At 66.0% G+C, this 57,671-nt stretch carries 34 protein-coding genes and 6 pseudogenes (2 of these 40 cut by a window edge); 18 read left to right on the top strand and 22 right to left on the bottom strand.

Translation table 11 applies throughout. From position 1 onward, the window contains the following. The 6 genes and pseudogenes from WJ16_RS28440 to WJ16_RS33930 form a co-directional block, all read right to left on the bottom strand. Nucleotides 1–972: the 5' portion of an alkene reductase gene (locus tag WJ16_RS28440; protein ID WP_069260335.1), read on the bottom strand. The gene continues 90 nt to the left of window position 1, outside the view; 972 of the gene's 1,062 nt are visible here — the first part of the coding sequence; it begins with the start codon at nt 970–972; its stop codon lies beyond the left edge, outside the window. An 81-nt stretch (nt 973–1,053) separates the two neighbouring features. Next, nucleotides 1,054–1,362 carry an ArsR/SmtB family transcription factor gene (locus WJ16_RS28435; protein ID WP_069260334.1) on the bottom strand — a complete coding sequence of 103 codons (309 nt, stop codon included), beginning with the start codon at nt 1,360–1,362 and terminating at the stop codon, nt 1,054–1,056. Between the two features lie 579 nt (nt 1,363–1,941). Beyond that, entirely contained in the window at nt 1,942–2,940 is a 999-nt protein-coding gene (locus WJ16_RS28430) for a terpene synthase family protein (RefSeq protein ID WP_069260333.1), read from the bottom strand. Between the two features lie 66 nt (nt 2,941–3,006). After that, entirely contained in the window at nt 3,007–3,777 is a 771-nt protein-coding gene (uppS, locus tag WJ16_RS28425; RefSeq protein ID WP_069260332.1) for a polyprenyl diphosphate synthase, read from the bottom strand. A gap of 297 nt (nt 3,778–4,074) precedes the next feature. Next, nucleotides 4,075–4,197 (bottom strand): annotated as a pseudogene (locus tag WJ16_RS33935) (GNAT family N-acetyltransferase); the annotation flags it as partial. Between the two features lie 31 nt (nt 4,198–4,228). Then, a pseudogene (locus WJ16_RS33930) lies at nt 4,229–4,384 on the bottom strand (IS3 family transposase); the annotation flags it as partial. A 691-nt stretch (nt 4,385–5,075) separates the two neighbouring features. On the opposite strand from WJ16_RS33930, the gene WJ16_RS33925 reads away from it, so the two are divergent. Beyond that, nucleotides 5,076–5,306, top strand: coding sequence for a hypothetical protein (locus tag WJ16_RS33925; protein ID WP_076606022.1), 231 nt, complete (start codon nt 5,076–5,078; stop codon nt 5,304–5,306). 282 nt (nt 5,307–5,588) lie between these two features. Here the strand turns inward: WJ16_RS33925 and WJ16_RS35885 are convergent. Both WJ16_RS35885 and WJ16_RS28415 read right to left on the bottom strand, forming a co-directional pair. Then, nucleotides 5,589–5,767: pseudogene (locus WJ16_RS35885) on the bottom strand (N-acetyltransferase); the annotation flags it as partial. A 260-nt stretch (nt 5,768–6,027) separates the two neighbouring features. Next, nucleotides 6,028–7,461 carry a TetR/AcrR family transcriptional regulator gene (locus WJ16_RS28415; protein ID WP_069260331.1) on the bottom strand — a complete coding sequence of 478 codons (1,434 nt, stop codon included), beginning with the start codon at nt 7,459–7,461 and terminating at the stop codon, nt 6,028–6,030. 560 nt (nt 7,462–8,021) lie between these two features. On the opposite strand from WJ16_RS28415, the pseudogene WJ16_RS35695 reads away from it, so the two are divergent. The 8 genes and pseudogenes from WJ16_RS35695 to pntA form a co-directional block, all read left to right on the top strand. Beyond that, nucleotides 8,022–8,244 (top strand): annotated as a pseudogene (locus WJ16_RS35695) (thiolase C-terminal domain-containing protein); the annotation flags it as partial. Between the two features lie 11 nt (nt 8,245–8,255). Further along, nucleotides 8,256–9,746, top strand: a complete 1,491-nt coding sequence (locus WJ16_RS28410; RefSeq protein ID WP_418219865.1) for an NAD(P)/FAD-dependent oxidoreductase — start codon at nt 8,256–8,258, stop codon at nt 9,744–9,746. Between the two features lie 223 nt (nt 9,747–9,969). Further along, entirely contained in the window at nt 9,970–11,466 is a 1,497-nt protein-coding gene (locus WJ16_RS28405; protein WP_069260330.1) for a flavin monoamine oxidase family protein, read from the top strand. Next, complete coding sequence (locus WJ16_RS28400) at nt 11,466–12,146, top strand: c-type cytochrome (protein ID WP_069261183.1); 681 nt, start codon at nt 11,466–11,468, stop codon at nt 12,144–12,146. Before WJ16_RS28405 ends, WJ16_RS28400 begins: the two co-directional genes overlap by 1 nt. A gap of 35 nt (nt 12,147–12,181) precedes the next feature. Continuing rightward, complete coding sequence (locus WJ16_RS28395; RefSeq protein ID WP_069260329.1) at nt 12,182–13,678, top strand: flavin monoamine oxidase family protein; 1,497 nt, start codon at nt 12,182–12,184, stop codon at nt 13,676–13,678. Further along, the gene (locus WJ16_RS28390) at nt 13,678–14,376 is read left to right on the top strand and encodes a c-type cytochrome (RefSeq protein ID WP_069261182.1); all 699 of its coding nucleotides are present in this window, start codon (nt 13,678–13,680) and stop codon (nt 14,374–14,376) included. Before WJ16_RS28395 ends, WJ16_RS28390 begins: the two co-directional genes overlap by 1 nt. A 248-nt stretch (nt 14,377–14,624) precedes the next feature. Then, nucleotides 14,625–15,311, top strand: a complete 687-nt coding sequence (locus tag WJ16_RS28385; RefSeq protein ID WP_069260328.1) for a hypothetical protein — start codon at nt 14,625–14,627, stop codon at nt 15,309–15,311. A 383-nt stretch (nt 15,312–15,694) separates the two neighbouring features. Continuing rightward, a pseudogene (gene pntA, locus WJ16_RS35690) lies at nt 15,695–15,950 on the top strand (Re/Si-specific NAD(P)(+) transhydrogenase subunit alpha); the annotation flags it as partial. Nucleotides 15,951–16,065: 115 nt separating this feature from the next. Here the strand turns inward: pntA and WJ16_RS28380 are convergent. The 8 genes from WJ16_RS28380 to WJ16_RS28345 form a co-directional block, all read right to left on the bottom strand. Next, the gene (locus WJ16_RS28380) at nt 16,066–16,338 is read right to left on the bottom strand and encodes a DUF1145 domain-containing protein (RefSeq protein ID WP_069260327.1); all 273 of its coding nucleotides are present in this window, start codon (nt 16,336–16,338) and stop codon (nt 16,066–16,068) included. Between the two features lie 153 nt (nt 16,339–16,491). After that, nucleotides 16,492–17,208 carry a hypothetical protein gene (locus WJ16_RS28375; protein WP_069261181.1) on the bottom strand — a complete coding sequence of 239 codons (717 nt, stop codon included), beginning with the start codon at nt 17,206–17,208 and terminating at the stop codon, nt 16,492–16,494. A 23-nt stretch (nt 17,209–17,231) separates the two neighbouring features. Then, on the bottom strand, nt 17,232–18,914 hold the full coding sequence (locus tag WJ16_RS28370; RefSeq protein ID WP_069260326.1) for a GMC family oxidoreductase: 1,683 nt from the start codon (nt 18,912–18,914) through the stop codon (nt 17,232–17,234). Between the two features lie 30 nt (nt 18,915–18,944). After that, a complete protein-coding gene (locus tag WJ16_RS28365; RefSeq protein ID WP_069260325.1) occupies nt 18,945–20,366 on the bottom strand; it encodes a coniferyl aldehyde dehydrogenase in 1,422 nt (473 codons plus the stop codon). 105 nt (nt 20,367–20,471) lie between these two features. Next, on the bottom strand, nt 20,472–21,428 hold the full coding sequence (locus WJ16_RS28360) for an alpha/beta fold hydrolase (RefSeq protein WP_069260324.1): 957 nt from the start codon (nt 21,426–21,428) through the stop codon (nt 20,472–20,474). 2 nt (nt 21,429–21,430) lie between these two features. Further along, nucleotides 21,431–22,957, bottom strand: coding sequence for a flavin-containing monooxygenase (locus WJ16_RS28355; protein WP_069260323.1), 1,527 nt, complete (start codon nt 22,955–22,957; stop codon nt 21,431–21,433). 757 nt (nt 22,958–23,714) lie between these two features. After that, nucleotides 23,715–26,204 carry a xanthine dehydrogenase family protein molybdopterin-binding subunit gene (locus tag WJ16_RS28350; protein ID WP_069260322.1) on the bottom strand — a complete coding sequence of 830 codons (2,490 nt, stop codon included), beginning with the start codon at nt 26,202–26,204 and terminating at the stop codon, nt 23,715–23,717. Nucleotides 26,205–26,226: 22 nt separating this feature from the next. Next, nucleotides 26,227–26,685, bottom strand: coding sequence for a (2Fe-2S)-binding protein (locus WJ16_RS28345; protein ID WP_069260321.1), 459 nt, complete (start codon nt 26,683–26,685; stop codon nt 26,227–26,229). 733 nt (nt 26,686–27,418) lie between these two features. On the opposite strand from WJ16_RS28345, the gene WJ16_RS28340 reads away from it, so the two are divergent. Both WJ16_RS28340 and WJ16_RS28335 read left to right on the top strand, forming a co-directional pair. Then, nucleotides 27,419–40,123, top strand: a complete 12,705-nt coding sequence (locus WJ16_RS28340) for an autotransporter-associated beta strand repeat-containing protein (protein ID WP_069260320.1) — start codon at nt 27,419–27,421, stop codon at nt 40,121–40,123. Between the two features lie 280 nt (nt 40,124–40,403). Then, a complete protein-coding gene (locus WJ16_RS28335; protein WP_069260319.1) occupies nt 40,404–44,357 on the top strand; it encodes a beta strand repeat-containing protein in 3,954 nt (1,317 codons plus the stop codon). Nucleotides 44,358–44,427: 70 nt separating this feature from the next. On the opposite strand, the pseudogene WJ16_RS34455 reads toward WJ16_RS28335, so the two are convergent. Further along, nucleotides 44,428–44,667: pseudogene (locus tag WJ16_RS34455) on the bottom strand (transposase); the annotation flags it as partial. Between the two features lie 285 nt (nt 44,668–44,952). Between WJ16_RS34455 and WJ16_RS28330 the strand changes: the two are divergent. Together WJ16_RS28330 and WJ16_RS28325 are read left to right on the top strand one after the other, a co-directional pair. Beyond that, nucleotides 44,953–45,264, top strand: coding sequence for a winged helix-turn-helix transcriptional regulator (locus WJ16_RS28330; RefSeq protein WP_226242183.1), 312 nt, complete (start codon nt 44,953–44,955; stop codon nt 45,262–45,264). A gap of 86 nt (nt 45,265–45,350) precedes the next feature. Continuing rightward, nucleotides 45,351–46,031, top strand: a complete 681-nt coding sequence (locus tag WJ16_RS28325; protein WP_069260317.1) for an HAD family hydrolase — start codon at nt 45,351–45,353, stop codon at nt 46,029–46,031. Nucleotides 46,032–46,304: 273 nt separating this feature from the next. On the opposite strand, the gene WJ16_RS28320 is transcribed toward WJ16_RS28325, so the two are convergent. Further along, a complete protein-coding gene (locus WJ16_RS28320; protein ID WP_226242178.1) occupies nt 46,305–46,604 on the bottom strand; it encodes a hypothetical protein in 300 nt (99 codons plus the stop codon). A 69-nt stretch (nt 46,605–46,673) separates the two neighbouring features. Next, nucleotides 46,674–46,910, bottom strand: a complete 237-nt coding sequence (locus WJ16_RS35105) for a hypothetical protein (RefSeq protein WP_157126874.1) — start codon at nt 46,908–46,910, stop codon at nt 46,674–46,676. Between the two features lie 160 nt (nt 46,911–47,070). On the opposite strand from WJ16_RS35105, the gene WJ16_RS28315 reads away from it, so the two are divergent. Next, nucleotides 47,071–48,240 carry an alpha/beta fold hydrolase gene (locus WJ16_RS28315; RefSeq protein ID WP_069260316.1) on the top strand — a complete coding sequence of 390 codons (1,170 nt, stop codon included), beginning with the start codon at nt 47,071–47,073 and terminating at the stop codon, nt 48,238–48,240. A gap of 87 nt (nt 48,241–48,327) precedes the next feature. Here the strand turns inward: WJ16_RS28315 and WJ16_RS28310 are convergent, their stop codons facing one another. The 3 genes from WJ16_RS28310 to WJ16_RS28300 form a co-directional block, all read right to left on the bottom strand. Further along, nucleotides 48,328–49,467, bottom strand: coding sequence for a patatin-like phospholipase family protein (locus tag WJ16_RS28310; RefSeq protein ID WP_069260315.1), 1,140 nt, complete (start codon nt 49,465–49,467; stop codon nt 48,328–48,330). A gap of 197 nt (nt 49,468–49,664) precedes the next feature. Continuing rightward, nucleotides 49,665–49,997 (bottom strand): cupredoxin domain-containing protein, encoded by a 333-nt coding sequence (locus tag WJ16_RS28305; RefSeq protein WP_069260314.1) that lies wholly within the window; start codon nt 49,995–49,997, stop codon nt 49,665–49,667. A 25-nt stretch (nt 49,998–50,022) separates the two neighbouring features. Further along, complete coding sequence (locus WJ16_RS28300; RefSeq protein WP_069260313.1) at nt 50,023–50,967, bottom strand: metallophosphoesterase family protein; 945 nt, start codon at nt 50,965–50,967, stop codon at nt 50,023–50,025. Between the two features lie 255 nt (nt 50,968–51,222). Between WJ16_RS28300 and WJ16_RS28295 the strand changes: the two genes are divergently transcribed. From WJ16_RS28295 to WJ16_RS28280, 4 genes are all read left to right on the top strand, one after another. Then, nucleotides 51,223–52,812 carry an inorganic phosphate transporter gene (locus WJ16_RS28295; RefSeq protein WP_069260312.1) on the top strand — a complete coding sequence of 530 codons (1,590 nt, stop codon included), beginning with the start codon at nt 51,223–51,225 and terminating at the stop codon, nt 52,810–52,812. A gap of 80 nt (nt 52,813–52,892) precedes the next feature. Beyond that, nucleotides 52,893–54,644 (top strand): ABC transporter permease, encoded by a 1,752-nt coding sequence (locus WJ16_RS28290; RefSeq protein WP_069260311.1) that lies wholly within the window; start codon nt 52,893–52,895, stop codon nt 54,642–54,644. Between the two features lie 11 nt (nt 54,645–54,655). Next, a complete protein-coding gene (locus WJ16_RS28285) occupies nt 54,656–56,002 on the top strand; it encodes an ABC transporter ATP-binding protein (RefSeq protein WP_069260310.1) in 1,347 nt (448 codons plus the stop codon). A 732-nt stretch (nt 56,003–56,734) separates the two neighbouring features. Then, nucleotides 56,735–57,671, top strand: the beginning of a protein-coding gene (locus WJ16_RS28280) for a type VI secretion system Vgr family protein (protein ID WP_069260309.1). The gene runs 1,415 nt beyond the window's last position; the window shows 937 of its 2,352 coding nt (coding positions 1–937); it begins with the start codon at nt 56,735–56,737; the stop codon falls past the right edge of the window.

Genomic DNA, 57,671 nt, shown 5'->3' with positions numbered 1-57,671 from the left:
GCCGAGTTCGAGGCGGCGCGGCAGGTCCGGGTTCGCAATGAACAGCTTGCCCCATGCGATCGCGTCGGCGCTGCCGCTCGCGAGCGCGGCCTGCGCGGTGTCGAACGTGAACTGTTCGTTCGCGATCAGCGGGCCGCCGAACGCTTCCTTCAGGCGCGGGCTCAAGTGGTCGCCCGAGTACGATTCACGCGTGAAGATGAACGCGATCTTGCGGCGGCCGAGTTCGCGCGCGACATAGCCGAACGTGGCGGCCGGGTCGGAGTCGCCCATCGTGTGCGCGTCGCCGCGCGGGGCAAGGTGCACGCCGACGCGGCCGGCGCCCCACACGTCGATCGCTGCGTCGACCACTTCGAGCAGCAGGCGCGCGCGGTTCTCGATCGGGCCGCCGTACGCATCGGTGCGGTGATTCGTGCTGTCCTGCAGGAACTGGTCGAGCAGGTAGCCGTTCGCGCCGTGAATCTCGACGCCGTCGAAGCCGGCCGCCTTCGCGTTCTCCGCTCCCTTGCGATACGCGGCGACGATGCCCGGGATTTCGTCGAGTTCGAGCGCGCGCGGCGTCACGTACGGACGCTGCGGACGCACGAGGCTCACGTGTCCGCCGGCGGCGATCGCGCTCGGCGCGACCGGCAGGTCGCCGTCCAGGAACATCGGATCGGAGATGCGGCCGACGTGCCACAGCTGCAGCACGATGCGCCCGCCGGCCGCGTGCACGGCCTGCGTCACACGCTTCCAGCCGGCCACCTGCTCGTCGGACCAGATGCCGGGCGTGTCCGCGTAGCCGACGCCCTGCGGCGTGACCGACGTCGCTTCGGTAATGATCAGCCCGGCCGTCGCGCGCTCGGCGTAGTAGCGGGCCATCAGGGCGTTCGGCACGCGCGTCGCGCCCGCGCGGGAGCGGGTGAGCGGTGCCATCACGATACGGTTCGGCAGGGTCAGTTCGCCGAGGGTAACGGGGTCGAACAACGTGGGCATGGCAGATAACCTCTTCACGAAAAGCGGGTGCGCGGTCGCGTCATGTGCGATGCGGGCCCGGGTGGCCGATTCGGCCGTTGGCTAGAGTTCGCGACGCAGCGCGTCGTGAAATGCGTCGATGACGGCCTCGTTGCGGCGAAAGAACGCCCACTGGCCGATCCGCGTCGACGTCACGAGCCCCGCGCGCTGCAGCGTCGCGAGGTGCGCGGAGACGGTCGACTGCGACAGCCCGCAGCGCGCATCGATCTGGCCCGCGCAGACGCCGTGTTCATACGGCAGCGTCTGCGCCGGAAAATGCTCGCCCGGCGTTTTCAGCCAGTTGAGGATTTCCCGGCGCACGGGGTTCGAGAGCGCTTTCAGGATCGCGTCGATGTCGAGTTCGGTCGGCATGGAGGGGTGGGTGGCGTTACGGTCGTGCATACGGGTATCGTCGATTGGCGAATCTTATATCGGAATTTGACGATATGCTTGAAAGCATTACTGGCTATAGGGGTGATAGGTGGGGACGGACAAAAAAGATCGCACTTGTAAGAAGGGGATGGAAATGCGCAAAAAAGACTGCACCCCGAATGTCACAATGTGAAAAATTGAAGTAACTGATTGATATTAATCTACTTTATTTCCCGCTCGGTTAGGTGGGCTTGGGAGTCAGTAGGGTGGGCGAAAGTCAGCGATCGAGTAAATTGATAAGTATGTCTAAGCTAATGTGTGCGCTAAGGCGATGTGACAGGGGAAAACCATATTCTTTCAAAATTATTTCATGTTGAAGGGGGAAGTCAACTCAACGCGAGCAGGTTGCATCCCTCGATCGATGCCTTCGTCGACTGCGAGGTCAGGTTGATCGCCGCACGCGTTGCTGGACGTGAAAACGACGCCCGGTCGATACCCAGTGTGTGGGACTTGGCGGGCTTCAAAGTCCATAGATGACAGGCGGATGGACCGCGGCTCCTGGATCGATCGATTGTCGTATTACACGCGTGACAGATACGCTTCCTTCATTGATTCCGTATGGTTTTCCGGCAGGTAGCGTCCCGGCAGCGCGCGGTGCCATTCGTAGTTGCCGCGCATGATCCTTTCCATCATCGCAATATACCGATCCAGTCGCTCGCGCACTTCGGCGCCCATCCCCAGGCTCGCGCACCACGCGGGCACGCCGGCCTTCAAGGTGACGAAGTCCTGGCAAAACCGTGCGACCATCCGCTGCGACTCGGCGATGGCTGCGTCGCGTCTCATCCCATGTCCGTGCGTCAACTGAATGACGATGTTGTTGCGCTCGCCCTCGCTCTCCTCGCGCTCCAGCGACACGACGTCGTTCACGATGCAGCACACGGCAAAGCACACGAATGCCATGTCTTCCAGATGCCCCGGCCCGAGCAATGCGGACGGGAGTTCGATGTCGTTCCCGCGTTCGCCGAGATCGAGAAACATGTGGTACGCGTAGCTTCTGACCCGCTTCTGCAGGTAGACCTGCACGTCCGGCGCCCAGACGTCGGCCGCATGTTCTTCGGTTTCTTCCAGCAAGCGCTGGAAGTAATCCTCCCAGTCCCGCAGGCAGCGCGCACGCCATTCGGCCGACATGCCGCCCTCCTTCGCCCGCGCCCAGATATCGAGCCACGCCGCCTCCGGGCCCGACTTCGGGATCCACGTATCGGGATCGCGCATCATGCCGATCACGCGGTTCAGGACCGGCCGAACGCGGGAAAGATCGCCGTTGTTGCGAACGCAGAAATCGTCGAAAACGGCGACCCACATCAGCGTGTCGCAAATGATCCGGTTGTCCTCGAACGGGATATTTCCCCACATCCACGCGATCGCCACGGTCAGATCCGTTTTCATCAGGCTTTGCACCGCGCTTTCGTTTCCGGCAAGGCCTTTCTCGGCCAGCCATTGCTCCTGCACGGTCAGCAGTTCCGCAAGCTGCGGATGCAGGTTCGCGGAAAACGGGACATCGAAATCAACGATGGGCATATGGGTTCCTGATTTATTTCTGAGAGAAATGACTCATCGACCATCGAAACGCCGACAGTCCATTTCCTAAAGCCCGAAACGGCGATGGCGAGAATAAAAAAAGCGAATGGCGTCGTCGAAGTCCGCGCGCCCGAATTCAGGCCAGCACACCGGCGTGAAATACAGTTCGGAAAACGAGCTTTGCCACAGCATGAAGTTCGACAGCCGCTGTTCGCCTGACGTCCGGATGACGAGATCGGGGTCGGGTTGCCCAGCCGTGTAGAGGCGGCTCGCAATCAATTCGGGACTCAGGTCGGCGAGCAACTGGTCGAGCGATCCGGCAGCGGCGTGCTCGCTGATCAGCGCCCGGATCGCGCTTAGCAATTCGAGGCGGCCACTGTACGCAACCGCGATGTTGACTTCGAGCCCCTGAACCTGCTCGGTGCTTCGCACGGCGTCTCCGATGCGCTCCGCGACGGTCGAGGGAAGTTTCGTCAGATCACCAATCACGCGCAGCCGCCACCGGCCGCTACGGGCCAGTTCGTCGAGTACCTTGACGATCACGGTCAACAGGCCGACCAGTTCCTCGGCGTTGCGTTTCAGGTTCTCGGTGGACAGCGGCCATAGCGTCACCATAGGAATGGCCGCAGCTTCGCACCAGGACAGCAGCGCGTGAACGTTTCTTCCACCCGCTCGATAGCCGTCGATGGTTGGCAACCCGAGGCGATCCGCCCAGCGGCGGTTGCCGTCGAGAATGACCGCGAGATGCCGGAGTGGGACGCCTTCGCTGGCGGTCGGCGTTTCGGGCGTGCCGAACGAGCAGGCGTCGGGGGCCGACAGTGCCGCAGCTTGAGTCATCGTCACTCCCTCGGTCAAGAAGTGTGTGTCGACGATGAGAGATCGTTGCGTCGACTCGATGAAACCGACAATACGTAAACAAAAAGAACCTGCGGGGAGATAGTTTACGACTCGTATTATTCATAGTTGCCCGGATTTTTCAAGTCGACAAAGTCAATATTTTGTTTTTAGATAAATTGATTTGAATGGTTTCAATAATGGAAATTGCGGTCGCGCGGGTTGCCGGCGCTCGGCGCCGTCCGTCAATGCGGCACCGATGAATGCTGCGGGGTCGACGATCAAACGCAACGATGCAGTTCAGCCATCCAGCGTCTGCGCCGGCGTGTCGAGCTTCAGTTGATAGAACGCAACATCGAGCCAGCGCCCGAACTTGAAGCCCGCTTCCGCAATCGTGCCCGAGTGCACGAACCCCAGCAGCGTCGTATCCGTGCCGCGAAGCTGGGCAAGTTCATCGCTTGTAGACCGGGCGCAGGCCTTGGCGCTGCAAACTACGTCGAACACGCTCAGCACTCACCGGGCAGCCTTGGGCGCGCAATTGCCGCACGATACGGGGGCGGCCATAGCTGCCGCGACTGGCCCGGTAGATGGCCGCCACTTCGACGTTCAGTTGTTGAAGCCCTTAAAAACTGCTAATCGTGTCCATAGATTACGCTAATGTAAGACACGGCCGCGGCCCCGCGAGATAAGGCATTGCTGCCGTTCGCGCGTCTTTTCATGCGTGCGTTTTGGCAACGCGCGCACGCACGGATGTCCGTTTATATTGCTAAGGAACCTTATCACGACGGCATGATTGCCTGTTCAAACCCGGGTTTCGCACAACGCGTGACACGGGCTGTCGGCGCTGCAACGGTGTGGGCGGGAGTTGGCACTGGTCTTCGCAACACCGTGGCCGGTGACAACGTTAATTCGCAACCTGCAACCTCATGAATTCACGACGGTTTCGCTCTTCATTGCCGGCGCGAGGCGGCGGAGTGACATTTTTACGTCGCAAACGGTGACAACTTTAATTTGATCTACGGTAGGAGGGCGACGTTGGCCAGTCAAAATAGCACTTGACGTTCACTTTTTGCGTCATATGCTTTCCACTGGATGCGAGTAAAAGGCGTGGAAATAAGCAATCAGTTTGTCGATGATTTCTCGTATTGTTTCGGTTTTTTATGGGGCATACGTCGCGACACTACCTGAGATTAAATCGGCAGCATGATTGTTTCGGAAATTCCACTTGGAAATCTCCGAAACTTCCCGAACGAGCGCGACCACCTCTCAGTTCGTTATTTTTCAACCTTTGGAGAGCCGACATGTCATCTATTGTCAAGATCCTCTTTTTGACCTTAATGGCCTGCCTTGTTTTTAACGGAGAAGCTGGCGCCGCTGAAAAGTCTTTCTGCTATTTCCACCACAATTGCCCCGCTGACGGAAAGCTGCCGAAAGGTCAACCGCCGGAGCAATACACCAAACAGCAGTGCAAGAACGGTGGGGGTAAGAGCTGGGGCGACGGCCCAACGAGCTGCGAAAACGTGAACAAATGAGAAGGTCGGAGCCCAGCGTCAATTGAACAATGTGAGGGGTAGTTCTCGCTGCCGGATCTCCTCCCTCTTGATTTTGTTGCGTTCTACCGGGGAAGACGGATCTCGGGCGGCAAGGTCTGCCGCTCGCCCAAATCAGAGACCGTGCGATATCGATCCCAACGGGTTCGCCTCGGCAGTCCTTAAAAACGCAATGCCGCTAATAAGAATTAGCGGCATTGAATGTGCATCAGAAAAACCCGGCCAAAGCCGGGCTCACGTCGCTGCGTGATGCGGCGGCCACGCCTACTTGACCGTCGCCAACGGCAAAAACAACGCCAACGGGTCATGCGTGAGGGACTGAAAACCGAAGTGGCCATAGAGAACGCCGCGGCACCCTCGTCCTTCGCGTCGACGGTCAAGGCGACGGCCGGGATTTCCGAGCTGGCCGCGCGCCGCAGGGCGTTGACCGACATGGTGCGCCCCTGGATCTCGGCGGCCCGGCGGATCACCGCCAGCACATCGGTCTCGACGCGTGCTTCAAAGCGAGTAGTAGCCATAGGGTGTTACCTCCTGGTGCTGCTGTACGGAAAAATTGCCGGGTGCACTCGCGAGGATGGAACCGGCCTCTGTCAATGCGTACATCCCGTGATTCGGCCGCCGGGGAGCGGCGCCTATGGCAGCACCCTCTGATAAGGGCAGGCGGCCGATTAGCATATCGATGCCGCCTGCGGATGCGGTTACTTCATGACGCGTCATTCGCGACAATGCGCCCCTGCCCGATGAGCGCCGTCATCGCCATCATCAGTTCGAATGCGCGGTCCGCGTTCACCGGTTGATTCTGCGTACCGAACCTCAGCACGATGACACCGTCCACCAGCGCCGCGATGAGTGTCGCGCGCGCGAGGCATTCGCGCGCGGTCGCCGACGAATCGATCTCCCGGATGAGATCCGTGCAGACCACCCGGTACGCCGCGTAGCCCCTTCCCACGATTTCACGCGTGATATCCGAATGTTGAGCCAGAGCGAACATCTCGATCCAGAGTTGTTGCACCTCGGGAACACAGACTTCCTCGAAAACGTCTGCGGCGATGTCGCACAGGCGCTCCAGCGCCGATTTTCCGCTCGGCTTGCCGAGCTCCGCGTAGTGGTCCAGATAAGCTCGTCCCACCGCGTCAAGTGTCGAGCGCAGCAGGTCGTCATGGGTCGGGAAATAGTTCTGGAGCACCGAGGGCAGGATGCCGAGTTCTCTCGCCACCCGTGCCAGGGTGAAGTTTGCATAGCCTTCTGTCGCCAGAAGGTTGGCGGCGGTGGAGACGATCTCGTTGATCTTGAGTTCCCTGCGCTTGCCCTGGGCCGTCGGCCGGTAATGGAAGGCGTCCTGGGTCGACTGGTGCGCCCGGAGATCCAGTAGCCCGGGCTGGAGGTCCCCATTCGATCCGAAGACGCTGATCGGGGTATGGCTGCCGTCGTGAAGGACACGCGGACGACGATGTGGCGCTTCGCTCTCGAGCATCTGTGGCGACGCGCTCATCACCATTTTTACGGCTCGCTTGGCGACGCGGATCAACTCCACATAGTCTTTTCCGGGGTAATCGCCGTGGGACGCGAATATCGTCATGCCGTCCATCTGCGCGACGATCACGGCGGCACGCACCTGGCATGCGTCACTGGACAACGTCGGGTGAAGCTCCGACAGCAATTTCTCGAAGATGCCTCGATACCGCGCCTGCATGTCGCGCAGCAGTTCCGCGACATAGGCTTCATGCGATGCGAAGGCCCAGATCTCGACCATGAACTTCGGCAGATCGGTCTCGTTGATGTTCTGGAAAATGCGATTGATCAGCGCGGAGCAACGTTGCGCAGCACCCATGCCCGGGCGGCTCGCGATCGCTTTGTAGTCCTCCATGACCTGGCTCAGGTAGGCCGGGAGCGCGGTGCGCAGCAACTCTTCCGTCGTTCGGAAGTAGTACTGGAGATTGCCATGGGTGATTCCCATGCGATCCGCTACACGGCGGATCGCGAACCCGGCATAGCCGTCCTCCTGAAAGACCTGGCGCGCGGTATCGATGATCTCTCGAATGCGCTGTTCGCGATTGCGCCGTGACGACGGCCGCGCGGCGGACTTGGCGCCCTCCGAATGGTCAGGGGTTTCTTCCTTGATCGCGCTGTTTTGCACGTTGACGCTCCCATGGCTAATACAAGGTTTCTGTAAATTATAGGCCTATCCGACGGAAGGGGAAAAATGCCGCTTCCTTCCCTCCATGCTTTTGTGCGCGAGCAATGACTGGCTGAGTGCGCAACGCGCCCCCTACGTTTTTTCACTCCAGTGCATGGCGGCGTGCTGCCCGCGGCAACCTTGCGCCCCGGAACATCTTTGTTGGCCCATCGTGCAATTCCGCGCCTTGCGGCATGCGAATTCGAGTTGGTTCGACATCGTTTTCCTCGTGCCCGGTCGGTGTTTTCCCTAATTTTTTCGCGCTTGAGTGTAGGCCGACGCAACGTTAATATTAGGCCGTCATAACGTACTTTAAGGGCCGACGATACGTCTATTGGTGATCGATTCAGGCTCCGGGGCGAGGTGATGGATTTCATTCGTTGCAGAGCGGATCTGCATGCGAAAGGCGTCCCGGAGAAGTGCGAACCGCCTTCCCGGGCGGGTAGCGAACGGCAGAAAGGCGCAGGTTCTCCTTCGCTTGGACGTGCGAGCCGGCTTCAACGGATGTGCCGCGCACCATCGTCGGCGGCCGTACTCCCATCAAACCGTCGGGTGGTCTGGAGTCGAAAGACCACCCACTGGATGCGACCGGCATCGGAACGCGATGACCTCGTCACGCAGCTGCCCGGCAACGCCGGTGTGCGTCAGGTGCAGCGTGCGCGCGCTGCGATCCAGGAAAACGGCGACGCGATGCAGCGCATGGAAGAGGCGGCAGTGGCCGTCCACATTTTGAGCAAGGATTGACGGAGTCTGAAATGAGTACGGCTAACGATACGAAGCAGGAAAAGCCAGATAAGCGTCCGGGAATGACGCGGCGCAATTTCGTGAAAGGTGCGGCAGCCGCGGCCGTTGTCGTGCCTGCCGTGGTGGCGATGCAGGATGCACGCACGGAACCCGTGGAGGACGGCAAGGAGCGAGCCGACCTCGAAAAATATCGGGCGCTGGGCGGATGGGTTGAAAAGCCCGATGACCTGCAGCCCGCGCTCGAGGGCGACGTCAGCGCGGATGTGGTGATTGTCGGCGCCGGTTTCGCGGGCCTTTCCGCGGCAGTGGAACTCGCCCGGCAAGGCGCGAAAGTGGTCGTCATCGAGCGCGAGTTTCCCGGCTTTGGCGCGAGCGGGCGCAACGCGGGCTACCTGGCAGGCGCCATGGGGCTCGAATACGACCTGATGCTTCGCGATATCAGCAAGGAGCAGGCGACGCAGATCGTCCGGTATTACGACGACGCCGTCGGCTTCGTCGAAGGCAAGCTCAAGGAGCACGATATCGATTGCGAGTACGTGCAGTCCGGATGGATCCGTGCGGGCGTGCATCCGTCGCAGGAGCAGAAGATCCGCGACGAGATGCGGATCGGCGCCGAGCTCGGCCACAAGTCGCAATTTCTGGATCAGGCCCAAATGCGCGCGCGCGGAATTCCCCCCGCGTTTCTCTTTGGCGAATACACACCGACCGGCGGCACGCTCCACCCGGGCAAATACGTGATGGGGCTGCGGCGTGCCGCGCTGCGGGCCGGCGTGAAGCTGTACGAGAACACGCCGCTGCTGTCTTACACCGAAGGCCCGGTCATCCAGGTGAAGACCCCGCGCGGCAGCGCGAGCGCCCCGGTGCTGCTGTTTGCTACCAATGCCTACACCCCGCAGCTCGGTTTGCTCGCAAACAAGGTGGTGCCGTTGCGGATCTCCGCCATCGAGACCGAGCCGCTGTCCGACGCGCAACTGGCGTCGCTGGGGTGGTCACGGCGCGAAGGCATCGTCACCGCCCACTACAGCATGGAGAGCTTCCGCCTGACGGCACGCAACACGATCATCTCGACCGTCAAGCGTATCCACTATCCGTACGGCTCCAGGACGCCGAATGTGCCCGCCTACGATCAGTATCGCGAGTTGAGGGCGAACCTGCATGCACGCTTGCCGAGCTTGAAGAACGTCGCATTGCGGCACTGCTGGAGCGGCTATATCAGCGCCGCCGGCGACGCGCTGCCCGTCGTCGGCAAGACCGGCACGAACCAGAACATTTATTACACCGCAGGGTGTTCGGGGCATGGCGTAGCCAGCCAATCGATGGTGGGGCACATGATTGCCCAGCACATTCGCGGCACCGAACCGCCGCTGCTGACTGCGTTGCGCCACGACACGCCGTCGCTACCGCCCGAGCCGTTCCGGTGGTGCTTCATCAATGGGCTCCTGGTCGGCGCGAACGCGATGGACGACTGGGTGAACCGCAAGGTGCGCGACGCTGCAACCTGAAGGCGAGCGCCTTCTTGCCCAGCGGCCGGAAGACGTCGATCGGGTCTTCGATACCCACTTCCGGGGCGCAGGTCAGTTTGACGCAATCAACGGCTTCAAGAACGGCGCAGGTCGCGATGCCCGAGGGCGTGAGCGCGCGCTTGCAACACGATATCGACGACCTCTCGCACTACATCACAACCCGATAGATCACGCAGATTCTTCAAGTCAGGCGGAAAACAAGATGGACGATAGTGCAAAGAAACGCGATGAGGCACCGGAAGCGGCCGCGCTCACGCGACGCGGCTTTCTTGGGATGGCTGCATCGGTAACGGCAGCGGCGACGGTGGCGGTATTGCCGAAGGCGGCGAGCGCCGCGATTGCCGCCGGCAATGAGCAGGACGTGCTGGAGGTGGCCATCATCGGCGCCGGGCTGGCCGGCCTGACCGCCGCCCGTGACCTGAAGCGGGCAGGGTGCGAGTCCTTCATCGTGCTGGAGGCGCGCGACCGTGTCGGTGGACGCACGCTCAATCACGACCTGGGAAAAGGCTACTTCTCGGAAGCGGGCGGCCAGTGGATCGGGCCGGGCCAGACCGCGGTTGCCGATCTGGCTCGCGAGCTCGGCGTCGGCACCTTTCTGACCTACTGGGAAGGCAATATCGTGATGCTGGCCGGCGACGCGCGCGCTACCACCGAATGCGATGGCGGCTTTGGCACGGATCCGAAACTGCGGCGTGAACTGGAGGCGTTGGCCAGGAGCGTGCCGACAGCGGCGCCGTGGACGTCGCCGCGTGCCGCCGAGTTCGACGCCATGTCGCTTGCCGACTGGCTGGCAACCAAGAACCTCGCGCCGGAAGACCAGATCAGCTGGGTGCTCGCCGCGCAGCTGACGACGGGTACCGCACCGACAAAATTATCGCTGCTGCACTACCTGTCTCTGATCAACTCCGCGGAATGCAATTACAGGCAGCTCGAAGCGGTCAAGGGTGGTGCACAGGAGCGCCGCATTTCGGGTGGCTCGCAGATCCTGTCGATCAAGATGGCAGAGGCGCTGGGCGACAAGGTGCGCCTGTCGACCCCGGTGCTGCGTATCGAGAACTGGCAGAACGGGCCGGTGACCATTCACACCGCGAAGGGCGTGGTCCGCGCACGCAGTTTGATCGTCGCGCTCTCGCCGTCGCTGTGCAACCAGATCACCTTCGATCCGCCGCTGCCGGAAAAACGCCAGGAAATGCAGCGCCGTTGGCCTGCCTTTGCTCCGATGCGCAAGACGGCGCACGTCTACAAGAAGGCATTCTGGCGCGACAAGGGCTTGAACGGCATGGTCGTGCAATTGAAGGGGCCGATCCAATGGTCCTACGACAACTCGCCGGAGGATGTCTCGTTTGGCGTGATCTCGGCCTTCGTGAACAACGGCGTGCTGCCGTCGGACCCGAAGGCTGCCGAAGCCGAACTGTCGCGCATCTATGCCCAGGCGTTTGGCGACGAAGCGCTGCATCCCGTCGCGTACCACGAGTACGACTGGGGCAAGGCTGACAACTGGTCACTGAGCTGCACATCCCCGATACCTCCAGGCTTTCTCACCAAGTACGGCGATGTGTTGCATCCGTCGATCGGCCGGCTGATCTGGGCAGGTACGGAAACCGCGGAAATCTGGATCACCACCATGGACGGCGCAATACGGTCCGGCCACAAGGCGGCATTGCAGGCGCTTCAGGCCGTGGCTGGGGGGAAAGCATGATGAATACGAAAACGCAATCACCCGGCCGTGGCAAGCGGATTCTGGTAGTGGGGGGCGTGTTGCTGTCGGCCGCATTAGCCGTTGGCGGCGTCATGTACGGGCCTCAGCTCTATGGCCTGCTGCAGCTCGGCAAGCAGCTCGATCAGATTTCGCAGGAGGACACGCGTATCGGCGGTCCATGGCCGCGCGCCAGCGACGCGTGCGTGTCTTGCCATGGTCAAGGGGGCAATGCACGCGCCCAGACCTATCCGCGCCTGGCGGGTCAGCCGGAGGCCTACCTGAAGCAGCAGCTCACCGCGTTCGCCAGTGGCGAGCGCAGCAATCCGACCATGACGTCGCTGGCAGCGAGCATGTCGGAGCAAGAGCTTGAGGGCCTGGCGGCGCATTTCTCGAAGATGACGCCGCTGCCGAACACGACGTTCCAGGGAGACCCGGCACGCGTGGCGCGCGGCGAGACGCTGGTCAAGGCCCACAACTGCGCCGCTTGTCACGGGCAGAAGCTGGAGGGGAAAGACGTATTTCCACGATTGGCCGGGCAGGGCTACGCATACCTGCGCGATCAGCTCGCCCGCTTCAAGAGCGGTGCACGTCGCGATGCCACGGGCTCGATGCCGGCAGTCGTCGCAACGCTGTCGCAGCAGGATATCGACGACCTCGCGCAATACATCGCAAGCCGATAGACCACGCAGATTCTTCAAGTCAGGCGGACAACAAGATGGACGATATTGCAAAGAAACGCAGCGACGCGCCGGAGGCGGCCGCACTCACGCGGCGCGGCTTTCTCGGCGTGGCTGCGTCGGTAACGGCAGCCGCGACGGCGGCCGTGCTGCCGAAGGTGGCGGCCGCAGCAGTGACCGCGAGTGACGAGCGCGACGTGCTCGAGGTGGCGATCATCGGCGCGGGGCTGGCCGGCCTGACCGCTGCACGCGACCTGAAACGCGCGGGGTGCGAGTCCTTCGTGGTGCTGGAGGCGCGCGATCGCGTTGGCGGACGTACGCTTAACCACGATCTCGGCAACGGCTACTTCTCGGAATCGGGTGGCCAATGGATCGGGCCGGGTCAGACGGCGATTGCCGATCTGGCTCGCGAGCTGGGTGTCGGCACGTTTCCCACCTACTGGCAGGGCAAGTCGACGATGCTGGCCGGTGGCGCACGTGCGGCTGTCGATACCGAGGGCGGGTTCGGCACGGACCCGAAGGTTGCGCATGAACTCGAGGTGCTGGCGAGGAGTGTGCCCTGCGGCGCGCCGTGGAAATCTCCGCGCGCGGCCGAGTTCGATGCGATGTCGGTCGGCGACTGGCTCGTGAAAAGGAACATCGCACCGGCAGACCAGATCGGCTGGTCGACCGGTCTGGAGATCACGGGCGGGGCGTCGCCGGCGCGACTGTCGCTGTTGCACTGGCTGTCGATGGTCAATTCGGCCGAATGCAATTACGACCGGCTCGAAGCGGTCAAGGGCGGCGCGCAGGAGACCCGCATCTCGGGCGGTTCGCAGATCCTGTCGATCAAGATGGCGCAGGCGCTGGGCGACAAGGTGAAGCTGTCGACTCCCGTGCTGCGCATCGAGAACTGGCAGAACGGCCCGGTCGCCATTCATACCGCGAACGAAGTGGTGCGTGCGCGTAACGTGATCGTCGCGCTGTCGCCGATGCTGTGCAATCAGATCGCCTTCGATCCGCCGCTGCCGGAAAAACGCCGCGAAATGCAGCGCCGCTGGCCTGCCTTCGCACCGGGACGCAAGACGACGCACGTCTACAAGAAAGCGTTCTGGCGCGACAAGGGCTTGAACGGCTGGATCTTTCAACCGAAGGGGCCGGTGCTGTGGGCGTACGACAACTCGCCGGAGGACGTCTCGTTCGGCGTGATCAACGCGTTCGTGCACATCAGCATGCTGCCGGCGGACCCGAAAGAGGCCGAGGCCCAGCTGTCGCGCATCTATGCCGAAGCGTTTGGTGACGAAGCGCTGCACCCGATCGCGTTCCATCAGCGTGATTGGCTCAAGGCAGATAAATGGACGCTGAGTTGCGTGTCGCCGATGCCGCCCGGTTTTCTCACCACGTACGGGGAAGCGCTGCATCCATCGGTCGGCAAGCTGATCTGGTCGGGCACGGAAACGGCGGAAATCTGGGCGGGCTACATGGATGGCGCAGTGCGTTCCGGCCACAAGGCAGCATTGCAGGCGCTGCAGGCGGCGGCACGGGGGAAGGCATGATGAATACGACCACGAAACCGACAACGCAAACGAAACCGCGTAGCCGCCGCAAGCGGGTGTTGATCCTGTCAGGCTGGCTGCTGTTGGCTGCGGCCGTCGTCGGCGGCATCGCCTACGGACCGGAAGTCTATGGCTTGCTGCGCGTGAGCGACGAGATCGACAAGGTCTCGGCCGAAAACGCGCGTGTGAACGGCCCTTGGCCGCGCGCCGCCGATTCCTGCGTTTACTGCCACGGCTTCGAAGGGAACGCGGTCAACCAGGCCTATCCGCGTCTGGCGGGTCAGAAAGAGGCGTATCTCAGGAACCAACTGAAGGCGTTTGCCAGTGGTGAACGCAGCGACCCGACCATGACGTCATTTGCGCTCAGCCTGTCGGAGCACGAGTTCGAGTCGATGGTGACGCATTTCTCGCAGATGACGCCGCTGCCCAATACGAGCTTCCATGCCGATCCCGCCCGCGTGGCCCGTGGTGAAGCGCTGGTGAAGGCCAGGAATTGCGCCGCGTGCCACGGGCAGCAGCTGGAGGGGAAGGATGCGTATCCGCGCCTGGCCGGCCAGGGCTACGACTACCTGGTTGACCAGCTGACGAACTTCAAGACCGGCAAGCGCCACGATCCCACCGGCGCGATGGCGGCGATGGCCGGCCCGCTGTCGCAACAGGATATCGAGGACCTCGCGCAATTCATCGCCAGCCGATAAGCAGGAGACAGGCCATGACACAACGCGTGATTCATCCCCCGTGATTGTGTCTCTTCGACATTCGCTTGCTGCGCACGCGAGCACCAGTCTCCCGGCTGGCAACGGAAGGGCGCCCGCTGCCCGACATACTCGCGTGAAACCCTGATCGATCGGCGGTGCACTCTCGCGCCGGGCGGTGACGCCAGGATTGATGTTGGTGCGGGCAAGCGTAATGGTGATCAAATTCACAATGACCATTGGATTGCATCATGGAACTCAAATTTTATCTTTATTGCCTTGCTGATCTTGCATTGATCACGACTTCGCTCGTCTGCGGCGTGAAGTTTCTCAGGAAGCGCAACTTTCTCCTCGGGTTCGAGTGGCTGGTGGTGACGTTCTCGGCGTCAAACATCATGCTCAATGCTTTAACCGGAGAAGATGTCTTTTATCGCATTGCACTTTTTTGCGATGCATTTTCCAGAGCCGTCGGTGTCCCCGTGATCGTCATCGTGGGCATGATGGCGGTGACGCATCGATACAAGCCGTCGATTTTCGCTGATGTCGTGTATGTGGTGGGCGCATTGGTCGTAACCGTCATCGTGTGGGGCGCAGACTTCATGACGGAAGCCAGGCCCTATTTCTATCTGGTGATGTGGTCGTTGTTCTCGGTTTATCTTGGCTACATTGTCAAGCGGCTGCTGAGCATCGGTGAGAAACTTCACGCAGTGAGCGTGATGCTGGCACTGGTAGCTACGCAGATTATTGCGAGCACCTATGACTTCTACCATATCCCCGGCGACGAGCATCACATGATCTTTTATATCTTCGCGTTGCTGGTCTGGTCTTATCAGTCCGTTTCCTTGTACTGCGCCTATTGTGCGTTGGAGCGTGCGCAGGAAAATGAGTTGAACCAAAATCGAGGTTATGCGTTTGTCGGCCTCGGGCGGAATTCGTAGTGGTCACGTCGTTTTTCTGGATTCCTTTGGAAGCGCTCATTCGACAGAATCAACATGCCGTCGTGAATGGATGAGAGCTATCCCGAAGCAGAGGGGTTGCATTTACCCGGTATTCCACGCAGGCGACGGACGGGGAGCGGCTAATCGAATGCCTGCGGCACGCGCTTGACCGGATTCCGGAGCGCTGCCGCACGCAACTTTGGCATCTGGCGCGTGGTTGGCGGCGATGTTTCAAAAGCAGAACTAACGGGAACACGGATGACCGCTGTTCCTGCGATTTCCTGTCTCTCTTTCCGGTGTATGCGGACCGACAAGCGCCGCCCATGTAGGAACGGCACGTTGCGATGCCGCCTATTGAACGACCCAAGCTCGGGAAGTCATGAATGCAGTCCAATCCGAGCTCGGCTCCACAGCGCATTGGCGTGCCGCGGAACACCGTTCCCGGCGAAAACGTGCCGCCACTGTGCCTGATGTGATGGAAAAGCTCGTCAAGCTTGGCTTCACTGTGACGACCGAACCCGGCGCAGGCGACGCTGCCAACTTCAGCGATGACGCTTACCGTACTGCCTGGGCCGCGTCCTCCATCGTGTTCAAGGTCCGTTCGCCAGCCGTGACGAGGTGGCGCTGATGCCGTCTGGCGGTTGCTGTTGCGCAGCGCCAGTGCTGCCGGCAGGGATTGTCACGGCGAGGCTGCCGTTCTTAGAGGCTCTCTCTGAGCCGCCTATCGATGTTTGCGGGGGAGGCTCCGCTGCGATCAGCGCGGGCGGCGCGCAGCATCGGCCGTCGGCTTCCAGTGCAGGACACCGAAGAGCAGTGTCAGCAGCACGCTATCGAACAGCGGCCCCTTGTGCAGTGCCACCTTTCTGAAGCAGACCCACACCTCGAGCACATGCACGCCGAGCAGCACCGCAGCCACGATGCGTAACCAGTGGATGGCATCCGGCCCTGGCGGCAGCGCTGTCAGGTAACTGCAGACAGCGACGCCATACACAGTGAGCAGCAGCAACTTGCCGGCGGCGGTGAACACGGTGGAATCTCCGGAGATGGACGCGGATTGCGTTGATTGGCTCGGCTGGGACGCCGGCTGCGTCAGGTGTCGCGGAAAGTGCGCTGACCCGTGCGGAGACGTTTCCGGGAGCAGGTTTCGTCTCCAGACTCCACACGGGTGGTGAACAAGGTATCAAGCCCGAACGGCATCCGGCACCGCAAGCGTCGGCGCACGACGGAGCAGTTGCCAGCCGAATATCAGCATCCAGAGCGGCAGGGTCACGACGGCGACGGTTTCGCCCGCATCCGTGACCGCAGCGAGACCGGGGAAGAAGCCGAACACGAAAAAGACGCCGAAGCCCCAGCCGACGATATGGAGGAGGAACGATCCGCGCCAGCCCGCCTGTTTGAGCAGTCTGGCGGCAATCGAGGTCCAGAAGAACACGAGCGGGCCTTCCACCCACCAGAGCCCGCTTTGCGTGGCGTTGGCGATCGCGGTCCACACGGCTGCCGCTGCAACCTTCGCGCCGTCTTCCCCGCTCGCATACACATGCGCGAGCGGATGGAGGGTCGACAACTGCAGCACCGCGCCCGTCACCCCGCAGACGATATAGACCGCGATGGCGATCGCGATCATTTCGCGCAGCGCCCCAAGTTCTTCACGAAACGTGTGCAGGAAGTAGCCGCCGATGGCCACGAACGGCAGATAGAAGCCCAGCACGTCGGCGAGCATCCACCAGCGGAACAGGTCACGCCCTTCGGCATGCAGCGCCAGCATGGCCGGGCCGTGGGGCACCATTTCGATGTCGCCGCCCGTGACGACCATCGACAGGCCGAGGGTGGCGCCAGCCGCGAGACCGCCCAGGATGGCGTTCCAGGCCGTGAACCTGGCTACGTTGTACGAATTCATGTGCATCAATCTCCAGGAGAGCTTCAGGTGGTTGCATGACGGGTTGCGGGGTGATGGGTCGCAGACTGCGCGGCGGTGGCTTGCGCCTCCTCGCGCATCCCGGACGTGACACGACTGACACCGCGGATCAGATCGACCGCCTTCTCGCCGATCATGATGGTGGGTGCATTGGTGTTGCCGCCGATCAGCGTCGGCATGACCGATGCATCGACCACGCGCAGTCCGTCCAGGCCGTGCACGCGCAGCTGTGGGTCGACGACGGCCATCTCGTCGTGGCCCATCCGGCACGTGCCGATGGGGTGATAGACGGTGTCGGTGCGCTGCCGCAGGACCGCGCGGATGTCGTCGTCGGTCTTCACGTGCGACGTGAAGAGGTCGCGCGTGGCCCACTCGGCAAGTGCGGGCGTTTGCATGAGCCCGCGTGTGATCTTGAAGCCGGCCACCATGTCTTCGACATCGCGCGGGTCGTCGAAGAACGCCGGGTCGATGAGCGGTGCGGCGAGCGGATCGTTGCTGCGCAGCGTGATCGAGCCGCGGCTGCGCGGACGCAGCAGGCAGACGTGGCACGAGAACCCGTGGCCCGCGCGCAGGCGGCGCGCGTGGTTGTCGACCAGCGCGACCACGAAATGCAGCTGGATGTCGGGTGCGTCGAGCTCGGGCCGCGTCTTCAGGAAGCCGCCGCCTTCGGCGAAGTTCGTGGTCAGCATGCCGCGCCGCTCGCGGCGAAAGCGCAGGATCTCGCCCAGCATGCGCATACCGCCGCGCAGCGAGACGCCCATCGTGTCGAGACTGCGTGTGCCGTAGCCGAAGACGAAGTCCGGGTGATCCTGCAGATTGCGCCCCACGCCCGGCAGATGCCGGATGGCCTCGATGCCCACGCGTGCAAGGTCCTGTGCCGGCCCCACGCCGGACAGCATCAGCAACTGCGGCGTCTGCAGCGCGCCGGCAGCCAGCACCACTTCGCGTCGCGCGCGCAACGTGCGTACCGTGCCGTTCTGCAGCACCTCCACGCCAACGGCGCGCTTGCCCTCGAACACGATGCGGCGGACCAGCGCGTGCGTTTCGACCGTCAGGTTGGCGCGTCGGCCGATATGCGGATGCAGATAGGCACGCGCCGCACTCCACCGTTCGCCGTGCTTCTGCGTGACCTGGTAGATGCCGATGCCTTCCTGTTGCGCGCCGTTGAAGTCGTCGGTGAGCGGCAGGCCGGCCTGCCGCGCAGCTTCCAGATAGCGTGCCTGGAACGGATTGTCGGTGCGCAGGTCGCTCACGTTGAGCGGGCCGTTGCGGCCGTGCCACGCGTTGTCGAAGCGCTCGTTGTGCTCGCTGAGGCGGAAGTAGGGCAGCACCTCCTCATACGACCAGCCGCTGTTGCCGAGCGACGCCCAGTGATCGTAATCGCTGCGGTGGCCGCGAATGTAGACCATCGCGTTGATCGCGGACGACCCGCCCAGCGCCTTGCCGCGCGGCTGATAGCCGATGCGCCCGCCAAGGCCGGCCTGCGGCACGGTATCGAATGCCCAGTTGTTGACGCGGGTCGGCATCATCGCGACCGCGCCCGCCGGCACGTTCACCACCATGCCGGCGCCATGGCCGCCCGCCTCCAGCACGCAGACCGACAGGTTCGGGTCTTCGGACAGCCGGCCCGCGACCACGCAGCCGCCCGAGCCGCCGCCGACGATGATGTAATCGAACTGTTGATTCATGATGTTTCTCTCGACAGGCAACGGACGGGATCAGGCGATGCGCGACAGCACGCGCAGCAGCCAGTTGAAGGATTGGCCGTAGGGCGGGTGAAACAGGGCAGTGCCGTTCCAGCGCGCCTGATAAAAGACCGGCTTGAGCTTGCTGAAGGTGTCGAAGCCCCACTTGCCGTGGTAGGCGCCCGTGCCGCTGTCGCCGACGCCGCCAAAGGGCTGGCTCTCTTGCACCAGGTGCCACAGGCAGTCGTTGATCGTGACACCGCCCGATACGGTTTCGCGCAGGGCGCGATGGCGGCGCGAGGCATCGTCACCGAACCAGTACAGCGCGAGCGGGTGTGCGTTGCGCCGGACGTACGCGAGCGCGTCGTCGAGGTCGGCGTATTCGACGATGGGCAACACGGGGCCGAAGATTTCCTCGCGCATCAGACGCGTGTCGGCGGGCGCGCCCATCACGAGCGTGGGCGGGAACTTGCGCGATGCCGCATTGAACGTTTCGCCGGCCGGGTTGACCTCGATCACGCGTGCGCCCGCGGAGCGTGCCTCGCGGACCATCTCTGCGAGGCGCGCACGATGGCGTTCGCTGATGACGGCGGTGTAGTCGGGGTTGGCGGCAAGCGTCGGATAGAGCTTCGTGATGGCCCGCACCAGATGCGATGCGACGTTTTCCGCCGTACCGGTCGGCACGAGCAGGTAATCCGGCGCGATGCAGGTCTGCCCGGCGTTCACCAGCTTGCCGAATGCAATGCGTTGCGCCGCAACGGCGACATTGCACGACACGTCGAGAATGGCCGGCGACTTGCCGCCGAGTTCCAGCGTGACCGGCGTCAGGTTGGCCGCCGCCGCTTGCGCCACGTCACGCCCGACCTGTGTCGAACCCGTGAAGAACAGGTGATCGAACGGCAGGCTGGCAAAGGCCTTGCCGAGCTCGACATCGCCGATCGCCACGTCGAGCTCGTCCGGGTTGAAGATCTCGTGCGCCATCGAAGCGAGCAGCGCCGACAGCCGGGGCGTGAGTTCCGACGGCTTGATCATCACCCGGTTGCCGGCGGCAAGCGCGGCGAGCGCAGGCCCCAGCGACAGTTGCAGCGGATAGTTCCACGGCGCAATGATGCCCACCACGCCCAGCGGCTGCGGCATGAGCCGGTTGTAGCCGGGACGGAAGTGCAATGCGGTCGGCATGCGCTGCGTGCGCATCCACTGCTTCAGGTGGCGCCGCGCGTGACGGATGGCGGCGCGCACGACGAACACCTCGGCAAGCCGGGTTTCGTGTGCCGAGCGGCCTTGAAAGTCGGCGTCGATGGCATGCACGATGTCGGATTCGTGCGAGTCGAGCCAGGCCCCGAGCCGCTCGAGACGGGACACGCGCGTGGCCAGTGTCGGGGCGGAGTCCAGCGCGAAAGCCTGGCGCTGACGTTCGAAGCTGGCGACGAGTTCGGTTGGGGAGCCTTGCAGCATGGTGTCTCCTATGCGTTCTCGATCGAGAGATCGCGGCAACGGCTGTTGTTGTTCTGATTGTGCGGATGCGTGCCGATGAGGCGGCACGCATCCGCCGAAACGGACTCAGGCGGAATGCCGGCCGGCGTTCATCGGTTCGGCTGCGGAACCTGCCGCATGGCGTCCTGCATGTCCGGCGATCAGGTCGACCAGCAGCGGTACGACGCCCGCCGGGATGTCGTGCCCCATGCCGCGGATGGTGACCATCTCCGCACCGGGAATGGCCGCTGCGGTCGCGGTGCCGCCGCTGGCCGCCACCATCCGGTCCAGATCGCCGTGCACCACCAGCGTCGGCACCCGGATACGGCGGACTTCCGCTGTCCTGTCGCCCGACTTGATGATCGCCCCGAGCTGGCGCGCCATGCCTTCGGCATCCTTCGCCTGCTGGCCGCGGTCCCACGCGTCGGCGGCGTACGCGCGTCGCGCAGCGTCGTCCACGGGGTACGTCTGCGTGCCGATGTGGGCCATGACCGCGCTGTAACGCTGCATGGCTTCGTCGCGCGTGCGTGCGGGCGGCCTGGTCAGCATCGACATGCTGGACAGGGCCGGCTGGCCGACTTTCCGGGAGCCGGTGGTGGAGAAGATCGACGTGAGCGACAGCGTGCGGTGCGGGTGGCCGCCGGCGATGATCTGCGCGATCATGCCGCCCATCGACATCCCCACCACATGGGCGCGCGCCACCCGCAGATGATCGAGCAGGCCGACCGTATCGGCGGCCATGTCTTCCAGGCTGTAGGCGCAAGGCATCGGCAACCGCAGGAATTGCCGCAGCAAGCCCGGCGGTGTCTGCGCGATGCGGGACGAGCGGCCGACATCCCGGTTGTCCAGGACGATCACGCGAAAGCCGCGTTGCACCAGCGCGTCGATCATGTTGGCGGGCCACGACGTCAGTTGCAGGCTCAGGCCCGCGATGAGCAGCAGCGGCTCCGCGTTCTCGAGGCCGTACGTGCGATAGCACAGGCGCACACCGGTCGGCACGTCACAGAACAGATCGCGTGCTTCATCCATCGCGTGGATCGACATGATCAGACTCCCGCCGCTTGCCGGGCCGGCGAGCGCTCGGTGCTGCTCGCCGGGTGGGCATGCTCGAAATGCAGGAACGGGTGCTCGACCGGGCTGTTCCGCAAGTTCGCGACATCGAGGTTGTAGTCCTCCGACATGACCCACGGCGTTTCCAGGCCTTGACAGGGCATGCTCTGGATCGCGCGCTGGACGTAGCCCGCGCCGAGATTGAGCAGCGGACGCCTGGGCATGTCGGCGTCGGGCGTTTCGGGCACGCAGATCGCGGAGCCGGTGCGCTCCATATGGTCGAGCATGCGGCAGAAGTGTTGCGCGAGCAGCCCCAGCTTGAGCGTCCACGACGAGTTCGTGTAGCCGATGGAGAACACGTAGTTCGGCACGCCGCTGAGCATCATCCCCTTGAAGGTCACCGTGCTATGCAGATCGACGGGCTCGCCGTCGACCGTCAGCTTGATGCCGCCGAACAGCCGAATGTTGAGCCCGGTGGCCGTCACGACGATATCGGCGGGCAGCGCCTGCCCGGATTCCAGCAGGATGCCGGTCTCGGTGAACGTCTTGATGCGGTCCGTCACCACGGACGCCCGGCCTTCGCGGATGGCCTTGAATAGATCGCCATCGGGCACCGCGCACAAACGCTGATCCCACGGGTCGTAGGGCGGATTGAAGTGCACGTCGACCGGATAGCCGTTGGGCAACTGACGCTTGTTGAGGAAGCGGATGAGACGCCGCGCGAATTTTGGCCGCCGCTTGCACAGGTACCAGATGCCGCGCGAAATGGCGATGTTCTTGCGGCGCACGAGCGCATAGGCCCACGCGTGCGGCATCACCTTGCGCAGCGTGTTGGCGATGAGGTCTTCCGACGGCAGGCTCACGATATAGGTGGGCGTGCGCTGGAGCATCGTCACATGCCGGGCCTTGTCCGCCATGGCCGGTAACAGCGTGACGGCGGTGGCGCCGCTGCCGATCACCACGACACGCTTGCCGGTGTAGTCGAGGTCGTCCGGCCAATGCTGTGGATGGATGGTGCGCCCCTGGAAGCGTTCGATGCCTTCCAGCTTCGGGGTGAAGCCCTGATCGTGGTGGAAGTAGCCGGCGGCGCTGAACAGCCATTTGGCCTGCATCGTCGTGCGTTCGCCGGTATCCGTGCGCTCCACCTCGACCGTCCACAGTGCCTGCGCGCTGCACCACGATGCCTGAATCACCTTGTGGTTCAGGCGGATGTGGCGATCGAGTCCGTACTCGGCGGCAGTCTCGCGCAGGTAGGACAGGATATCGGCCGCCCCGGCAATCGACTTCTTGTACGGCCACGGCTTGAACTCGTAGCCGTAGGTGTGCATGTCCGAGTCGGAGCGAATGCCGGGATAGCGGAACAGGTCCCATGTGCCGCCGGTAACGGCGCGCGACTCCAGGATGACGTAGGACGTGCCCGGACGCTCCGTCTCCAGGTAACGCGCCACCCCGATGCCGGACAGGCCGGCGCCAACGATCAGGACCTCTACATGCTCGGTGGGCGGAAGGTGATGTACGGTCACAGCGTATCTCCAGATTGAGGCGAGGTGCCCAGGGGTGGGGAGCAATTCGGTTGGCAGCGCTGTGGTCCGACGCGGGCGTTTCGGGCTGCGCGCCGAACCCCGCGTGGCTGCCATACGCGGGCCCGGCCCCGAAAAGCGGCGTCCGAAGTGCGTATTGTCGGCCTACAGATAGCGTTCAAGTGGCCAAATATTAGCGTTGATATGGCCTAGATTCAAGCTGGCGTAGGGTAGGGAAAACACCCAGTCGAACGGGCGCAAACGATGTACGTGCCGTCTGGTCCGTGCACGGCAGGACACGCGTCGGCGAACGGCGCCGCCATGCCGCGGCATCTCTCGCGCCGGTGCGGCCCTCCTGGCCGCTGCCTTCGTCACGTGTTCAGGAACTGATCCGGCGGGGCGATGAAATCGTGCTTACAGGGCAAGCGGCACGGCTGGGGGAGGTCGATCGGCCGAACGTGGCGAGGAAGGCCGTGTGGCAAGCGATGCAGTCGGGCAGCGCGCAGGTGGGTGCAGCGCGATTCAGGAGTGCTCGAGATCGAGCGGTGCCGGACGGTACGTGTTCGTGCAGCGCGCGGTTCGTACTGCCGACACAGCGGAAAACGCCGGCTGCGCCGGCATCAGAAAGACAACGGATCCGGCGACGGGGCAAGCAAAACGACGCGGATCGAAAGAAGCGCGTATTTCGCTGGCGCAGCTTCGCGCCCGGCCAGACGCCGTGCGACGAGCGGCGCTGCCCGCGTCGCCGCGGGACGCCCGCTTACGTCACCGTGCCGTTCTTCAGCTTGTCGATACACGGAATCCCCGCGCGCCGCTTCGGCCGCAGGAATTTCGGCACCGCGGGCGGCTGCCCGACAGCCGCCGTGCTGTGCTCGACCTTCGGCTTGAGCGCCGACACCTTCGCCTTGCGCGGAATCCGGCAACCGCCGGCCGGGAGGTCGGCGTACGGATCGTCTTCGGCGGCCGCGGCGGCCGGCAGCGCCGGCGCGGTCGACGCGACCACCACTGGTGCGAACGGCAGCGCACGCATCCGTTCGCCGGTCAGCACGAACGCGCCGTTGGCGACGGCCGGCGCGATCGGCGGCACGCCGGCTTCGCTCAACCCCGTCGGATGCGCATCCGACGGAACGAAGAACACGTCCACGGGTGCCGCCTCCTGCATCCGCACCGGCGAGTAGTCGGCGAAACCGGCGTTGCGGACCGCGCCATGCTCGACGTCGATCGCGAAACCCGGCTTCGTCGTCGCGAGGCCGAACAGCGCACCGCCCTGGATCTGGGCCTCCGCGCCGGTCGGGTTCACGATGCGGCCGGCATACACGCCGGCCGTCACGCGGTGCACGCGCGGTTGCTGCGCTTCGATCGACACTTCCGTCACATACGCGACGACCGTGCCGGCGGTTTCGTGCATCGCGACGCCCCACGCGTGCCCGGCAGGCAGCGTGCGCGTGCCGTAGCCCGACTTGTCGACGGCCAGGGCGAGCGCGTCGCGATGGTGCGCGCGCTCGGGACCGGACAGGCGCGCCATCCGGTAGGCGACCGGGTCCTGGTGCGCCGAATGCGCGAGCTCGTCGACGAGCGTTTCCATCACGAACGCCGTATGGGTATTGCCGCCCGAGCGCCACGACTGAACCGGCACGTCGACGTCCGTCTGATGGACGGACACCTGCATCGGGAAACCGTACGGGCTGTTCGCCACCCCTTCGGTCAGGTCGGGATCGGTGCCGCTTTTGCGAATGGTGGTGCGCTCGAGCGGCGACCCCTTCAGCACCGACTGACCGACGACGACGTGCTGCCAGTCCCGCACCGCGCCGCTGCCGTCGACGCCGATGTCGACGCGATGCAGCACCATCGGGCGGTAATAGCCGCCGCGCAGATCGTCCTCGCGCGTCCAGATCGTCTTGACCGGGCCCAGATGGCCGGCCGCCAGGTAGGCGGCGGACACGCGGGCGGCTTCGACCACGTAGTCCGACGTCGGCGTCGAGCGCCGGCCGTAGTCGCCGCCGGACGTCATCGTGAAGATCTGCACCTTCGACGGCGCGACGCCCAGCGCCTTGGCAACCGCTGCGCGATCGGTCGTCTGCATCGCCGAACCGCCCCAGATCTTGATGCCGCACGCGCAGCTCGCCGGGCCGACATCGACCGTGCAACTGAGCGGTTCCATCGCGGCGTGCGCGAGATACGGAAATTCGTAGTCCTTCCGGATTCGCGTTGCCGCCGGCGGCGCGCTGCCGGCGTCGGCCGTGCGCACCACGGTCCCCGGCGTGCCGGCGAGCTGCTTGTACGCCTGCATCTGTTCAGCGGACGTGACGGTCGAGCCGACGTCCTTCCACGTGACCTTCAGCGCATCGCGGCCAAGCCTGGCCGGCCAGTAGCCGTTCGCGATCACGGCCACGCCGGTGCCGCCGCGAGCAGTCGGAATCTCGACGACCTCGACCACTCCCTTGACCGCCCGCGCCGCGGCCGCGTTGTAGCTCGCGACCTGTCCGCCGAAGCGCGGCGGCCGCGCAACGACGGCCACCATCATGTCGGGCAGGCTCCAGTCCATTCCATACTTGAGCGTGCCGTCGAGCATCGCGCGCGAATCGATGCGCGGCGTCGGCTTGCCGATGATGCGGAACTGATCGGGCGACTTCAGCGGCACGTGCTGCGGCACGGGCATCGCCATCGCGTCGGGTGCCAGTTCGCCGTAGGTCGCACGATGGCTGCCCGACGTCACGACGCCGTTCGCGGTGCGGCACGTGGCGGGATCGACGTTCCAGCGCCGGGCCGCCGCGGCGACGAGCATCGCGCGTGCCGATGCGCCGAGTTCGCGGTATTGCGTAAACGAATGGTTGACCGACGTCGAGCCGCCCGTCATCTGGATGCCGGTCACCGGGTCCCTGTACGGCTCGCCGGCCGGCGCGAGCACGGGGCGCACGTTGCGCCAGTCCGCATCCAGTTCGTCGGCCAGCGCCATCGGCAGCGCGGTGCTGACGCCCTGGCCGGACTCGGTGCGGTTGACGGCAACGGTGACGGTGTTGTCCGGCGAGATGATCAGGAATGCTTGCGGTGGAGACGCCTGCGGCGGGTTGCCCGTTTGCGCGGCGGTGCGCGTCGGCGCGATACCGAGCGCCAGGCAGCCGCTCGCCGCCATCGTGAGCTTCAGAAAGCCGCGCCGGCCGGGCATCGGCGCATCGGGCCCGGTGACGGGCGACGCGTCGCGGCGGGGGGCGTCGGCGCCAGCCGGGCGCCCGAAAGTGCGGATACGCATGATCACAGTCTCCCCGGCAGGCTCAGGCAAGCGCGTGAGCCGCATCGTGAATCGCGGCACGGATGCGCTGATAGGTCGCGCAACGGCACAGGTTGCCGGCCATCGCGCTGTCGATGTCGGCATCGGTCGGTGCCTTGTTGCTGCGCAGCAGGCCGGCCGCGCTCATCATCTGGCCGCTCTGGCAGTAGCCGCACTGCGCGACGTCGTGCCGGATCCAGGCATCGAGAACGGCCTTGCCGACCGCATCGTCGGCGAGATGTTCGGACGTCGTGACGTGCGCACTCCCGACCGCCGACAGCGCCAGCGTGCAGCTATGCACGGGCCGGCCCTCGACGTGCACGGTACAGGCGCCGCAGTCGCCGGCGTCGCAGCCGAACTTGGTGCCGGTCAGACCGAGGTTGTCGCGCAGCACCCAGAGCACCGGCGTCGACGGATCGGCATCGACCTCCGCCGACCGGTTGTTGATGTTCAACGTCACCATCTTGATGTTCTCCCGTGGACACCTCGTTGTCGTTCCGCAGGTCCGGACCGCGGCACGGCGAATGTGAACCAATTAAAGCAGATTCGAGAATAAATCAGGATCCGGGGAATCCGCTTTTTTCCATTCTTAATAATTCACGTGCTTTAGTTAAAACATGAAATTTACAACCCGCATGCGAATCGCCGGATGTTCCAGAAAGATTGTTGAGTTTTGACAAAAACTTGCCGGTTCGATGGAAAACGTTTGCGAGTCATGCCTATATTTGTCTCGCGATCACGCCGGAGGCTTGACGATCGAATATCGGGAATCAGCCAGCCTGTATGCGACTCATTCGCAACCGGGTTGAATCGGGGACTGGAATTCAGTGTTCGTTTAACGGGGATGGGAGACAGGCGGGAAATGGAGTACAGCGGGAGTACAGCGTTCGGCTCGTTTGATCTGTATACGCACAGATGCCATCGATGCCGATCGACGCAACAGTTTCTCCATGAAACAGCCATATTTTAAAAAGTGGAAAATTTACCGCTCAGGGGGATAAAAGTAAAAAGTGCCGAATAAATGATTCCGGTTGATTGATTCTTGATGGTTGCCAATCGAGTCATCTGCATTGATTTGATGGCGGGGCGGCATTTATCTAAAAATATCGAATAACGCATTCCGGTAATTCCTTTCTGCGTTTTTTAACTGCGGAAGGGGCTCGGGTCGTCGATTATCTTTATGGGAAGGTGTGATTATGCGTATGCGCATGGGTTCGAATAAAAAGCGCGCGGAAGCACGTCCGAAACTCCTCGTCCCGACCGGCATGCTGGTCGCACTCGTCAGTGCGGGGATCGTTCCCGCCGACGCATTGGCCGCCTGCACCGGCTCGCCCACCGTCACCTGTACCGGCACCACCAACAGCTATGCGAACGGCACGAATAATCTCAACGTGACGGTCGCATCGGGCGCGACCGTCTCCGTGGTGCCGCTGTTCGGCGGCACGGCGCTGTCGCTCACGGGCAGCGGCGTCACGCTGACCAACAACGGGACCATCGACCCGTCGCAGGCCGGGCTGAGCATCGTTTCGAACGGCACGGTCGTCGGCAATATCACGTCCGCGAGCACGGTGAACGTCACGAACAACGGCGTGATGATGGGCTCGACCAGTTCGCTGTTCGGCAACGGGCCGGCATTGACCGTCTACAACGGCACGGGCGGCACGACGAACATCACGAACACCGGCACGATCGGCACGACGGGCATCGGCTTCACCGCCGGTCCGACCACGCAGGTGGTCACCGCATCGGGCGGCGCGCAGGTCAACTTCACGAACGCGAGCGGCGGGGCGATCAACGGCTCGGTCGTGCTTGCGCCGAGCACCTTGGTGGGCACCGGCAATACCTTCACCAATGCCGGAAGCATTACCGGCAACGTATCGCTGGGCGCGGGCCTCGGCACGTCTAACACGTTCAACGCGCAGACCGGGTCGTCGGTCGGGCTCGGCGTCGATGCCGGGCTGGGCGGCAACAACACGCTGAATCTGCAGCAGAACACGTCCGGCGGGGCGGCGAACGGCGCCATCGCGGTCGACACGTTCGGCAATTTCACGCATCTCGCGGTCCAGGGCGGCACGTGGAACATCACGGGCGCGTCGACCGCGTCGGACGCGTCGCTCACCGGCGGTACCGCGATCATCAACAACAGCGGCTCGCTGGGCACCGGGACGATCGCAGTGAGCGGCGGCCGGCTGGAGGCCGGGTCCGCCGGCGTGAACCTCCAGAACAACGTGGCGCTCGGTGCGGCGCTGACGGTCGACGGCGCAACCGGGTTCGGGATCTCGGGCGCGATTTCGGGCGGCGGCGCACTGAATGCGGCCGGCACCGGCACGCTGGCGCTGAACGGTGCCAATTCCTTCTCGGGCGGAACGAATCTGACGGGCGGCGGCGGGCTGCTCGTCGGTACCGGCCTGGCGCTCGGGTCCGGCGCGCTGAACGTCACGGGCGCGGGCGGGACGCTCGCGACGAGCGTCGGCGGCACGCTGCTCGGCAACGCGGTGAACATCGACAGTGGCGTCACGCTGGGCCTCAATGGTTCCGCGAACCTGGGCCTGGGCGGCGTGATCGGCGGCAACGGCGGTCTGGCGCAAACCGGCAGCGGTACGACGACGCTGCTCGGCCTGAACACATTTACGGGCGGCATGAACCTGAGCGGCGGCGGACTCGTCGCCGGCAACGGCCAGGCGCTCGGGACCGGCGCACTGCATGTGTCCGGCGCGGGCGGCTCGCTGGCGGTGAACGCCGGCGGCACGCTGCTCGGCAACGCGGTGAACCTCGATGCGGGTGCGACGCTCGGCCTGAACGGCGCGGCCGGCATGAGCCTGGGTGGCGTGATCGGCGGCAACGGCGGTCTGGCGCAAACCGGCAGCGGCACGACGACGCTGCTCGGCGCGAACACGTTCTCGGGCGGTACGGCGCTGAGCGGCGGCGGACTCGTCGCCGGCAACGGCAGCGCACTCGGGACTGGCGCGCTGCATGTGTCGGGCACGGGCGGCGCGCTGGCGGTGAACGCCGACGGCACGCTGCTCGGCAATGCGGTGAATCTCGATGCGGGCGCGACGCTCGGCCTGAACGGTACGGCCGGCATGAGCCTGGGCGGTGTGATCTCGGGCAACGGCGGCCTCGCGCAAACCGGCACGGGTACGACGACGCTGCTCGGTGTGAACGCGTTCACGGGCGGCACGACGCTCGGTGCCGGCGGCCTGATTGCGGGCAACGGGCACGCACTGGGCAGCGGCGCACTGAACGTCGTCGGCGCGGGCGGCACGCTCGCCACGAACGTTGCCGGCACCGTGCTCGGCAATGCGGTGAACCTCGGTGCAGGCGCGACGCTCGGCCTGAACGGCGCGGCCGATCTTGGCCTGGGCGGCACGATCTCGGGCGCGGGCAGCCTCGCGCTCGGCGGCACCGGCGCGACGACGCTGTCCGGTGCGAACACGTTCAGCGGCGGCGCGAGCCTCACGGGCGGCGGCAGCCTGATCGTCGACGGCAACTCGGCGCTCGGCGTGGGCGGTGCATTGAACGTGAGCGGCCTCGGCGGCTCGCTGCACGCGGGTGCGGCAGGCGCGACACTCGCGAATTCGATCAACCTGAACGGCACGTCGCTGACGCTGGATGGGGCAAACGATCTCGGCCTGGGCGGCGTGATCGGCGGCACCGGCGGTCTCGTGCTGAACGGCACGGGCACGACCACGCTGTCCGGCGCGAACACCTTCGGCGGCGGCACGACGCTGAGCGCCGGCACGCTGCTCGCCGGCAACAATCTGGCGCTGGGTACGGGCGCGCTCAATGTCGCCGGCGCGGGCGGCGCACTCGGCGCGAGCGCGAGCGGCGTCGCGTTGAGCAATGCGGTCAATCTCGGCACGGGTGCGACGCTCGCGCTCACCGGTTCGAACGATCTTGGCCTGGGCGGCGTGATCGCCGGTGACGGCGGCCTCGCGCAAGTCGGCTCGGGCATCACGACGCTGCTGGGGGCGAACACGTTCACGGGCGGTACGACGCTGAGCGGCGGCGGCATTCTCGCCGGCAACGGCGCCGCACTGGGCACGGGTGCGCTGAACGTGACCGGTGCGGGCGGCTCGCTCGGCACGACCGTCGGCGGCACGGTGCTCGGCAATGCGATCCAGCTCGGCGCGGGCGCGGCACTGACGGTTGGCGGTGCGAACGATCTCGGGCTGGGCGGGATCATTTCCGGTGCCGGCGGCCTGTCCGTGAACGGCCCGGGCACGACGACGCTCACCGCGGCCGAGACGTTCACCGGCGGCACCACGATCGGCAGCGGCACGCTCGCGATCGGCGCGGGCGGCAGCCTCGCCGCGTCGAGCCCCGTCAACCTGACGGGCGCCGGTGCGCAGTTCAACATCGCCGGCGCGACCACGCCGCAGTCGATCGGCACGCTGTCGGGTGTCGCGGGTTCGACGATCGATCTCGGTTCGAACCACCTGACGCTGGCAGGCAGCGGTAGCGGCGTCTTCGCGGGCAACATCGGCGGGGCGGGCGGGCTCACGCTTTCCGGCACCGGCTCGCAGGCGCTCACCGGCAACAACACATACGCGGGCGGCACGGCGCTGACGGGCGGCGACCTGGTCGTCGGCAGCGGCGCGGCGCTCGGCCTCGGCGCACTCGACGTCAACGGCTCGGCTTCGCTCGGCGCCAGCGTGCCGGGCGTGACGATCGGCAACGCGGTCAATCTCGGCGCCGGCGTCACGCTCGGGTTGAACGGCGCGAACGATCTCGGCCTGAGCGGCACGATCGCCGGCAACGGCGGCCTCGCGCAAACGGGCACGGGCACGACGACGCTCACCGGCACGAACACGTACACGGGCGGCACGACGCTGAGCGGCGGCGGGCTCATCGCGGGCAACGGCAGCGCACTCGGCGCGGGCGCGCTGAACGTGACCGGCGCGGGCGGCACGCTCGCCACGAACGTCGCCGGCACCGTGCTCGGCAATGCGGTGAACCTCGGCGCCGGCGCGACGCTGGGGCTGAACGGTTCGGCGGACCTGAGCCTCGGCGGGGTGCTGTCGGGTGACGGCGGTCTGGCGCAAACCGGCACCGGCACGACGACGCTGCTCGGCGCGAACACGTACACGGGCGGTACGACGCTCAGCGGCGGCGGACTCATCGCCGGCAACGGCAGCGCACTCGGCACCGGCGCGCTGAACGTAACGGGCGCGGGCGGCTCGCTCGGCACGAGCGTCGGCGGCGCCGTGCTCGGCAATGCGGTGAATCTGGGCGCGGGCGCGACGCTGACGGTCGGTGGTGCGAACAACCTCGGCCTCGGCGGCGCGATTTCGGGCGGCGGCAATCTGTCGGTGACCGGCCCGTCGATCACGACGCTCACGGGAGCGGGCAGCTACACCGGCAACACGACGATCGGCAACGGCAGCACGCTGGCGGTCGGCGCGGGCGGCAGCCTGTCGGGCGGCAGCTTGTTCGACCTGACCGGCGTGGGCGCGACGCTCGACCTGAGCGCGGCGACGTCGCCGCAGACGACGGGCGGGCTGGTCGGCACGGCCGGCTCGGCCGTGAACCTCGGCGGCAATACGCTGACGCTCGGCGGCGCCGGCAACGGCACGTTCGGCGGCACGATCGGCGGGGCGGGCGGCCTGACGCTGGCCGGCACCGGCACGGAAACGCTGATCGGTGCGAACACGTACACGGGCGGCACGACGATCAACAGCGGCACGCTGGCGATCGGCGCGGGCGGCAGCCTCGCGGCGGGCGGCGCAGTGAATCTGGGCGGCGCCGGCGCGGCGTTCGACCTGAGCGGCGCGGCGCTGCCGCAGACGATCGGCACGCTGTCGGGCGTGGCCGGTTCGACGGTGAATCTCGGCGGCAACGGCCTGACGCTGGGCGGTGCCGGCAGCGGCACGTACGGCGGCACGATCGCCGGGGCCGGCGGCAGCCTGACGCTGTCGGGCACGGGCACCGAAACGCTGAATGGTGCGAACAGCTACACGGGCGGCACGAGCCTGACCGGCGGCGGCATGCTGCTCGCCGGCAACGGCGCGGCACTCGGCACGGGCGCGCTGAACATCGGCGGCGCAGGCGGTACGCTGGCCGCGAGCGTTGCCGGCACGACGCTGAACAACGCGGTGAATCTCGGCGCCGGTTCGGCACTGACGCTCGGCGGCACGAACGACCTGGGCCTCGGCGGCATCATCGGCGGCGGCGGCGGTCTCGCGCAAACCGGCAGCGGAACGACCGCGCTCACCGGCGCGAACACGTTCACGGGCGGCACGACGCTGAGCGCGGGCGGCCTGTCGGTCGGCAGCAACACGGCGCTCGGCACGGGCACGCTCAACGTGACCGGCAGCGGCGGCGCGCTCAGCGCGAGCACGGCGAACCTCCTGCTGGCGAACGCCGTCGATCTGGGCATCGGCTCGACGCTGAATCTCGGCGGTGCATTCGACTTCGGGCTGAACGGCATGATTTCCGGTGCAGGCGGCGTGGTGCAGTCCGGCTCGGGCACGACCACGCTCGGCGGCGCGAATACCTACGGCGGCGGCACGACGCTGAGCAGCGGCGGACTGAGCGTGGGCAGCAATTCGGCGCTGGGCACCGGCGCACTGAACGTGACCGGCAACGGCACGCTGAACGCGAGCGTGAGCGGCACGACGCTCGGCAACGCAGTGAACCTCGGCGCGGGTGCGACGCTCGGGCTGAACGGTTCGAACGATCTTGGCCTGAGCGGTACGATTTCCGGTAGCGGCGCCCTGGCGCAGACCGGCGCGGGCACCACGACGCTCACCGGCACGAACACCTATGACGGCGGCACCACGTTGAGCGGTGGCGGGCTCATCGCCGGCAACGGCAGCGCACTCGGTTCCGGCGCGCTGAACGTCACGGGCGCGGGCGGCTCGCTCGGTACGAGCGTGGCCGGCACGACGCTCGGCAATACGGTGAATCTCGGCGCGGGTTCGACGCTGACGGTTGGCGGTGCGAACGATCTCGGGCTGGGCGGCGGGATCTCGGGCAGCGGCGGCCTTTCGGTCAGCGGCCCGTCGACGACCACGCTCACGGGCGTGAACACCTATACCGGCAACACGACGATCGGCGGCGGCAGCACGCTGGCGGTCGGCGCGGGCGGCAGCCTGTCGTCGGGCAGCGCGCTCGACCTCGCCGGCACGGGCGCGACGCTCGACATCAGCGCGGCGACCACGCCGCAGACGAGCGGCATGCTGTCCGGCGTAGCGGGCACGAACGTGAACCTCGGCGGCAATACGCTGACGCTGGCCGGTACCGGCAACGGCAACTATGCGGGCACGATCGGCGGCACCGGCGGGTTGACGATGTCCGGCACGGGCACGGAAACGCTGACCGGCACCAACACGTACACCGGCGCGACGACGATCAACAGCGGCACGCTGGCAATCGGCGCGGGCGGCAGCCTGTCCGGCAGCAGCCCGGTGAATCTGGCGGGCGCGGGTGCGACCTTCGACGTCAGCGGCGCGACGACGCCGCAAACGACGGGCTCGCTGTCGGGCGTGGCCGGTTCGACGGTGAACCTCGGCGGCAACAACCTGACGCTCGGCGGTTCGGGCAGCGGCACGTACGGCGGCACGATCGCCGGTGCGGGCGGCAGCCTGACGCTGTCGGGCACCGGCACTGAAACGCTGACCGGCAACAACACGTACACGGGCGGCACGAACCTGACGGGCGGCGGCACGTTGATCGCGGGCAGCGGCTCGGCGCTCGGCACGGGCGCGTTGAACACGAGCGGCGCAGGCGGCACGCTCGGCACGAGCGTGGCCGGCACGACGCTGACCAACAACGTGAATCTGGGCAGCGGCTCGACGCTGACGGTCGGCGGTGCGAACAATCTGGGCCTCGGCGGCGCGATTTCGGGCAGCGGCAACCTCGCGGTGACCGGCCCGTCGACGACGACGCTCACGGGGGCCAGCTCCTACACCGGCAACACGACGATCGGGAACGGCAGCACGCTCGCCGTCGGCGCAGGCGGCAGCCTGTCCGGCGGCAGCGCGATCGACCTGTCGGGCACTGGCGCCACGCTCGATCTGAGCGCGGCGACGTCGCCGCAGACGAGTGGCGCGCTGTCCGGCGGCGCGGGCACGAACGTGAACCTGGGCGGCAATACGCTCACGCTCGGCGGCGCAGCCAGCGGCACGTACGGCGGTGTGATCGGCGGCACGGGCGGGTTGACGCTGTCGGGCACCGGCACCGAAACGCTGACCGGCACCAACACGTACACGGGTGCGACGACGATCAACAGCGGCACGCTCGCGATCGGCGCGGGCGGCAGCCTGTCCGGCAGCAGCCCGGTGAATCTGGCCGGTGCGGGCGCCACCTTCGACGTCAGCGGCGCGACGACGCCGCAGACGACCGGCACGCTGTCGGGCGTGGCCGGTTCGACGGTGAATCTCGGTGGCAACAACCTGACGCTCGGCGGTTCGGGCAACGGCACGTACGGCGGCACGATCGCCGGTGCGGGCGGCAGTCTGACGCTGTCGGGCACCGGCACTGAAACGCTGACCGGCAACAACACGTACACGGGCGGCACGACCTTGAGCGGCGGCGGCACGCTGATCGCGGGCAGCGGCTCGGCGCTCGGCACGGGCGCGTTGAACACGAGCGGCGCAGGCGGCACGCTGGCCGCGAGCACGCCGGGCACGACGCTCGACAACGCGGTGAATCTCGGTGCGGGTTCGACGCTGACGGTTGGCGGTGCGAACAATCTGGGCCTCGGCGGCGGGATCTCGGGTAGCGGCAACCTCGCGGTGACCGGCCCGTCGACGACGACGCTTACCGGCACCAGCTCATACACCGGCAACACGACGATCGGCAACGGCAGCACGCTGGCGGTCGGTGCAGGCGGCAGCCTGTCCGGCGGCAGCGCGATCGACCTGGCCGGCACGGGCTCGACGCTCGATCTGAGCGCGGCGACGTCGCCGCAGACGAGCGGCGCGCTGTCCGGCGGCGCGGGCACGAACGTGAACCTGGGCGGCAATACGCTCACGCTCGGCGGCGCAGCCAGCGGTACATACGGCGGTGTGATCGGCGGCACGGGCGGGTTGACGCTGTCGGGTACCGGCACCGAAACGCTGACGGGCAACAACACGTACACCGGCGCGACGACGATCAACAGCGGCACGCTGGCGATCAGCGGCAACGGCAGCCTGTCGTCGAGCAGCCCGGTCAGCCTGACGGCGTCCGGCGCGACGCTCGACCTGAGCGGTGCGTCATCGCCGCAGTCGACCGGTGCGATCTCGGGGGTAGCCGGTTCGACGGTGAACCTCGGCAACAACAACCTGACGCTGGGCGGATCGGACAGCGGCACCTATGCGGGCAATATTGCCGGCACGGGCGGCGTGACGATGAGCGGCACCGGCACCGAAACGCTGACGGGCGCCAACACGTACACGGGTGCGACGACGATCAACAGCGGCACGCTCGCGATCGGCGCAGGCGGCAGCCTGTCGGGGACGACGCCGGTGAACCTGACCGGTGCGGGAGCAACCTTCGATCTGAGCGGCGCGACCACACCGCAGACGACGGGCACGTTGTCGGGCGTGGCGGGTTCGACCGTGAACCTCGGCGGCAACAACCTGACGCTCGGCGGCTCGGGTAGCGGAACGTACGACGGCACGATCGCGGGTGCGGGCGGCAGCCTGACGCTGGGCGGCACGGGCACCGAAACGCTGACGGGCAACAACACGTACACGGGCGGCACGAACCTGACAGGCGGTGGCACGCTGCTGGCCGGTAACGGTTCGGCACTCGGCACGGGGGCGCTGAACACCAGCGGCGCAGGCGGTACGCTCGGCACGACCGTAGCCGGCACGACGCTCGGCAACGCGGTGAATCTCGGTGCGGGTTCGACGCTGACGGTTGGCGGTGCGAACAATCTGGGCCTGGGCGGCGCGATCACGGGCAGCGGCAACCTCGCGGTGAATGGTCCGTCGACGACGACGCTCACCGGCGCCAGCTCGTACACCGGCAACACGACGATCGGCAACGGCAGCACGCTGGCGGTCGGCGCGGGTGGCAGCCTGTCGGGCGGTAGCGCGATCGATCTGGCCGGCACGGGCTCGACGCTGGACGTGAGCGGGGCGACGACGCCGCAGACGACGGGTGCGTTGTCGGGTGTCTCCGGTTCGACGGTGAACCTCGGCGGCAACAACCTGACGCTCGGCGGTTCGGGCAGCGGCACGTACGGCGGCACGATCGCCGGCACGGGCGGCAGCCTGACGCTCGGCGGCACGGGCACCGAAACGCTGACGGGCAACAACACGTATTCGGGCGGCACGAACCTGACGGGCGGCGGCACGCTGCTGGCCGGCAACGGTTCGGCACTCGGCACCGGCGCGCTGAACACGAGCGGCGCAGGCGGCACGCTGGGCACGAGCGTGGCCGGCACGACGCTGACCAACGCAATCGATCTTGGCGCAGGTTCGACGCTGACGGTCGGCGGCGCGAACAACCTCGGCCTCGGCGGTGCGATCTCGGGCAGCGGCAACCTCGCGGTGAGCGGCCCGTCGACGACGACGCTCACCGGCACCAGCTCGTACACCGGCAACACGACGATCGGCAACGGCAGCACGCTGGCGGTCGGCGCGGGCGGCAGCCTGTCGTCGGGCAGCGCGCTCGACCTTGCTGGCACCGGGGCGACGCTGGACCTGAGCGCGGCCACGACGCAGCAGACGACGGGCGCGCTGTCGGGTGTCTCCGGTTCGACGGTGAATCTGGGCAGCAATACGCTGACGCTCGGCGGTTCCGGTAACGGCACGTACGGCGGCACCGTGGCAGGCACGGGCGGATTGACGCTGTCGGGCACCGGCACCGAAACGCTGACGGGCAACAACACGTTCACGGGTGCGACGACGATCAACAGCGGCACGCTGGCGATCGGCGCGGGCGGCAGCCTGTCCGGCAGCAGCCCGGTGAGCCTGACCGGTGCGGGCGCAACGTTCGACCTGAGCGGCGCGACGACGCCGCAGACGACGAGCACGCTGTCGGGCGTGGCCGGTTCGACGGTGAACCTCGGCGGCAACAACCTGACGCTGGGCGGCACGGGCAACGGCACGTACGGCGGTACGATCGCCGGCACGGGCGGCAGCCTGACGCTCGGCGGCACGGGCACCGAAACGCTGACCGGGTCGAACACGTACACGGGCGGCACGAACCTGAACGGTGGCGGCACGCTGGTCGCGGGCAGCAACACCGCGCTCGGCACCGGCGCACTGAACGCGAGCGGCGCAGGCGGCACGCTGACGGCCGGCACGCCGGGCACGACGCTGGCCAACGCGGTGAACCTCGGCACGGGTTCGACGCTGACCGTGGGCGGCGCCAACAGCCTCGGCCTGACCGGCGCGATCTCCGGCAACGGCACGCTGTCGCTCACCGGCCCGGCGACGACGACGCTGTCGGGCGCGAACAGCTATGCCGGCGGCACCAACGTCACCGGCGGCGGCACGCTGCTGGCCGGCACGTCGACGGCGCTCGGCAGCGGCACGCTGAACGTCGGCGGCAAGGGCGGCACGCTCGGTACGACCGTGGCAGGCACGACGCTCGGCAACGCAGTGAATCTCGGCACGGGCTCGACGCTGACGGTCGGCGGCGCGAACAACCTCGGCCTCGGCGGCCCGATTTCGGGGAGCGGCAACCTGGCTGTGAGCGGCCCGTCGACGACCACGCTCAGTGGTGCCAACACGTACACCGGCGGCACGACGATCGGCAGCGGCAGCACGCTGGCGGTCGGCGGCAAGGGCAGCCTGTCGGCAGCGAGCGGGGTGACGCTGGCCGGAAACGGCAGCACGCTGGATCTCGGCGGCGCGAGCAGCCCGCAGACGGCGAGCGCGCTGTCCGGCGCAGCCGGTTCGACCGTGAACCTCGGCGGCAACACGCTGACCGTGGCCGGCTCGACGGGCGGCGCGTACGGCGGCTCGATCGTCGGCACCGGTGGCTTCGCGGTACAGGGCGGCGGCACGCAGACGCTGACGGGCGCCAACACGTACACCGGCGGCACGACGATCGGCAGCGGCAGCACGCTCGCACTCTCCGGCGCAGGCAGTCTCGCGCCGACCAGCCCGATGACGCTCGCCGGCAGCGGCGCGACGCTGAACCTCGCGGGTTCCGCTTCGCCGCAGTCGATCGGTGTGCTGTCGGGCACGACGGGCTCGAACGTGAATCTCGGCAGTACGCCGCTGACGGTCAACACCGCGGGCACCAGCACGTTCGCGGGCACGCTGTCGGGCACCGGCCCGCTGACGCTGGCCGGGACGGGCGCGCAAGTGCTGAGCGGCACGAATACGCTGTCCGGGCCGACGACCGTCACGGGCGGCACGCTCACCGTTACCGGTTCGCTCGCCGGCTCGCCGGTGACCGTCGGCAACGGCGCGACCGTCACGGGCACGGGCACGATCGGCGGCCTGGTCGTATCGGGCGGCGGCACCGCATCGGTGCTGCAGCTCGGGCAGCCGCTGAAGGTCGCGGGCAACGCGACGTTCCAGCCGGGCTCGACGCTGCAGGTCGGCGCGACGCCGCAACAGAGCGGCGGCCTCGACGTGACCGGCTCCGCCACGCTCAACGGCGGGTCGGTACAGGTCGTCGCGGCGACCGGGCAATACCAGCCGGGCAAGCTCTACACGATCGTGAATGCCGGCGCGGGTGTGCAAGGCCAGTTCAGCGCGGTGAACTCGACGTATGCGTTCCTCACGCCGACGCTTACGTACAACCCGGCGCAGGTGCTGATGTCGCTGGCGCCGAACGGCACGCCGTTCTCGTCGGTGGCGACGACGCCGGACGGGCAAGCGGTGGCGGGTGCGGTCGGCACGCTCGGCGCCGGCAACCCGCTGTTCGATACGGTGCTGACGTCGGATGCGCCGACCGCGAGCCGTGCATTCACGCAACTGGCCGGCGATCTGTATCCGAGTACGCGCAGCGTGCTGCTGTCGGATAGCCGCTATGTGCGCGACGCGGTGCTCGATCGTGCGCGGCTCGGTTCGCAACCGGGCGGGGCGCTGTGCGGATGCGAGGCGCCGGTGTCGGCGGACGATCATTCGGCTGCGCTCGACCGGCGCATGGCCGCGGAGAACGGCTGCACACCGGCCAAATCGTTCAAGCCCGCGGTCTGGGGGCGGCTGTACGGGTCGCATAGCCGCTTCGACGGCGATGGCGTCGCGACGGTCGACCGCAACCTGTACGGCTTCATCGTCGGTACGGACGCGGAGGTCAGCAGCCACTGGCGCGTCGGTATCGCGGGTGGCGCGTCGCGCAGCCTGCTCAATACCGACCAGAACGAATCGGCGAAGGCAAACGGCGCGACGATCGCGCTGTATGCGAGCGGCCGGTACGACGCGTGGAACGTGCGCGGCGGTGTGTCGCAGTCGTGGTACCGCGTGCACAGCGAGCGCAATCCGTCGTTCGGCAGCTTTGCCGATCACGATACGGCCAGCTACGACGCGAACGCGACGCAGGTGTTCACCGAGATCGGCTACTCGACGGCGTTCCGCAATGTCGCGCTCGAACCGTTCGTTGGGCTCGCGTACGCCAGCCTGCACACCGACGGCTTCAAGGAGAGCGGTGGCGCGGCGGCGCTGCAGGGCGACTCAGATACGACGGGCCTCGGTTTCTCGACGCTCGGCGTGCGGGCTTCGACGGACGTCGCGGTCACGACGAAGGGCAAGGTCACGACCTACGGCACGATCGGCTGGCGGCATGCGTTCGGCAATACGCAGCCGGGGGCGAAGCTGTCGTTCGCGAGCGGCGGTTCGCCGTTCAGCGTGGTCGGTGTGCCGGTCGCGCGTGATGCGGCAGTGCTCGAGGTCGGCGTCGACGCGGCCGTGACGAAGAACCTGTCGCTCGGGTTGTCGTATAGCGGCCAGCTCGGCGGCAGCATCAGCGACCACGCGCTGTACGGCAATCTGTTGTGGAAGTTTTAAGGGGGCGGCCGCTCGCGACGGGGTTGTCGTGAGCGGCCGATTGTCGATCGATGTTTCTATGGGAAGTGTTCGTTTCGCATGACAGAAGTTTCGTGATGCAGATCAATCAGCATGAAGTGCATCGCGTGACGTTTGGCATTCCGTCGCACCGACTGGTCAAGCCTGTTTAACGCTTTGCATATCGAGCAATCCGCACACGATTTACGTCGCCTTCGGGCGGCAGGTCCAGGCGTGATCGCTCGAGCTGTTCCGCGGTTGTCCAACCGAAATGGGGTAATTCATGAAAACGAAAATGAACATGAAGTTGACAGGCATCGCCTTGTCGGTCGCGGCTTTGTTCAGCGTGGCCGCCACGGCGTCCCAGGCGGGGGTAGTGACTGCCGTGCCGGGAAGTCTCAGCAACACCGACGGCTTGATCATCGGAGGCGGATCGCCGGCGCCGGGGGGGCTCGTCGGCGCCGTGGCGGGATGGGGGAACGGGGTGGTGTCGGTCGGCGGCCCGACGAATGCCGGCGGTATCTCGATCGGGGCGGCGGGTGCGGCAGGCGCGGCCATCAATATCAATAGCGGATTGCTCGAGCCGGTCGCGGATGTGGCCGGTACGGTGACCGGGGCGTTGGGTGGCATCGGCGGGAACGGTGGAACCGGCGGTGCGGCGGGCGGACTCGGGGGGGTGATCGGTACCGTCACCGGTGCGCTGGGCGGTGTCGGCGGTAGTGGCGGTGCGACCGGTGGCCTGGGTGGTGTCGTCGGGACAGTGGGTAACGCGGCAACTGGCGCGGTTGGTGCCGTGACTGGCGCGTTGGGTGGTATCGGTGGCAGCGGTGATCCGATCAGTGGTCTCGGCGGCGTGGTTGGGACGGTGACGGGTGCACTGGGTGGCATCGGCGGGAACGGCGGCGCGACGGGCGGCTTGGGTGGCGTCGTCGGCACGGTGGGCAATGCGGCAACTGGCGCGGTCGGTGCAGTGACTGGCGCGTTGGGTGGCGTCGGTGGCAGCGGTGATCCGATCGGGGGTCTCGGCGGCGTGGTTGGGACGGTGACGGGTGCGCTGGGTGGCATCGGCGGGAGCGGCGGCGCGACGGGTGGCCTGGGTGGCGTCGTCGGGACAGTGGGCAATGCGGCAACTGGCGCGGTGGGTGCCGTGACTGGCGCGTTGGGTGGTGTTGGCGGCAGCGGTGATCCGATCGGGGGTCTTGGAGGTGTGATTGGGACGGTGACGGGTGCGCTGGGTGGCATCGGCGGGAGCGGTGGCGCGACGGGCGGCCTGGGTGGTGTCGTCGGGACAGTGGGTAATGCGGCAACTGGCGCGGTCGGTGCAGTGACTGGCGCGTTAGGTGGCGTCGGTGGCAGCGGCGGTGCGACCGGTGGTCTCGGCGGCGTGGTTGGGACGGTGACTGGCGCGCTGGGCGGCGTCGGCGGCGTCGGTGGCGCAACTGGTGGCCTGGGTGGAGTCGTCGGCACGGTAGGTAGCACGGCAACGGGAGCACTCGGCACGGTGACGGGTGCGCTGGGCAGCGTTGGCGGCGTCGGTGGCGCGACTGGCGGCCTGGGTGGTGTCGTCGGCACCGTGGCTAACACGGCAACCGGTGCGCTTGGAACAGTGGCCAATACGGCAACCGGTGCACTTGGGACGGCGGCCAATACGGCTACTGGTGCAGTCGGTACGGTGACGGGTGCATTGGGCAGCGTTGGCGGCGTCGGTGGCGCAGCTGGTGGTCTTGGTGGCGTCGTCGGCACGGTAGCTAACACGGCTACGGGTGCGCTCGGCACGGTGACCGGTGCACTGGGCAGCGTCGGCGGCGTCGGCGGCGCAACTGGTGGCCTGGGTGGCGTTGTCGGCACCGTGGCCAACACGGCAACCGGTGCGCTCGGCACGGTGACCGGTGCACTGGGCAGCGTTGGTGGCGTCGGTGGTGCCGCTGGCGGCCTGGGTGGTGTCGTCGGCACCGTGGCTAACACGGCAACGGGAGCACTCGGCACGGTGACCAATACGGCAACGGGTGCACTTGGCACGGTGACGGGCGCGCTGGGCGGCGTCGGCGGCGTCGGTGGCGCAACCGGTGGTCTTGGTGGCGTCGTCGGCACGGTAGCTAACACGGCTACGGGTGCGCTCGGCACGGTGACCGGGGCACTGGGCGGGGTTGGCGGCGTCGGTGGCGCAACTGGTGGCCTGGGTGGAGTCGTCGGCACGGTGGGCAACACGGCGACCGGTGCACTCGGCACGGTGACCGGTGCACTGGGCAGCGTCGGTGGCGGAGCTGGTGGCCTGGGTGGCGTCGTCGGCACGGTGGGCAATACGGCAACGGGTGCACTCGGCACGGTGACCGGTGCACTGGGCAGCGTCGGTGGCGGAGCTGGTGGCCTGGGTGGCGTCGTCGGCACGGTGGGCAATACGGCAACGGGTGCGCTCGGTACGGTGACGGGTGCACTGGGCAGCGTTGGCGGCGTCGGTGGCGCAGCTGGCGGCCTGGGTGGTGTCGTCGGCACGGTGGGCAATACGGCAACCGGTGCGCTCGGCACGGTGACGGGTGCACTGGGCAGCGTTGGCGGCGTCGGTGGCGCAACTGGTGGCCTGGGTGGCGTTGTCGGCACCGTGGCCAACACGGCAACCGGTGCACTCGGCGCGGTGACTGGCGCGCTGGGTAGCGTTGGCGGCGTCGGTGGTGCCGCTGGTGGTTTGGGTGGAGTCGTCGGCACGGTAGGCAACACGGCAACTGGTGCACTCGGGACGGCGGCCAATACGGCAACGGGAGCACTCGGCACGGTGACGGGGGCACTGGGCGGGGTTGGCGGCGTCGGCGGCGCAACTGGTGGCCTGGGTGGCGTCGTCGGCACGATAGGCAACACGGCAACCGGTGCACTCGGCACGGTGACGGGTGCACTGGGCAGTGTCGGCGGCGTCGGTGGCGCAACTGGTGGCCTGGGTGGCGTCGTCGGCACGATAGGCAACACGGCAACCGGTGCACTCGGCACGGTGACGGGCGCGCTGGGCAGCGTTGGCGGCGTTGGTGGCGCAGCTGGCGGCCTGGGTGGTGTCGTCGGCACGGTGGCTAACTCGGCAACGGGAGCACTCGGCACGGTGACCGGGGCACTGGGCGGGGTTGGCGGCGTTGGTGGTGCAGCGGGTGGCCTGGGTGGCGTCGTCGGCACGATAGGCAACACGGCAACGGGTGCACTCGGCACGGTGACGGGCGCGCTGGGTAGCGTCGGCGGCGTCGGTGGCGCAACTGGCGGCCTGGGTGGTGTCGTCGGCACGGTAGGCAACACGGCAACTGGTGCACTCGGCACGGTGACGGGAGCACTGGGCAGTGTCGGCGGCGTCGGTGGCGCAACTGGCGGCCTGGGTGGAGTCGTCGGCACGGTAGGCAACACGGCAACGGGAGCACTCGGCACGGTGACGGGAGCACTGGGCAGCGTTGGCGGCGTCGGTGGCGCAACTGGCGGCCTGGGTGGTGTCGTCAGCACGGTAGCCAACACGGCAACCGGTGCACTCGGTACGTTGACGGGTATGGTCGGTGGCAGCAGCGGTACGATCGGCGGCCTGGGTGGCATCGTTGGTACGGTGGCCAACAGCGGCACCGGCGTGGTCAACGCCGTCACCGGTGTCGCAGGAAACGGCGGTGCGCTGATCACGCCGATCACGAGCATCGTCGGGAACCTCGGCGGATCGCTGCCGGTCGGCGCAGCTACCGGTGCACTCGGTGCAGCGTCCGGCGCGGTCACGGGGATCGTCGGTAGTGGCACGGCGGCGATCTCGCCGATCGCGTCGACCGTCACGTCGCTGATCGGACCGGCATCGAGCGGCGCCGGCAACATCGTCGGCTCCGGAACCGGCGCCCTCACCGGCGCAGCCGGTGCGGCTGCATCGCTCGCATCGACCACGACGGGTGTGGCCAGCTCGCTGGCGAACACCGTGACCAGCACGACGGGCGCGGTCGCAGGCGTCCTTCCGGCACTGAGCGTCGCGCTCAACGGCGGGACGGCATCCGGTGCCGCCGCAGGCGCGACCAACGCAGTCGGTGCGCTGGTCTCCGGCGGCGCGACGATTGCCAATGCGGCAGTGCATTCGGTCGGTTCGGCTGTCGGATCCGTGGCCGGTGTGCTCCCGGCACTGGCGGTTTCGCTGAACGGCAATTCCGCGCAAGGGGGAGGCGCTGCGACAGGTGGTGGTCTGCTGGCGCCGGTGACGTCGCTCGTCACTTCGCTTGCAGCGCCGTTGCCGAAGAAGTAAACGACGTGGGTACCCGGCCGCCGCAGCCAATGGGCGGCCGGGAACATTCAGGCACGTCAGAACGACACGATTTCAGCGCTTCCATATCGAGCATCGCTTCGGCCGGCAGTATCTTCAGCCATGCGTTCTCCGTCTCAAGATCCTTCAGTCGGCGAGCCTCCGACACCTCCGTACCGCCAAACTTCGCGCGCCAGGTATGGAACGATGCTTCACTGAAGCCGTGTTTCCTGCATGGCTCCTTTACCGGCATACCGCCCCCGGCTTCCTTCAGAAACCCGATGATTTGCTCTCCCGTAAGGCGCTTCTCGACGTTCGTCTTCTTCTCCGAAAACGAATTCCACTAGATCCTGACTGACTCAGGTTGGCTTGGGGGCATGTCAACGCCCGCATTCGCCGATGGGTCAAGCCGGGAGCGCAGGTCTCGTGCTTTAAAAAATAAAGCAAGAAAAGAAAAAAACATCCGCATTGCCGCGCAGCATCCGTTCGATACCGCATCGATTCGTTGACGTCACACGATGCTTGCTTTAAAAAGTACAGCATGACTGCACCCCGAATCGGACAACGCGTGCGCGGATCGAAAACGGGACGACCGATCATGGTCGTGCTGGATCTGCTCGGGCGACGCACGACGCTGCGCATCCTGTGGGAACTACGCGGCGAGCCGCTCACATTCCGTGCGTTGCAGGAAGCCTGCGAAACGAATGCGCGCCTGCTCAACACGCGGCTCGCCGAGCTCAAGGCGTCGGGTCTCGTCGAGCATCGCGAGGGCGGGTACTGCATGACCGCCGAAGGCCGGCGGCTGGAGGCGGCACTGCAGCCGTTGCTGGGGTGGGCCAAACAATGGGCGAGGCGCGACCCGGACGGGTTCGACGCGGCCGATCGCGAGCAATCCGGCCGGGATCGCTGATCGATCGGCGCGCGGAGGCGCATCGCACCGTCAATGCCGGGTTCGCGCATCGTGCGCGAGCCGACTTATGTTCGCGGAGTGCTTTCATGACTGTACGGGCCGTCATCTTCGATTTCGATCTGACGCTGGCGGATTCGTCCGCCGCGATCGTCGCATGCACGCAATACGCGTTGCACCGGCTGGATGCCGCCGGCGCGACGCCGGCGCAGATCGGTGCGGTGATCGGGCTGCCGCTGCACGAGATGTTCGTTTCGCTGACGGGCGAGACCGAACCGGCACGGGCCGATGCGTTCGCGCGTCACTTCGTGGTGCGCGCCGACGAGATCATGGTGGCCGGCACGCGTATCTATCCCGAGGTTCCGTCGCTGCTCGCGCGTCTGCGCGAGCAGGGGCTCGCGGTCGCGATCGTGTCGTCGAAGTTTCGCTACCGGATCGACGCGATCCTGGCGCTGAACGAATTGCAATCGCTCGTCGACGTGGTGATCGGTGGCGAAGACGTGCAGCATCACAAGCCCGATCCGGAAGGGCTCGTGCTGGCGCTGGCGCGGCTTGGCGTGCCGGCCCGGGCGGCTGTCTACGTGGGCGACCACGCGGTGGATGCGCAGGCGGCCGAGCGTGCCGGCGTGGCGTTCGTCGGCGCGGTGAGCGGGATGACGTCGTTCGACGGATGGGCACGCGCGGGCAAGCGGGCGGTGACCGCGCATCTCGGCGAACTGGAAGCGATCGTGCGAGCGATGCAGCGCGATCCGCGCGAAGCGTGGGGCTGACGTTCGACCGCATGGCGATCCCGGGCGCGCCGGGCCTGTCGACGACCCCGACGGCTTGCTTCCCGACCTGCGCGATCGGCCCACCGGCGGCCAGATTGTCAGATGAGGGATGCCGGGAATCGGTGTCCGCGAATGGGTGATTGCGCGTACCTCATCCCGACATCCCGGGTTCGTCTGGAGGACAAACCCATGGGTCTGCATTTCGCTCAGGATTCAAGAAACAGTATTTTCATTCATTTCCGGTTTTCGCGTAAATGCAGAATCGGTCGAATATCAGCTGATCGATCCGATAACGACGAAGCTGAAATTCCGGTCGCTGTATTTACCATATGAGTCACCGGTTTGAATCGTGGCGCCGCTGCCGGAAAGGGCCGGGAAGATCACGTTGTCGAGCGTATTTTGCCCGCCGCCGTAACCCCATTGCGACCCGACAATGGCCGGTGTCTTGGTGAAGGCGGTGCTGAACGAGAGCTGATACGTGCCCGTGCTTTCACGCTTCACGGTGAATCCGCCCGAGCCGTCGACCACCGTACCGTTACCCTGGACGCTACCCCATAGCGTAACTTGAGCCATGATTGTTTCTCCTTATCTATTGTTGAAACAATGTCGATAATTGAAACGGGATGCCGACCTGGTGCTGATTTAATGATCCGGATCGACGGTTGTATTGTATGTGATGATTTTTTGAAGTTTGATGTGGGATAAATAATTTATTCTGATTTTTTCTTTAAATATTTCGAATTTGTAATTGAAAGAGGGCGCCGTTGCGTCATGTCGGCATGCGAGCGTCGGACGCGCAATCGGGCGCCGGTCGACGTCGCGACCGGTGCGGCGCATGCCGTCATCGGCCGGATCGGGGCCGGCAGGCTTGCCGGGCATCCCGACGTTCGACTCGCAGTGACGCCGGCATGCGCGGCCAGCCGAAGCGATGCAGAATCAGCCCGGCTGAACCGTTTCCCGCAACCACCCGGCAGCGCGCGACGGATTCTGCGACCATTGCCGTTCAAGTCGTACCCGCCTCTTCACTCGACCCGTCACCATGCCAACCATCTCCGTCGCCTTCGCCAGCTTCCGGTTCTCGCGCATGCGGCCGGCTACCCGAACCCTGTCATACGTCCTCGCGCTCGCGGCCGTCGCTGCCGTGCTCGGCGTGCCGCTCCGCACGCGTGCGGCCGAAGCCGCCGCGCTCACGCAGCGCGAACGTCTCGAGGCGCCCGTCAAGGCCGTCGCCGGCCAGCGCGTGGCCGTCGATACGCCGCAGGGCAGCGCGGTGCTGCCCGTCTACGCCGATCGTCCGCTCGACCGGGCCGCGCCTGATGTCGAACGGGTCTTCGTCGTGATTCACGGTACGCTTCGCAATGCCGACGCGTACTACGCATCGGGGCTCGAGGTCGTCGAGAAGGCCGGCTCGGCCGGCAAGGGCACGATGGTCGTCGCGCCGCAGTTCCTGACGCGCGCCGATACGCGTGCGTTCTCGCTGCCCGCGCAAACGCTGGCATGGACGCAGGAGGGGTGGAAGGGCGGCGACGCGGCCCGGCAGCCGGCGCCGATCAGTTCGTTCACCGCGCTCGACGCGTTGCTCGCGCATTTCGCCGACCGCAGCCTGTATCCCGCGCTGTCGAGCGTGGTCGTGATCGGCCATTCCGCCGGCGCGCAGTTGCTGCAGCGCTATGCGGTGGCCGGACACGAAGGCGATGCACTGGTGCGGGCCGGCATCGCCGTGCGCTATGTGGTCGCGAATCCGTCGAGCTACCTGTATTTCGACGACGAACGGCCGAACGCCGATGCAATCGCGGGCGGCACCTGCCCGCGCGCGACGCAGTGGAAATACGGGCTGAAGTCGGCGCCGCCCTACGTCGCGTCGCAGGACGTGCGCGATCTCGAAGCGCGCTACGTGGCGCGTCATGTCGTGTACCTGCTCGGCCAGGCCGACACGAACCCTTACACGCACTTCATCGACCGTTCGTGCGCTGCGATGGCGCAAGGCCCGTACCGGCTCGCACGCGGGCTCGCGTATTTCGACTACCTGAAGAAGCGGCACCCGGCCGATCTCGCCCAGCAGGTCGTCGAAGTGCCGGGCGTCGGGCACGACGAGCTCGGCATGTTCACGTCCGCCTGCGGGTTGGCCGTGCTGTTCGGTCAGGCATTGCCGTCATCGTGTCCGGTCATCGCCGGCACCGCGCCGGGCATGCGCGCGGAATCGCCGTAAGCCGAGCGGCGCAGGCCGACGCCCGTCGTCAGGTCGGCCGCGCGTGATCGTACCGATGCGATCGACAAGCGGTTGCGGCGCCGAGTATCACGCCGGGCCTTCCGCGATGGGCGGCCCGCTGGCGTCGAATACCGTCAGCCCTTCCGTCGGGTCCGTCGGCGTGTCCCACGGACGTGCGGCGATGGCCCGTTGCGCGGCCTCGTAGCCGGCCTGCCGGCGGGCCGCGATGCCGGTGGGCGTGAAATCGATGTCCTTGAACTGATTGTCGTCGGCGAGTCGCGGCGCCGCGAGCTTGATCAGATGCATCGTGGTTTCGCATCCCCACGCGGCGAGCCGGCGCACGGCCGGCGATGCGCGCTCCGATTCCGGCACGTGCCGGGCCAGTTCGCGGATCACGTGGCGCAGCCTGTGAATCTGCTGCTGGCGCGCGATGTGGCTGTCGGTGCGGCTTGCATACTGGATGTCCTTCTGCCGCTCCGACACCTCCCAGATGCTCTGGGGTTCGGGGCCCGCCGGATTCCACATCTGGACGGAGAAGATGATCGAGCTGCGGCGCGGATTGTCGTCGAGCACGACCTCGACCGGCGTGTTCGAATACACGCCGCCATCCCAGTACGGTGCGCCGTCGATCCGTATCGCCGGGAACGCGGGCGGCAACGCGCCCGAGCTCATGATGTGCTCGAGTTCCAGCCGCGTATCGCGCGAATCGAAATAGCGCATCGTGCCCGTGCACGCATTGACCGCGCTGACGGTCAGGCGCGGGCGGCCCGCGTTCAGCAGGTCGGGATCGATCAGCGACGCAAGCGTGTCGCGCAGCGGCGCGATCCGGTAATACGACGCGCGATCGACGCCGAGGCGGACCATCGGCCCGAGCCACGATGCCGGATTGGGCTGGAAGAATCCCGAGATGCCGCCTCCGACGATCATCAGCTCGGCCAGCGTCCGGTTCCAGCCGGGCAGCAGCGGCCCGGTGTCGAAACGGGTTCGCTCGGTCACGCGGCGCCAGAATGCCGACAGTTTCTCGTAGCGCTGCTCGGGCGGGTTTCCCGCAATCAGCGCCGCGTTGATCGCGCCGATCGACGTGCCGACCACCCAGTCGGGGCGGATGCCGGCTTCGTCCATCGCCTGAAAGACGCCGAGCTGGAATGCGCCCAGTGCGCCGCCGCCCTGGAGCACGAGCACGACTTGCCCGGGAAGGTCCATGCGTGCCGGCTGGCTCGCGGTCATGGCTTGCCTCGCTGCGTGTGTGACGATGGGTCTGATCCGAACGATTCGATTCAGTTTAGGCGATCGGCGGCGAGGGGCCGCATCCAGTGAAGCGGGCGGCTGCGGTGGGCTTCCCTGCCAGTCGATTCCGACCCTCAAGTGCGTTCGCGGCAGGGTGCGCGCGGCAACGCGCATCGTTTTAGCCGCCACGCGCCGCGTCATTCGACCGTGATGGTCTCCTTCATGTACGGGTGAATGCCGCAGAACACCTTGTAGACGCCCGGCTTGTCGAAGCGGAACGAGTACGTCTCGTCCTGGTCGAGCGCTTTCGAATGAAAGATGCCGGCGTCGTTGACGACCGTATGCGGCTCGGCGTCGAGGTTCTTCCACGTGATCGTCGTGCCGGCCTTGATCGTGGTCGACATCGGCGAAAACATGAAATTGTGGATCGTCACGAGCGAGCCGTCCGGGCCCTGCGCGAACGCGGCGAGCGGGGCGGCGGCGCACAGGATCAGCGCCGCGACGAGGCGGGATGGCGTGAAGCGGTTCATGTCGGTCTCCTTACGGTTCGGTGCGTCAGGCGAGCGTCGTGTCGTGCAGCGACGACGCGACCGGATGGCCCGCGAATTCGACGGTCGTCACGCCGAGCATCGACGGCAGCCGGTCGCGCGGCACGGTGAGCGGCACGGGGCCCGGGCCGTTGCCGGCCGTCGGCTGCGGGAACGCGGTGGAGCGCGCGGTGTGGAACGTCACGTTGCCCTCGACCTTCGACACGATCTGGTGGATGTGCCCGTTCAGCACGGTGACCGAGCCGAAGCGGCGCAGCAGCGCCATCGTCTGCGGCGCGTCGCCGGTGCCCCAGCCCCACGGTTCGTAGATGGTCCACATCGGCATGTGCGAGAACACGACGATCGGCGTGCTCGACGAGCGGCCCTTCAGATCCTGCGCGAGCCACGCGAGCTGGTCGTCGCCGAAGCTGCCGAGCCCGTTCGGCTTGAAGTGCATCACGTTGACGAGGCCGATGAAGTGCACGCCCGCGTGATCGAAGCTGTAATACCCGCGGTTGTCGGACGCCTTGCCGAACCGGCCGAAATATTCGGCGCCCGAACCATCGGTGACGTCGTGCTCGCCGGGCACCGTATGCAGTTCCGGCACGCGCAGCGCGGACAGCAGCTGCGACGCGTGGTCGAATTCCTCAGGCTTGGACAGGTGCGTGATGTCGCCCGTATGGATGGCCAGTGCGGGCATCGACGGCATGCCGTTGACGAGACCGATCGTCTGCTTCAGCGTGGCCGACACGTCGGGATTGGCATCCTTGTTGAAGCCGATGTGCGTATCGCTGATCTGCACGAACAGCGGGCGGCCTGCGTTGGCCGGGAGCGCGTCGCCGGCCTGTGCGAGCGCGAGGTCGAACGGCGTGAGGATGCCGCCCGACAGCGTGAACAGCGTGCCGAGGCCGCCGAAGGCCATGCACTGCAGCGCCTTGCGACGCGACGGGTTGGGGGGAAGCGATGAAGACATGTGAGCCTCGCATTCGTATGACGAAACCGGACGGCCGGATCGTCCTGGAATAAACCGGCGCCTTCGCGTGCCATACCGGCGAAGCGGCGAATTTATTCCCGCGCGTGACAACGTCGAACGCCCGTGTTCGCGGCTGGCGCGGCGGTCCGGGATGCCAGGAAGATGACCTGTCAATGTCCTGTAAGTGACACGTCACATTTGCGTCACGACCGATCGATAGCCTGCGACTCCGAGTCACCTCTCCGGAGCCCCTTCATGCCGAATCTCGCGGCAACGGAAACCAGCGGCGCGGTCGGTCGTCGCACGCGCACCCTCAGCTTCGCGCTGTTTTTTCTGATCATTGCCTGCGGCATCGTCTACGTCGGCATCCATCTCAGTGCGGACCTCAGCCCCGTCAAGGAAAGTTCGGCCCTCCCGTTCCTGCTGCTGATCGTCGCGCTGCTGATCGCGCTCGGCTTCGAGTTCGTCAACGGCTTCCACGACACCGCGAACGCGGTCGCGACCGTCATCTACACGCATTCGCTCGACCCGCACCTCGCGGTCGTCTGGTCGGGCCTCTGGAACCTGTTCGGCGTGCTCGTGTCGAGCGGCGCCGTCGCGTTCGGCATCCTGCAGTTGCTGCCGGTCGAACTGATCCTGCAGGTCGGCAGCGGGTCGGGCTTCGCGATGGTGTTCTCGCTGCTGATCGCGGCCGTCACGTGGAACCTCGCGACCTGGTATTTCGGACTGCCGTCGTCGAGTTCGCACACGCTCGTCGGCTCGATCATCGGCGTCGGGCTGATGAACCAGATCGTCAGCGGCCCGTCGGGCACGAGCGGCGTCGACTGGAACCAGGCGCTCGGCGTCGGCAAGGCGCTGCTGTTCTCGCCGCTGATCGGCTTCGTGCTGTCCGCGCTCGTGCTGCTGCTCCTGAAGGCCGTCGTGCGCGTACCGGCGCTGTACCAGGAGCCGAAGGGCAACCAGCCGCCGCCGTTCTGGATCCGCCTGCTGCTGATCCTGACCTGCACGGGCGTGTCGTTCGCGCACGGCTCGAACGACGGGCAGAAGGGCATGGGGCTGATCATGCTGATCCTGATCGGCGTGATGCCGACCGCGTACGCGCTGAACAAGGCCGTGACGCCCGACCAGACCAGCACGTTCGTCGCGGTCGCGCGCCATGCGTCGACCACGCTCGTCAAGTATGCGGACCCGGCCGCACGCTCGGCCGACGCGCGTGCCGACGTCGAGGCGTACGTGCGCACGCACAGGCTGACGCCCGCGACGATTCCCGCGCTCGGCAAGCTCACCGACACGATCGCCGACCAGGTCGCACAGGCCGGCGGGATTTCGAGCGTGCCGCAGAACCTCGTCGACAACGTGCGCAACAACATGTACGTCGCATCCGAGGCGATCCGGCTGATGGAGAAGGCGAAGGCGCCGGCGTTCTCGGTCGAGGACGCGAGCGCGCTCGAAGCGTTCAAGAAGCAGATGGACCACGCGACGAAATTCATCCCGACGTGGGTGAAAGTGGCCGTCGCGATCGCGCTCGGCCTCGGAACGATGGTCGGGTGGAAGCGGATCGTCGTGACGGTCGGCGAGAAGATCGGCAAGTCGCACCTGACGTACGGGCAGGGCGCATCGGCCGAAGCCGTCGCGATGCTGACGATCGGGATGGCCGACGCATACGGGCTGCCGGTGTCGACGACGCACGTGCTCGCGTCGGGCGTGGCCGGCACGATGACGGCGAGCGGCGCGGGCCTGCGCTGGGATACGGTGCGCAACCTCGTGCTCGCATGGGTGCTCACGCTGCCTGCGTCGATCGCGCTGTCGGCCGCCCTGTACTGGGCGCTGCACGGACTGTTCTGACCTGCGCCGGGGGCGCGACGTCCGGCCGTGCGACGCGTGGCCGGTCCCATCGATTTTCCATTCAACACAAGACGCTACCGATGGATATCAGTTTCGATCCGAACCGCACCGCGAACGCTTCGGCGTGGCGCGTGCTGCCCAACCGCTGGGATGCCGTCGCGTTTCCGTTGATCATCTGCCTGCTCGCGATGGCGATCGTCGGTTTCCATCAGACGATGGCGCCGATCGGCGTGCTGCAGACGCAGAAGATTTCGCTCGCCCCGTCGAACCTGCCCGAATACGCGTTGCGCACCACGCTGCGGATGCTCGCCGCGATGGTTGCCTCGCTTGCGTTCACGCTGGTCTACGGCACGCTCGCCGCGAAAAGCCGCCGCGCGGGCATGGTGCTGATCCCGATCCTCGACATCCTGCAGTCGGTGCCCGTGCTCGGCTACATCTCGTTTACCGTCACGTTCTTCCTCGCGCTGTTTCCGGGCCGCGTGCTCGGTGCGGAGCTGGCCGCGATCTTCGCGATCTTCACCAGCCAGGCGTGGAACATGACGTTCAGCTTCTACCAGTCGCTGCGCACCGTGCCGCGCGACCTGAGCGAAGTGTCGCGCGGTTTTCACCTGACGTCGTGGCAGCGCTTCTGGAAGCTCGAAGTGCCGTTCTCGATGCCGGGGCTGATCTGGAACATGATGATGTCGATGTCGGGCGGCTGGTTCTTCGTCGTCGCATCGGAAGCGATCACCGTCGGCAACCAGACCATCACGCTGCCGGGCATCGGCGCGTATCTCGCGCAGGCGATCTCGGAGAAGAACCTCGGCGCGGTCGGCTGGGTGATCGTCGCGATGTCGGTCGTGATCCTCGCGTACGACCAGTTCCTGTTCCGTCCGCTCGTCGCGTGGGCCGACAAGTTCCGGATGGAAAACACCGCATCGGGCGATGCGCCGCAATCGTGGCTGCTCGACATGATGCGCCGCACGCACCTGATTCATCAGCTGCTCGTGCCGGCCGGCTGGCTGCTGTCGCAGGCCGCGCGGATTCCGCTGCGCGTGCCGTCGACGAAGGGCAAGCGTGCGCGCGGCGCGTCGTCGCGCGGCTCGTCGCGCATCGGCGACATCGTGTGGGGTACGTTCGTGATCCTGATGACCGTGTACGTCGTGTGGCGCGTCGTCAGCTTCGTCGCGACCGGCGTGACGATGGCCGAGGTCGGCCACGTGCTCGTGCTCGGGCTCGTCACGCTGCTGCGCGTGGTCGTGCTGATCGCGATCGCGTCGGTGGTGTGGGTGCCGCTCGGCGTGCTGATCGGGCTGCGCCCGGCGCTGGCCGAGAAGATCCAGCCGCTCGCGCAATTCCTTGCCGCGTTCCCGGCGAACCTGCTGTTCCCGGTGTTCGTGATCGTGATCGTCCACTTCCACCTGAACGCGGACATCTGGCTGTCGCCGCTGATCGTGCTCGGCACGCAGTGGTACATCCTGTTCAACGTGATTGCCGGCGCGATGTCCTATCCGAACGACTACAAGGAAGCGACGAAGAATTTCCGCATCCGCGGCTGGCAGTGGTGGCGCCAGGCGATCCTGCCGGGCATCTTCCCGTACTACGTGACGGGTGCGATCACCGCGTCGGGCGGCGCGTGGAACGCGAGCATCGTGTCGGAAGCGGTGCAGTGGGGCACTACCCGGATCGAGGCGCATGGCCTCGGCGCGTATATCGCGCAGACCACCGCCGCCGGCGATTTTCCGAAGATCATCCTGGGCATCGCCGTGATGTCCCTGTTCGTTACCCTGTTCAACCGTCTGCTGTGGCGTCCGATGTACGCCTATGCGGAATCCCGGCTCCGTCTCGATTGAGAGTAAGCGCGATGCAAAATTCGACCGTTATCAACGCCCCCGCCAAGACGTCCCAGCCGCTGCAGCCGCCGCGTCTCGGCGAAGAAATCCTGCGCGTCGAGCACGTGAACCGCGGCTTCAACAAGACGCAGGGCGAACTGCTCGTGCTCGACGATGCGAACCTGTCGCTGCGCGAAGGCGAAATCGTCGGGCTGCTCGGCCGGTCCGGCTCGGGCAAGTCGACGCTGTTGCGCATCATCGCCGGGCTGATCGAGCCGACCGGCGGCGAAGTGACGTACCTCGGCAAGCCGCTGCGCGGCCCGGCCGAAGGCGTCGCGATGGTGTTCCAGACCTTCGCGCTGTTCCCGTGGCTCACCGTGCTGCAGAACGTGGAAGCCGGCCTCGAGGCGCTCGGCGTCGGTGCGCGCGAGCGGCGCGAGCGCGCGCTGGCCGCGATCGACCTGATCGGTCTCGACGGCTTCGAGAACGCGTACCCGCGCGAGCTGTCGGGCGGGATGCGCCAGCGTGTGGGCTTTGCGCGCGCGCTGGTCGTCGATCCGACGATCCTGCTGATGGACGAGCCGTTCTCCGCGCTCGACGTGCTGACGGCCGAGACGCTGCGTACCGACCTGCTCGACCTGTGGACGCAGGGCCGGATGCCGATCAAGTCGGTGCTGATCGTCACGCACAACATCGAGGAAGCGGTATTCATGTGCGACCGGATTCTCGTGCTGTCGTCGAATCCGGGCCGCGTGATCGCCGAGATCAAGGTGCCGTTCAAGCATCCGCGCAATCGCCTCGACACCGATTTCCGCAAGCTCGTCGACGACATCTACGCGAAGATGACCGCGCGCCAGACCGGCGAGGCGACGAAGAAGGGGCTCGAACTCGGCAGCTGGATGCCGCGCGTGTCGACCAACCTGATGGCCGGCCTGATCGAGACGCTCGCGATGGCGCCTTACCACGGCCGCGCCGACATGCCGGAAATCGCGCGCACGCTGCATCTGGAAGTGGACGAGCTGTTTCCGATCGCGGAAGTATTGCAGCATCTCGGTTTCGCGGACGTGCGGGAAGGCGACGTGTTTCTGACGCCGCCGGCGCGCGTGTTCGCCGAATTCGGCACGCAGGAGCGCAAGCTGATGTTCGCGGATCACCTGCTGAAGCACGTGCCGCTTGCTGCGCGGATCAAGAAGGTGCTGAACGAGCGGCCGGGCCATCGCGCGCCGCGCGTGCGCTTCGAGCAGGAGCTGGAGGATTTCCTGTCGGATGAAGCGGCCGAGGAAACGCTCGATGCGGTGATCGACTGGGGGCGGTACGGGGAAGTGTTCTCGTATAACGACAAGACCGAGGTGTTCAGTCTCGAGGATGTCGAGAGCTGAAAGTCACGAAGTAGATTCACAGGGTGCGACATCCATCCGTCGGCGATGTCGCACCCGCGCCAGAGCCCGCCGTCCAACCAGCAGGATTGCAGAAGGTCCAGGGCGCACGATTCCAGCTTGCCAACCGACGAACGAGCCGACCAGATCGGCGGCGAATCCGGGCGTCATTCCGGCATGGGGGAACACCATGTCGCGCCACTCGCTGACCATCCCGCTTGACCATATCAAAAATGGCAAGCTCACATCACAGATGCCGCGTGACAATTTTCTACATTGTTCGGCTCGATTATATTTTGAGCTAGTCGATTGATCCTGCGTGGAAGTACACTGATTCAGCGGGTATTTTATTGAATTATTTGCCAGTACAAATTAAATCAAATTTTATAGTGGTTGATTTTTTTGTGATGGGAAATGGCGCAGGAAGGTAGCTGCCGCATACCTATAGCGCATGAGGCTTGCAGGCCCGTTGCTCCCCCCGGGATTCGCTCGGTCGTTGTCTCAAAAGGAAGGATTTCGAGATAGTGGAGCGTTGGGAAGAATAAAAATACACTTAATCAAGTGCGGCATGGCGCTTCGGGTATATCAAAGAAGATAGCGAACGATTGGGGCTGGGGGCGCGTGTGTTCATTCTCGTGAGCCTATGCTTCACTGGCGAGAGTGTAGTGGCACTGCGTCCCCGAATGCATGAGTGGACGAACGTGCCGGTGTACAACCTCTCGTTCGACGGCAGCCATGCTAACCATTCAGGATGTGCTGAAACACCCGGGTTCGGTCGTAACCCAACCGCTGCATCTGGAAATCGCGACGCTGGATGCGCCGATCTCCGTTTTGTCGTTTGTCTTGACCGAGGAGATGAACACACGATTCCTCGCGGACATCACTGTGACGTCGAACGACAAACGGATCGACGGTGCGGCGATCGTCGGTCGGCCGGCGGTCTTTACGATCGAGGAACGCGCGTCCGTGCCGTCGATGGCGGGGACGATCGCTCCGGTTCAGCATGCGGCACGTACCGTGCACGGCGTTGTCACGCAATGGACCCGAGTCAAGGCGTCTCGCGACGAGGCGACCTATCAATTGCACCTGAAGCCACGCCTCTCGCTGCTTGAAGAGGTGCACGATTCGGCCGTATTTCTGGACCGGTCGTTTCGCGAGTTGCTGGCCGACGTGATCGTCGATCGCAGTTTGTTCGAGTCTTTCGATGTCGAGTTCGAACTGGAGGGGCTCGACGGGAAGTTCGAACAAACCGTGATGTACGAGGAGACGGTCGCGAACTTTATCGATCGGCATTGCCGGCGCGCCGGGGTCTATTACTACTTCAAGCAGGCCAGGAAGGAGGACGGCCCGCAGCGCGACACGTTGGTGTTCGGCAATACGCTGCGCGGCTATATGCGAGCGCTTGAGGTGCCGTTGTTGCCGCATTCCGGTCTGGTGAACTGGCACGAGGCGATTCTGACGCTGGAAGCCACGCGCGTGCTGGTGCCGCAGAAGGTACGCGAATGGGATCGCAACTACCGCATACCTGACGATCCGTTACAGGTGGAATCGGTCGTGGCCCACGACGACCGTTCGGTGTATGGGAGCGTGAACCGTAGCATCGAGCATTTCCATTCGGTCGAAGAAGGGCAGGCGCTGGCCGATGCGCGACGTGACGAATTGCTCACGCGGC

This window comes from Burkholderia metallica (assembly GCF_001718555.1).
GTDB classification, from domain to species: Bacteria; Pseudomonadota; Gammaproteobacteria; order Burkholderiales; family Burkholderiaceae; genus Burkholderia; species Burkholderia metallica.
The sequence above is the reverse complement of the archived record's forward strand: the minus strand, read 5'-3'. Positions and strand labels throughout refer to the sequence as shown.

Bases quoted from the DNA above. Each gene is read 5' to 3' on its own strand.
- WJ16_RS28435 (WP_069260334.1), bottom strand. From the start codon at position 1,362: ATGCCGACCGAACTCGACATCGACGCGATCCTGAAAGCGCTCTCGAAC.
- WJ16_RS28430 (WP_069260333.1), bottom strand. From the start codon at position 2,940: ATGCCCATCGTTGATTTCGATGTCCCGTTTTCCGCGAACCTGCATCCG.
- uppS (WP_069260332.1), bottom strand. From the start codon at position 3,777: ATGACTCAAGCTGCGGCACTGTCGGCCCCCGACGCCTGCTCGTTCGGC.
- WJ16_RS33925 (WP_076606022.1), top strand. From the start codon at position 5,076: ATGTCATCTATTGTCAAGATCCTCTTTTTGACCTTAATGGCCTGCCTT.
- WJ16_RS28410 (WP_418219865.1), top strand. From the start codon at position 8,256: ATGAGTACGGCTAACGATACGAAGCAGGAAAAGCCAGATAAGCGTCCG.
- WJ16_RS28405 (WP_069260330.1), top strand. From the start codon at position 9,970: ATGGACGATAGTGCAAAGAAACGCGATGAGGCACCGGAAGCGGCCGCG.
- WJ16_RS28400 (WP_069261183.1), top strand. From the start codon at position 11,466: ATGAATACGAAAACGCAATCACCCGGCCGTGGCAAGCGGATTCTGGTA.
- WJ16_RS28395 (WP_069260329.1), top strand. From the start codon at position 12,182: ATGGACGATATTGCAAAGAAACGCAGCGACGCGCCGGAGGCGGCCGCA.
- WJ16_RS28390 (WP_069261182.1), top strand. From the start codon at position 13,678: ATGAATACGACCACGAAACCGACAACGCAAACGAAACCGCGTAGCCGC.
- WJ16_RS28385 (WP_069260328.1), top strand. From the start codon at position 14,625: ATGGAACTCAAATTTTATCTTTATTGCCTTGCTGATCTTGCATTGATC.
- WJ16_RS28375 (WP_069261181.1), bottom strand. From the start codon at position 17,208: ATGAATTCGTACAACGTAGCCAGGTTCACGGCCTGGAACGCCATCCTG.
- WJ16_RS28370 (WP_069260326.1), bottom strand. From the start codon at position 18,914: ATGAATCAACAGTTCGATTACATCATCGTCGGCGGCGGCTCGGGCGGC.
- WJ16_RS28365 (WP_069260325.1), bottom strand. From the start codon at position 20,366: ATGCTGCAAGGCTCCCCAACCGAACTCGTCGCCAGCTTCGAACGTCAG.
- WJ16_RS28360 (WP_069260324.1), bottom strand. From the start codon at position 21,428: ATGTCGATCCACGCGATGGATGAAGCACGCGATCTGTTCTGTGACGTG.
- WJ16_RS28350 (WP_069260322.1), bottom strand. From the start codon at position 26,204: ATGCGTATCCGCACTTTCGGGCGCCCGGCTGGCGCCGACGCCCCCCGC.
- WJ16_RS28345 (WP_069260321.1), bottom strand. From the start codon at position 26,685: ATGGTGACGTTGAACATCAACAACCGGTCGGCGGAGGTCGATGCCGAT.
- WJ16_RS28340 (WP_069260320.1), top strand. From the start codon at position 27,419: ATGCGTATGCGCATGGGTTCGAATAAAAAGCGCGCGGAAGCACGTCCG.
- WJ16_RS28335 (WP_069260319.1), top strand. From the start codon at position 40,404: ATGAAAACGAAAATGAACATGAAGTTGACAGGCATCGCCTTGTCGGTC.
- WJ16_RS28330 (WP_226242183.1), top strand. From the start codon at position 44,953: ATGGTCGTGCTGGATCTGCTCGGGCGACGCACGACGCTGCGCATCCTG.
- WJ16_RS28325 (WP_069260317.1), top strand. From the start codon at position 45,351: ATGACTGTACGGGCCGTCATCTTCGATTTCGATCTGACGCTGGCGGAT.
- WJ16_RS28320 (WP_226242178.1), bottom strand. From the start codon at position 46,604: ATGGCTCAAGTTACGCTATGGGGTAGCGTCCAGGGTAACGGTACGGTG.
- WJ16_RS35105 (WP_157126874.1), bottom strand. From the start codon at position 46,910: ATGCCCGGCAAGCCTGCCGGCCCCGATCCGGCCGATGACGGCATGCGC.
- WJ16_RS28315 (WP_069260316.1), top strand. From the start codon at position 47,071: ATGCCAACCATCTCCGTCGCCTTCGCCAGCTTCCGGTTCTCGCGCATG.
- WJ16_RS28310 (WP_069260315.1), bottom strand. From the start codon at position 49,467: ATGACCGCGAGCCAGCCGGCACGCATGGACCTTCCCGGGCAAGTCGTG.
- WJ16_RS28305 (WP_069260314.1), bottom strand. From the start codon at position 49,997: ATGAACCGCTTCACGCCATCCCGCCTCGTCGCGGCGCTGATCCTGTGC.
- WJ16_RS28300 (WP_069260313.1), bottom strand. From the start codon at position 50,967: ATGTCTTCATCGCTTCCCCCCAACCCGTCGCGTCGCAAGGCGCTGCAG.
- WJ16_RS28295 (WP_069260312.1), top strand. From the start codon at position 51,223: ATGCCGAATCTCGCGGCAACGGAAACCAGCGGCGCGGTCGGTCGTCGC.
- WJ16_RS28290 (WP_069260311.1), top strand. From the start codon at position 52,893: ATGGATATCAGTTTCGATCCGAACCGCACCGCGAACGCTTCGGCGTGG.
- WJ16_RS28285 (WP_069260310.1), top strand. From the start codon at position 54,656: ATGCAAAATTCGACCGTTATCAACGCCCCCGCCAAGACGTCCCAGCCG.